This window comes from Acidaminobacter sp. JC074, assembly GCF_022496765.1.
In the GTDB taxonomy this organism is placed as follows: Bacteria; Bacillota; Clostridia; order Peptostreptococcales; family Acidaminobacteraceae; genus JABXKX01.
Genome location: NZ_VANV01000015.1, coordinates 115,343 through 173,013, shown reverse-complemented (window position 1 = coordinate 173,013; position 57,671 = coordinate 115,343). Strand labels below are relative to the sequence as shown.

Here is a 57,671-nt window from a genome sequence, read left to right as displayed (position 1 = left end):
ACTTATCAGGTATGGGGCTTGGCACCTATATGCTCTATCGAGAATTGCCACCAGACTGTGACCCTTTGGGTGAAGAAAACTTATTATGCTTTTTAAGTGGTGTACTGACTGGTACAGCATCATTTATGACTGGTCGGTGGATGGTCATGAGTAAATCACCATTAACTGGCGGTATTGGACATGGCAATTGTGGAGGGACTTTTTCTCCTGCCATAAAGCAGTGCGGTTATGATGGTATTTTTATAAGAGGAAAATCAAAAAAGCCAGTTTATCTTTATATCAACAACAATAAAGTTGAGATAAAAGATGCTGGTCATCTCTGGGGCGTAGACACAGTAGAAGCTGAGATTTTACTTAAAGATGAATGTAAAAAGAAAAAGCTACCTGAAGTTGCCCTAATTGGTAAAGCTGGTGAAAATCAATCTTATATATCTGGCATCGTAAATGATGGTGGTAGGATTGCAGCCAGATCTGGTATGGGAGCTGTTATGGGTTCTAAGATGCTTAAGGCCATTGTTTTAGAAGGCAACAAGCATGTTAATTATGACAATCCAGATGGCATGAAGGCCTACAGCAAAAAGCTTGCTGAAAAAGTCAAGTCATCTAATCTTCCGAGTTTTATTAATGACCGGGTTGTAAGAACCATGGGACGTGTTAGAAAAATGAACTTTAAACATACATCTGCTTCTGATTCATCTTCGTCAACTATCGGTTTGATGAAAGCCAAAGGAACAGTTGCGGTTACAGAAATTTCAGCTATGACAGGAGATATGCCTATTCATAACTGGAAGGAAAATCCTGATGTATTCCCAGTAAGAAAATCAAAAAAAGTATCTATGGATAAGGTACTTGGAAAAGAATTTAAGAAGTACAAATGTGTACAGTGTCCTATTGGCTGTGGCGGTGTATTAAGTCTTGAAGACAATACATTTTCAGGTGGTAAATACCAACATACCCATAAGCCAGAATATGAAACCATGGCGGCATTTACTGGTATGGTCGGCAATTATAATTTAGATGCGCTCTTATACTTCAACGAGTTTATGAATCGAACTGGTATGAACACCATTTCAGCAGGTTCAACAGTAGCTTTTGCCATTGAATGTTACACCAAGGGTATTTTAACCAAGGAGGATACATGTGGTTTAGATTTGACATGGGGCAATGCTGATGCCTGTTTAGAACTTCTAGAACAAATGGTAGAAAGGTCTACACCACTTGGAGACATGCTGGCAGATGGTGTTAGACTGGGGGCTCAAAGGATAGGCAAAGGAAGTGAAGCTTATGCCATCCATGCCGGAGGGCAGGAGCCTGCTATGCACGATCCACGTATCAAGCCGGGTTTGATTATTGATTATTGCGCATCACCAACACCTGGTAAACATACCAATGGTAATGAAAACTACGAACTTCTATTTTTATGGGAAAGGGTGTCATGGGCGCCGTCTTTTCAACGTCATTTATCAGTAGAAGATTATCAACCAAGAAATGATGAGTTTGCACTCCAGGCCTTAGCAGGTTCGACATTCAATGCTTTGCTAGACTGCAGTGGCGGCTGTTTAATGGCAGCAAACCTAGGTGTAGATACGTGGGACTTGTTTGAAATGTTAGAACTGGCAACAGGTTATGGACTTTCGCCTGATGAGTACATGGAAATTGGTCTAAGGGTTAATACAACGCGTCAGCTGTTTAACATAAAGCATGGCATAAAGCCTATAAACAACTTGATGCATAAAAGGTTAGAACAGGCAAAAACAATTGGTCCTATGGAGGGCAAAACATTTTCGAGTGAGCCAATTGTCAGCTTATATTGGGAAAAGGCTGGCTATGATCCGAAGAATGGCTATCCTAAAAAAGAAACCATTGAAGCGCTCGAAATTAATCGTATATTTAAAATGGAGGTCCAGTAAATGAAGGAAAAGAAGTTGCCTAAGTTTGATTATGTTACTTGTTGTGCATGTAAAGTTTGTGTTGGCGTATGCCCTGTCGATGCGCTTGATTTGACCATTTCAAAGAAAAATACTTTCCATATAGAATATCCGACACTTAAAAGCCATGAGGCTTGTATAGGATGTGGCATCTGTGCCAGTAAGTGTCCTATAGATGTTATAGAAATGAATGTGGTTAATTGACAATGAAAGTGAAAATATATGCTAGGTTGAAAGAAGATTTAGACTGTATTGACGCTAATGACATGATGGAACTTAAGGAAGGCGCTACTTTAGGAGATGCTTGCAAGAAAGCAAAAATCCCATTTGCCTTAAGACATCTTCATATTATTTCGGTAAATGGAAATATCGAAGCCATGTCATACCCTCTAAAAGAGGGGGACAAGATCGCCTTTATAGGTATAGCAACTGGTGGTTGATATAAATCACATTTCTTGGAGAAAACATGAATCAAATAATTACGATAGATTCAATTAAAGAGTTTCATGACTTATTAGGTTATTCAGAAGTCAATAACAATTTAGTTACTCTTATAGATCTGAATAAAGTAGAGCCAAAGGATTCTTTAAATAATATATCAGTTATATTGAATCTTTATACCGTAACATTCAAAGAAAACTCTTTATGTGAGTTTAAATATGGTAAAGAAAAGGTGGATTTTAGTAAAGGGACACTTGTGTGTACAGGACCTGGTCAAGTTTTTCAATTGGACGCTCTGTATAAGTCTAAATTGCAATGTTACGGCTGGATCTTGTGCTTTCATTTAGATTTGATTAGAAATACACATTTGGAAGATATAATTGATACTTATGCTTATTTTTCCTATGACATTCATGAGGCCTTGTTCTTATCTGATGAAGAAAAGAATGTTATTAAAAAGACGGTAGAACATATAAGAGAGGAATATATTGAAAGAGAAATCTATTGTAAACAAATGGTTTTTGCCCATCTAGAGTTACTATTGTACTCGGTTGCAAGATTTTATGATTATCAGTTTCGCATCAATCATACTTCAGATGAAGACGTGTTTGTTAAATTCGACAGATTGTTACATCAAATGCTATCAGATGACTTATATGTTCTAGGTGTTCCAACAGTAAAATCAGTTGCAGCTAAACTGGGTTATTCAGCCAATTACTTAAGTGATTTATTAAAGAAGAAAACAGGTCATACAACGTCAGAACATATTCAGAATCATGTTCTAGCAAGATCTAAAGACTTGTTACTAGATAGTAGATTATCAATTAATGAAGTAAGTAAGAAGCTAGGCTTTGAGCAGCAATCCAATTTTTCGAAGTTCTTCAAAAGAAAGCTAGGTATAACACCTAGTGCTTTTAGAGAAAGTAATTCTAAGACCTTTGACTATAAGATAGATGACAAAGATAAACTTGTTGTATAATCTAAAATCCTATATTTTGTATCTGTTTAATCTAATTAAGTGTTGATTGATATCAGCACTTTTTATTTTAATCAATGGTGAACTGGGTATCCTATAAATATAGTAAAGAAGATGTATGATGGATTATTTAAAAAATGAACTTGAAAGACAAATAAGAATCTACAATCTTTTTTTAGAAGATTGGGTAGATGTTAGATTGGGAAATAATCAAGAAGAAGTAATAAAGTGGTTTTATGAGCTGACTATGTTTATTGTCTATCATTTTTATACACAAGAGGTCTATTTATCAAATGCTGATGAATATGAACATATAGAGCAACATCATTTACTTTTAAGTAAGATGTTCTCAATCCTACTAAGTCAAGATAAGATTATAACTGTAATAAATGATTTCTTAGATAGTTATGAAATACACTTGAAAGACTTTGATCGAGCATGTGATTTTCATGTACCTGATGAATCCAAAACTTATTTTCAACCGAGTGATTCACACGGTGGTTTTATAGTCATATCTTTTAAAAAAGGTTACTACTCCGTTGCTTTTGGTGCACTTACAAATGAAGTGGCAAGTAATTATATATTAGGCCCAAGTGTCTTTGAAAGCGGATGGGTCAAGTTTGTTGATTTAAGAAGGTAGGGGTATCTTACTCATGACGCTGTAGAGGTATCTACTGATGTAAATGAGTTAGAAATAAGTCATGGACTGGATAAGTCTTACTTTATCATCAATGAAGATGGTATCAGTCAGTTCTCTGTAGACCAGTTTTTATTAGAAGAGCAGAAAATCAGATACATCTACAAAGTAGAGGACTTGGTGAAAAATGATGATTTACATGACCTTTTAGATTCTGAAATTCTTAATTACTTCGTTATATCTTCAAGAAGCTATATAGATGCCTATTTTGAAACTTATTTAGATAATCGACTTGATTAGTCGGTTGTTTTTTTGATAGGGTATAAAAGTAAAAGGAGAATAAGTTATGTCTTGTATGCATTATATTGGTGTGGCTTTTGAGCTAGAAGAAGGAACCTACTTTGAAAATCATGAATACAATAAATCTGTATTATGGACAAGTCAAACAACTGCTCTTGCAAGACCTGGTGTAGATTTTGAAGTGCCTGATGATAGAAGTGTTCTTGTGTTTGAGACTGATGAGAATCCGTCTATAACAATTGGAAGAAGGTTATATAAAGATAAGAGCTTTTCTGAGATATTTACACATGATTATGTTTACATATTATCTTCTGATTATACAGACCTTGTGTGGGATGAGAATATGAAGTATTCTGATACGAGCTACTTGGGTGCCTTGTATGATTACTTAGATGGTATCTTAGAAGCAGGTGAATCAGCTGAGCTCTTTACTTGTTTTGGAGAAGATGACCAAGTCAAAGAGAGAGTATATATTGATCTGGATGATCTAGTTGCGTTCAGAGATTTAAGGATTAGATATAAGCAAGTTGTGACCTTTACAAAACACTCATAATAGGGTGTTTTATTTTATATAAAAATTTCCTTAACTTTTGTTTAGGCATTTCTTGGAAAATCCATCATATGGTATATTTGTTTGTAAGAGGCTAGTATTAAAGGTAGGGGGATATGTATAAAGATAGAATGTGGTTATTTGAAGCGTTTAATGATTCAACGGATTTGATCAGAGCATCCTGGAAAAGATTTGCAAGAAACACCATCGTTATTGGTATTATAACTTTTATACTTAACTTATTTTCAGATGCCATCTTAGATGTTTTCATGGTTGATGGACAGATGGTATTAGAATCATTTGGTTCTTTTATCAAAGTGTTTATTGTAACTGTGCCTGTTGTGCTAATATTAAGGATGTTTAGAAATGTCTATATCGTTGCTGTAGACAAAGTGGACAAAGATACTTTTTATACAGATGATCTATTAGGCGTGCTAGAGAATTGGCAATCCTTGTTGATGGTGTTTTTAATTGTAAGAATACCCTTTATAATCGGATCAATTACCATACAGAGTATGTTTGACATGGAACAATTGCCTGTTTTAATCATCTCTGCTTTGTGTCTAAATGCACTAGGATTGTTCTTTGCTTTTACAGAGATAGCAGTAATCTTAGATGGTGTAACGAGTATTGAAGCCATTAAACGTAGTTTCAAAATGGTATCAAAGAACTTCTTTAGAATAATTGGATTCTTCATTTTTGCATTATTGGCATTTGGATTGATCATCGGCTTGTCGATTGTACTTTTGATGATATTCAGAGGTTTAAGCTTTTTAGTGTCCATAGGATTTCTTGTTCTAGTTTTCTTATTTGCGCCATTGCCGCAAGTATTTGGTGTAACCCTTTACCGTCAGATTTATAAGGAGGAAAGTATTGAAGTTAGAACTGTTTAAAGTATTAGGGGAATCTTTTTCATACCTAAAAGATAATTGGAAAAGATACATTGGTACCACACTCATTCAGATAGGTATCATGGTCCTCATTTTCATCATACCAATGTCTGTATGGGATAAGTCAGAAGCCGTTCCTACAAGCATTTTTTATGGTGCAGGTTTAAGTTTCTTATGGTTGTTTGTTATGATGATACCTTGGATTGTTTTATCTGTTGTGTTTAGAAATGTTTATATGGCTATTACAGATGATGCTTATGAAGGGAGAGAGATACCTTTTAAGGAACAGTGGAAGTATGCATTTAAAAAGTGTGGTTCAGTTTTATTAGCAGTGATTATTTATAGCGTACCTATTTTTATAGTTGCTTTTGTCATTCAATGGTTTGTTGTAAAAAACTCACCAGTTTTAGAGTTTGTATTGAATATCTCAATAAATATCGTAAGTATATTATTCATCTTAACTGAAGCAGCCATCCTCGTAGACGATTGTTCTGCGATTGATGGGATAAAAAAGAGCATAGAAATAATGAAACATAATATTTTTAGATATATTGGTTTTGCAATTGGGTTAGGATTTCTGATTGCGGTACCAATGATGTTGATACCGTTTATCATAGAAGTAGAGTTTATGATTTATGTAATGCTGATCCTATTTATTCCATTAATGATTTATCTTGCTCCGATTCATGATGTGTTTCAAACTCTCCTTTATAAATCTGCTACAGAACCTGAGGATATGTTAGAAGAAATGTTGATAAATGATGTAGAATAGGAGACTTATACACATGTACGAAACAAAATTTGAAATCATGCAAGGATTTGAAGATGGGATTGAAATGTTTAAGAAGCTATTGAAACCAGCTCTTTTACTTGCTCTCTTAGGATTTTTATTAGCAGGATTAAGACTTATTATAGATCCCACTTATATAAAACTACTAAATGGTCAGTTTGCTGAAGTTGATCAAAAGATGCGGTTGATCAGTCAACTATTTACGATAGTAATGGCACCTATAACTAGCACTGTGGGGATTATGATTCTATATTATCATAAAGAAGCGATTACTGAAGAAATTTCATTAGGTGAAAAGATTGTATCTTCTTTCAAAGTTGCTATAAAGGTTTTCTTAGCTATAATAGCACTCTTTATACCTATCGTACTTTTGGCCGGCATATTAATAGGTATTTCAGCAGCCATGGGATCCTATATATTATCAATGATACTCCTTATTTTGCTTATTATAGGGGCTATTGTTCTTTCACCTATGTTTATGTTTGTTCAGCAAGCCATGGTATTTGATGATATGGGGGTTTTCAAAGCAGCCAAACATTCCTTTAAGCTGGTAAAACACAATTACTTTAGACTTCTTTTGTTAGCTTTGATAGTAGGTGGTATTTTGATGGCTTTAACAGGTGCTCTAAGGTTTCATATAGTAGGCATTATTTTGTCCATGATGATTTCCTCTATTGCATCTAAGTTATATATGTGTATCAACTCATCGGTTTACCTGCAGGCTAGACCTGAAGAAGTTGAAATATATGAATAAAAATAACTCCCAAAAGCTTTGTCTTTTGGGAGTTTCTTGTTATTTAAGACTTTCTTGTAGACTCAGCTTTTCTCTTGAAAATGAGAAGCGCTTGTAGATAAAGGTAAAGACCAGACTTAACAAGATAAATCCTATACCTAGAGCTGTTCTTAATCCAAGTTGTTCATTTAAGACAAGCATACCTAGAATGCTGGCACTGGCTGGGCTGAGTGCAAGTAGAAGGCTTGCTTGTTCTGATTTGATTTTACTTTGAGCAAGTGGTTGAAGTGTAAATCCAAAGCCTGTACAAACAATGGCTAGTATAACAATAATCACAATACTTGTACCGCTTGTTGGTAGTTGAATACTTTCGAATGTCAGTGCTGTGGTAAAAGAAAAAACTGCCATTGAAGCGACCTGTACAATACCCAGTATGATAGGGTCATCTTTTTTACTGATCCTGTCAGTTGTAATGATGGCTACAGCATAAAGTATACCGGTAAGTATGCCTAGTAGCTGACCTATAGAAAAGCTTACGCCTGAACCGGATATTAAAACAACACCTGTAAATGCGATAAAAGATGATAAGATAGCTTCTCTTTTCGGCAACTTTCTTATGAGTATGGCTTCAAAGAGTGGTACTAGGATAATGGCCAAATGCTCAAGTATGGCAACGACTGACGACTTGGTATATGAAAGTGCTGTGACTTCTGCTGACATCACCAGATGAAAGATAAAGCCCAGTATCATGCCTCTTATGAGGGTGCGTTTGTTAAATTTCTTTCTATGTTTAATGGCAAATGGCAGTAGAAAAATCGTTGCCAAAATAAATCTGAAACTTAAGAGTGTAAAGGTGCCCATGTCTTCTAGACCAATCTTAGTCATAACAAATGATGTTGATCTAGCCATGATAACTAGGATAAATAAGATGCTGGATCCTTTTAAATATTTCATAATGCCTCCTTCTTGACTTGAGTATACAAGACTATTATAATTGAGTAAAACGAGAATAAATCACAATTAGGTTGACAAAATATCAAGGAGACTTTAATGGATTCAGATAAGTGTAAAGTTTTATTAGAAGTTATTCACTTAAAAAGTATTACAAAAGCAGCAGAAAAACTTGGCTATACGACTTCAGGTGTCAGTCGCCTGATTCAGTCTTTAGAAGAGGAAGCCGGGTTTCCTTTAATTATAAGAAATAGAAAAGGCATAGAGATAACTGGTGAATGTAGAGAGCTATTGCCACTGATTAAGGAAATGAGTAGAAATGGTCAGAAATATGAAGAAGCTCTTGCAAGAATACATGGTATAGAAATTGGAGAAATAAGGATTGGAACATCCATTCGAAACTATTATTTATGGTTTGCAGGGATCATTGCTGACTTTCAAAAGTCCTATCCTAATATTAAAATATCCATTGTAACGGATAATTCGACCAAACTTCTAAAATCCATGCTTTCAAATGAAATCGATCTATGTTTAATTTCTAAAAGACCTGGTTCATATGAATGGATACAAATAGCTGAAAAGCCTATAGTGGCTTGGTTGCCAGCCAGTCATTCGCTGGCATCACAAGCATCTTTTCCGCTTTCTATGTTTGAGACAGATGACTATATTTCTACCTATCCAGATCAGGAAACAGATAACTCTAGACTCCTAGAAGCCCATGGCATTAAACCCAATGTTAAGTTTACTTCGACGGATTCTTATGCAACTTATTGCATGGTAGATGCTGGTCTTGGTATTTCCTTAGACCACGGCATTATCGCTGAATCATGGAAGGGGAATGTGGTTATAAAGCCTCTAGATCCGCCGCTTTCTATTTCACTAGGGCTTGCTCATATGGCAAAAAGAGACTTGTCTCCTGCAGTAAGTTTATTTATAAAGTTTGCAAGACCTTATATAGATGACATTTCTTGACGTGATTTCATGCTACAGATAGAATAAGAGAGAGGTGTAATATGAAATTATATGTAGAGAAATCCCATAAAAGATGTAAAACATTTGGTATAGAAAGATCACAAGTCCTGTCTAAAAGGATTTTAAAGGACGATGAACTGATGAAACGCTTGCATAAGGAGCAGGCTTTAATCCAGGTTGCAGCACCTTTTTTAAATGATCTTTATGACTTTGTTAAAGGTTCAGAATTTTTCGCCATTCTTACAGATAGAGAAGGCTGTATCTTAAATATGGTAGGGGATGAAGAGATTCTAGAGGAAGCTTTTGCCTACAAGATGGTACCGGGTGCATTTATGGATGAACCGAGTATTGGTACCAACGCCATGGGAACAGCTCTTTACGAAGACCAACCGGTCCAGGTATCAGGTGAAGAACACTTTATCGAAGCCTATCACCAGTGGACCTGTTCCAGTGCCCCGATTCATAATGTAAATGGTGACATCATAGGTTCTATAGACTTAACAGGTTATTCATCTTCTGTTCACCCACATACCCTTGGTATGGTTGTAGCAGCCGCTCATGCCATAGAAAAAATTCTAGAAGGTGAAGATTACAATCGACAATTGTCTGATTCTAAAAAGTATGCAGAGACCATTGTAAACTCAATACCTTCAGCCATTCTAACTGTGGACTTAAAGGGGAAAATACATGCCTTTAATCCATCGGTAAATGAGATGCTTGGTTTTAGTGATAAAGAACTTCTAGAGCTGGATTTTCATAAGATTTTGCCATCTTTTGAGGAAATCAAATCTAAGATTGTCACTAAGAAATCCTTGTTAGATGAAGAGATCCCACTGAATTCAAAACTTAATAAGGTCCAGTTTAATGTTTCCATATATCCCATTTTAAATGCACGTGAATCTGTTTATCAGATGGTTGTTGTCATAAAGGATATCAAGAAGGTAAGAAAGCTTGCCAATAAAATAATGGGTAGAAGGGCCATCTATACCTTTGACAAGATCATAGGTTCAAATGAAAGCTTTCTAAATGCTGTAGACTTTGCTAAAAAAGTAGCCAATAGTAAATCGACGGTTTTAATCATGGGTGAGTCTGGGACTGGAAAAGAAATATTTGCACAGGCCATTCAAAACTACTCCAATAGGTCTGATGAACCTTTTGTGGCCATCAACTGTGGTGCCATACCTAAGAACTTAATAGAGTCAGAACTCTTTGGTTATGAAGAAGGTGCTTTTACAGGCGCTAAAAGATCGGGCCAGCCTGGTAAGTTTGAAATTGCAGACGGTGGCACTGTTTTTCTAGATGAAATTGGTGAAATGCCTTTAGATATGCAAACAAGGCTCTTGCGTGTTATTGAGGAGTCGACAGTATCGAGAATCGGTTCTTCAACAGAAATACCTGTAGATGTTAGAATCATTGCAGCAACCAACAAGGATTTGATTGCAGAGGTTTCAAAAGGTAACTTTAGAAAAGATCTGTTTTATAGACTCAATGTACTACCCATTCGACTACCATCTTTAAGGGAAAGGCGTGAAGATATCCCAGCCTTGGTGGATTATTTTATGGATAGAGTCTCAAGGAAACTTAATAAGAGTGCTGTTGTTTTACCAGAGGCTTATTTGTCTTATTTGAAAAATTACAACTGGCCTGGTAACATTCGTGAGTTAGAAAATCTAATTGAGTTAATCATCAACACTGAGACCATACCGGCTTATGAGTCCTTGCCAGAAGTAAAAATAGAGAAGAAGTCAGTCTTTAAATCAGTTGATCTTCATTCCTTGGAATCTATGGAAAAAAGGCATATTCAAGATGTTCTCAATCACTTTGGAGGTAACATTACTTCTGCGGCGAAAGTTTTAAATATCGGTCGAAATACCTTGTATAGAAAAATTGAAAAGCATTGTATCGATTTGGAACAATGTTCAATTGTGGAACAATGATTTTGTAATAATGTATCGAAATGGAACGTTTCTTAATAGAAAGGTTTCATTTTTTTTGGCATCATTTATGCGATAGTATTACTTGATTGAAAAAGGAGGTAATATGAACGGTTATGTAGGTAAGGTATTAAGAGTTAATTTAACAGATCTAACTTATAAGGTAGAGGCCTTAGATTTAGAAATGGCTCAGAAGTTTATTGGTGGACGTGGTTTAGGTACAAAGATATTTAAAGATGAAGTATCTGCTGATGTAGATGCACTTAGTCCAGAAAACAAGTTATTGGTTGTGACAGGTCCTCTCACAGGTACGCCAACACCAACAGGTGGACGTTATATGGTCGTTACCAAGTCGCCGCTTTCTGATACGATTGCATCTTCTAACTCTGGTGGTTATTGGGGTGCTGAGTTAAAATTTGCAGGTTATGATGTGATTATCCTTGAAGGTAAAGCAGACAAACCAACATACATAAACATTGAAGATGATAAAATTGACTTTAGAGATGCTGGACACATTTGGGGCAAGGTTGTTTCTGAAACAACAGATATTCTAGAAAAAGAGATTCCTGAAAAAGCCAAGGTAATGACAATTGGACCTGCTGGTGAAAACTTATCTATGATTGCTGCTATTATGAATGATAAAGACAGAGCAGCTGGTAGATCGGGTGTTGGTGCAGTTATGGGTTCTAAGAACTTAAAGGCCATTACTGTTAAGGGTTCTTCTAAACCTGCCATTGCAGATGAGGAAGGTTTAAAAGAAGTCTTTAAAGAGTGTTTGGCTAAAATAAAAGAAAATGGTGTAACGGGTCAAGGTTTACCAACTTACGGTACTGCTGTACTTGTTAACATCATCAATGAAAATGGTGCATTCCCAACAAATAACTTCCAAGAGTCATACTTTGATAAGGCAGAAGATATTTCTGGTGAGACAATGGAAGAAAAATTCTTAATTAAGAGAACGGCTTGTTATAGATGTCCTATCGCTTGTGGTCGTCACGTAAGAATCGGTGATGGCGAAGGTGGTGGTCCTGAGTATGAAACAATTTGGGCATTTGGTTCAGACTGTGGTATCAATGATTTAGATCAGATCATTAAGGCCAACCATATGTGTAATGAAGTGGGTATTGATACAATCTCTGCAGGTGCCACTTTAGCGGCTGCTATGGAACTTTACCAAAGAGGTTATGTCAAGGATGAAGAATTAGAAGGCCTTGCACTTAAGTGGGGCGATGCAGAATCAATTGTTGAGTGGATGAGAAAGTTAGGCCGTGCTGAAGGCTTTGGTAAAAAACTTGCAATGGGTTCTTACAGATTAGCTGATTCTTATGGTGTAGCTGATTTATCCATGTCAGTTAAGAAATTAGAAATTCCAGCTTACGACCCAAGAGGTATTCAAGGTCAAGGTTTACAGTATGCAACTTCTAATAGAGGTGGTTGCCATGTAAGAGGTTACTTGATTTCTCCAGAAATCTTAGCGCTTCCTGAAAAGCTAGATAGATTTGAACTTGAAGGTAAGGCAACTTGGGCTAAGATATTCCAAGACTTAACAGCGTCTATAGATTCTCTAGGTATGTGTTTATTTACATCATTTGCATTAGGTGCTAAAGAATATGCAGACCTAGTCAATGCTGTTTGTGGTACAGACCATACCGCTGATTCTGTATTAGAAGCAGGTGAAAGAATTTGGAACATTGAAAGACAGTTTAACTTAGAAGCAGGTGTTTCACCTGATCAAGACAAGTTACCAAAACGTTTATTAGAAGAGCCAATTCCTGAAGGGCCATCTAAGGGCTGGGTACATAAGTTATCTGATTTATTACCTGAGTACTATGAGTTAAGAGGTTGGAGTAAAGATGGTCTTCCAACTAAGGAACGTTTGGAGAAATTAGGTTTATAATGACTGTAGAAGTTAGATTATTTGCGACCCTTAGATTGGGTCGCTTTAAGAAAAAAGAAATGACCTTTGAAGAGCCAACACCAAGGTCAATTCTAGAAGCCCTTAAGATCGATTTAGAAGATGTGGCCATACTACTTGTAAACGGTAGAGATGGTGATTTTGATCAGAAATTAAATCCAGGAGATACACTTTCTGTATTTCCACCTGTAGGTGGTGGTTAAATGCGTTACTCAAAAAATATGAACATGTTATCAGAAGAGGAGAACAAGTCTCTTAGAAACTTTAAAGTGGCTGTTATTGGCTGTGGTGGACTGGGTGGTTTTATTGCAGAAATGCTTGCAAGACTCGGTATTGGTAATTTGATTTGTATTGATGGGGATGTCTTTGATGAATCAAACCTTAATAGGCAACTCTTAAGTAGAGAAAGCAACCTAGGCAAACACAAGGCCTTGATTGCACATGAACACCTGTCAGGTGTCAACTCGACTATTGATATTTCTTACAAGATAGAAATGCTTCATGAAGAAAATGCAGAGGAGACCCTAATGGGTTATGATCTTGTATTTGATGCAGTAGATGACATTGAAGTCAAGCTTATGCTACAAGGGGTTTGTGAAAAACTTGAGATACCCTTGATACACGGTGCAATAGGTGGCTGGTATGGTCAAGTATCGACTATTTTGCCGGGTGATCGGACACTGGATAAGATTTATAGAGGTGCGACTGGTATAGAAAGCCTACTTGGCAATCCATCATTTACACCTGCAACCATCGCTTCCATACAAGTCGCTGAAGGTTTAAAGGTCTTACTGGGTAAAGGGGATATTTTATCAAAGAAAGTTTTGCATATAGACCTATTAGAACATGAATATGAAGTGATTGAATTTTAAGAGGCCTCTGGCCTTTTTTTTTGTAAAAATAGTACATGTCCTAGTAAAAATAATTGATGTATTTAAATGAGAACTTTGGTTATGATTTTGGTATTAATTAAAGGGGGACTAATGAAGAACAAAACTTTTAGTAGAGATGTATTATTCGACAGTTATGTAAAAAAGGCATATAAACCAGAACATACCCAGGCAGCATTTTTATTAGGGGGTATAGGCACAGGGAATATTTCAATTGGATCAAGAGGTGAATTTAGAGACTGGGAAATCTATAATAGTCCAGGAAAAGGGAATACTTCTAATTATACTTTTTTTACAATAAGGACTAAGGAAGAAAGCAAAGAACCTAAATTAAGAGTTCTTGAATCTGCACTTAGACCGCCGTATCTTAACATGTCAATTGGATATTCAGCTGAAAAGTATGCTGGCTTACCTCGATTTAAAGATAGCAAAATGACCAGTGAGTATCCTTTTGTAAATGTTGAATTTGAAGATTCTGAGATGCCTGTTCAAGTGTCTATGGAAGCATTTACACCTTTTATACCATTAAACCCAGATGATTCAGGTATACCAGGGGCTATCATTAGATATAAAGTAAAAAACGTAAGTAATAAGACACAAGAGGTTTCGATAGCAGGTTCTTTGACCAACTCCATGGGTTTTGTAAGAAACTCGATATGGGGCTTCATGGATACTGTTGGAGAGACGTTTAATGAAAAGTGCTCTAAAGGCAATCTAACCGGTGTTTTTATGGGGTCAAAAAATATTGATAAAAAGAGTGTCAAGTATGGTAATCTTTCAATTATGACATCTGAAAAAAATGTATCATGTAGACCAGAATGGAACCATGATGCTTGGTGGGATGGTATACATGATTATTGGGAAGATTTATCTCATGATGGGCATTTGAATGAGGATTCGGCTAAGATTGGTTTAGCAACTCAGTTAGGCCATAAGACACATAAAGTAGGCGCAATCTGTGTCAATAAAACATTAAATGCTGGAGAAGAAGAAAATTTTGAGTTTCTTATTACTTGGTATCTACCGAATCGTCCTGATGAGTGGTCAGTTGACGTTTATGATATGGATGTCAATAGCATGGATACTACACAAAATCACTATGCAACTTTATTTGAGGATTCATGGCATGTAGGTGAATATATAATAAGCAATATGAAACGACTAGAAGAAGAATCGAGAATGTTTACAAATGCCTTGTATTCATCAACATTGCCTTCTTATGTGTTAGATGCTATTGCAAGTAATATTACAGTTATAAGAAGTACAACTTGCTTTAGGATAAAAGGCGGCGCATTTATGGCATGGGAGGGGAGTCATGACCAATTTGGATCATGTCATGGAACATGTACACATGTTTGGAATTATGCTCAAACTTTAGCCTTTTTATTTCCTTCATTAGAAAGATCAGCGAGAAAAACTGAGTTTTTATTAGAAACTGATGATAGTGGAAAGATGAACTTTAGAACTGATAAACTGTTTAACAAGCCTTTTCATTGGGATTTTCAAGTACATCCTGCAGCTGATGGACAGATGGGTTCAATTATTAGAGCTTTTAGAGAATGGAAATTATCTGGTGATGATGATTTTATAAGAACATTATGGCCAAAAATCAAGTTGGCTATGGACTATGCTTTTACACATTGGGACAAAGACGGTGATTATGTTTTAGATAGTCAACAGCATAATACATATGATATTGAATTTTACGGTCCAAATTCTCTTGTTAACTCCATGTTTTATGGCGCATTGAAAGCATGTACTGAAATCGCAAAGTATCTATCTGATGATGAAGGTTACAATAAATATTCTATAGCATTTGAGACAGGACATGAAGAGATGCATAAACTCTTATGGGATGAGGAATACTATATTCAACGAATTGATGATGTTAATAGATATAAGTATCAATATGGTAGTGGATGTTTATCAGATCAGTTATTTGGTCAGACTATGGCGCACATAGCAGGTTTAGGTTATGTACTACCTAAAGATCATGTTAAAAAGGCTGTAAAGTCTATATTTGATTATAACTTCATGACAAGTATGGAGAATCATGTGAACGTACAACGGACATATGCTCTAAATGATGAAGCAGGTCTTCTTTTATGTACTTGGCCAAAAGGTGGACGACCTAAACTACCTTTTGTATATAGCGATGAAGTTTGGACAGGCATTGAGTATCAGGTAGCCACACATTTGATATATGAAGGATATCTTGAAGAAGGTCTCACTATGGCAAAGGCCTGTAGAGATCGATACGATGGCATAAAGAGAAATCCTTGGAGTGAGGTAGAATGTGGTCATCATTATGCGAGATCCTTGGCAAGTTGGGGCTTGTTACTTTCCTTGAGTGGTTATAGATATGATCTGACCAAAGATTCGATTGAGTTCAACCCAAGTATCAATCAAAATAACTTTAAGACATTTTGGAGTAATGGGAAAGCATGGGGGACTTATCGCCAAGTCTTGGATGAGAAGGGAGAGCTAAACAAGAAAGTCGAAGTGCTTTATCAAGTATAGTATAATGAAGTAAATATAAAACAAATGGAGGTAAAAATATGACATTCATCAAAAGGACCTCTTCAAATATACTGGTATAGTAAAGAATATTGAGGAGGGAATATGAAGTTAAAGAAAACGTTATCATTGCTAATGCTTGTTAGTATATTGTTGAGTTCGCTATTTGCATGCTCTGACAATACAGAAAATACATCATCAGACATTAGTACAGGTACAGGAGAAGAAGAAGTCGTACAAGAAAAGATCATTCTTGATGTTGCCGCATTTGAAGGCGGTTATGGTCGAGCTTATTGGGATGCTGTTGTAGAGGCTTTTGAAAAGGATTATCCAAATGTAGAAGTAAAATTGACAATAAGTCCTAAGATTGTTGATATTATTAGACCACGTTTGGTAGCGGGTGATGCCCCTGATTATATTTATGCAGGTGAGCTTGATAAACTCTTATTAGCTGACAATGCATTATTACCTTTAAATGATGTATTTGATTCAGAATCTCTTGATGGTGATGGTGTTAAGTTAAAAGACAAAATGATACCTGGCTTCTTAGATTACTGTAGTCCACTTGATGATGGTAATATCTATTATGCACCGGTTTATATGCAAGTACTTGGTATGTACTATAATAAAGGTTTATTTGATGAAAACGGCTGGGATGTACCGGTGACATGGGATGAGTTCTTTGCATATGCTGAAAAGGGTAAAGCGTTAGATCGTTCCTTATTCACTTATGCTGGTATATACCCAATATATAACCAATTTATTTATGGTGCTATGCTCGCTTCTGGTGCTGGTGTAGAAGAAACCAATAAGATCTTAAATTATGAAAAAGATGCTTGGGATTCTCCAAAAGTAAAGGAAGTACTGAATGTATTTGGAAAAATTGCTACAGAAGGTCACTTGATGGAAGGGACAGTTGCTCTTAATCATACGCAATCACAAACAGCATTTATGCAAGGACAAGCTTTATTTATTCCTAATGGTAACTGGATGCCTAATGAAATGAAAGATGTTACACCAGAAGAAGGTTTTGAGTTTGGATTTATGCCTGCACCAAAATTAAATTCTGAAGATACATCTTATGTAATTACATCATATGAAACACATTACATTCCTAAAAATGCCAAGAATCCTGAAATGGCTAAGGAGTTCATGAGATATCAATATAAAAAGGAAATGATCATGTTAGCGGCCAAACATGGCGGTGCAATTATGCCGATTAAGAATGGTGTTGACATCGTTAAAGAATACATATCAGACTCAATTTATAATGTGTTTTCTGTATTTGACACTTATGGTGCAAGACCACTCAGTTTCCAATGGAAAGTTGTACAAGATGCAGAAGTTAGTGTAGAAAAAGAATTTTCAGACGCAATAAACAGTTTGATGAATGGTGATATTACTGTAGATGAATGGATTGAACGTACAAAAGAGGCGAATAAAAAAGTGCGTGAATCAATGACGAACTAATGATTTGTAGAATGGAACTCTTGTAGTTCCATTTTTTTTGAAAAGGTGGTATGAATGAAATCAAAAAAGAAAAGTTTTTTTATTGCAGTATGTGTATTGCCTGCATTTATACTGTATGTAATATTTGGCTTATATCCATGTTTACAATCGATTAAGATGGCATTTTATAAATGGAGTGGTCTTTCCCCGAATGTTGAGTTTGTAGGTTTAAAGAATTTTATAACTTTATTCAATGATGATAAGGTATGGCAGGCTTTTGGAAACAATATTATTTTGCTTGCAATTGTGCCCTTGATTACCATGTCCTTATCATTATTATTTGCATATGGTATCACGAAAATGAAGTTTAAAGAAAAGGATTTTTATCGAGTTGTATTCTTCTTCCCAAATGTATTATCTTTAGTTGTTATTTCAATTTTATTTATGTTTATCTACCATCCTACATTGGGTATTATGAACTCTTTTCTTAATTTTGTTGGATTGGGTAGTATTGCCAAGGTATGGCTTGGAGATTCAAAAACAGTTTTATGGGCTATATCAATCGCCATGGTTTGGCAAGCAGCAGGTTATTATATGGTGCTTTATACAACCGCTATGGAAGGTGTACCAAACCATCTGTATGAAGCTGCAGTACTAGATGGTGCAAGTCATTGGGTGCAGTTTAGAAAAATTACTCTGCCCTTAATCTGGGAAGTTATGCGTGTAACAATCATATTTAATATTATAGGTGTTTTTAATGGTAGTTTTGCCTTTGTTAACATAATGACAAAAGGTGGACCGGACAACTCATCTAATATTCTATCTGTATATATGTATTGGCAAGCATTTGAGCAAGGTAATTTTGGTTATGCCATGGCTATAGGGATCTTGATTTTGGCAATTTCATTGTCACTTGCTTTTTTAGCCAACAAGTTGACTCAAAGAGAAACTATACAATATTGAGGAAGGTTTAAATGAAAAAAAAATTTAGTTTTAGTAAGTTTACTGTTAGGCTTGTCTTAATTGTAAACACAGTATTTGTCGTATTACCGTTGTTGTGGTCGGTTCTGACGTCGTTAAAAACATCAACTGAGTTTTACGACAACCCTTGGAAAATGCCATCTGGTTTCCATATACAAAATTATATCAATGCTATTGGAAAAGCGAATATGGGAGATTATTTCATAAACTCTATTTTTGTAACGATATTAGGATTAATTTTGTCACTAACTTTTAGTATTGCATCAGCTTATGTTTTAAGTCGTTATGAGTTCAGATTTAGAAATTTTATTAAGAAAGTATACCTGATAGGACTTTTTTTACCACCGATATTTGGATTAGTACCTCTGTTTATGTTGTTAAAGGATATTGGATTATATGATTCATTAATTGGACTGAGTATGGTTTATGCTTTTACTGCAATTCCATATACAACTTTTATTCTTTCGAGTTACTTTACCAGTATACCAAAGGAGTATGAAGAGGCTGCGATAATAGATGGATGTTCATATTTTGGTTTGTTATTAAAAATTATGGTGCCAATTGCAAGGCCAGCGATTCTTACTGTAAGCATTTTCAATATCATGGCATTCTGGAATGAGTATATGTATTCATTGACCTATATCTCATCAGAAGCTAAAAGAACACTTCCAATAGGTTTGATTAACTTAATGGAGGTTCAACGTTATTCAACTGATTGGGGAGCTTTGTTTGCTGGTTTGGTAATCGTTATGTTGCCAACAATTATTGTTTATGCAATACTTCAAAAGCATATTACATCCGGTTTGACAGTCGGTGGTTTAAAGGGCTAAAATTAACTTATAAACTATTTGAAAGGTTGTAGAAGTGAGCTTTAGAAAAAAACTTTTAATGGCACTTATTGGGATTTCAATTGTTCCCATCATATTGATTAGTATTGCTTTTAGATTCGAAAGTAAAAGGGATATACAAAACAAGTATCTGATTTTATTTGATCGAACTTTAAAAGAAACTGCGAATCATATGTCAGTCCAATTTTCAACAATTGAAAAAGCACTGGATGAAGTAATGGTTCATGATGATGTGCAAGAGAACCTACACGTCTTCGATGAAAATGATACATATAGTCGTTATACAACTTCTACAGCTATAAAAATGACAATTTACAAAGATCCTGTCATGAATAATTATATAAATATATTTGAGATACTGACGAATGATGACGTATATTTTTACAATTATGGTTTTGATGAGATTGATGAGGATACGAGGAAAAGTATTAAATCAAAGACGTATGATTTGGCAGGAAAAAGTTACTATGATCCAACTTCTAGGGAGGGAGAAATTTTAATTAGTCGTGTGATTAACTGGAGATTCTCCCTACAACCTATGGGCTATATGATTATGTCCGTTCCTGAGAGTTATTTTAGTAATGTGTTGGACGGTTTAGACAGTATTAATGATGGTATCTTGGTATATGTGATTAATAAAGATGGGGTTATTTTATCTAGCAATAAAACAGAAAAAATAGGTAGTATTTTTGATAATGAAAAGGCAATTGCTGGCGTTATTGAGGACAAGCAAGTTGCTTTTTCAGTGAATGAGGATAATAGAACTTATTATGTAACCTCTGATTTGATTGAGGAGACAGAATATTATTTAGTTTGTTTGATTCCAAATAGTTATCTATCTGAAGAAACCTCTAGACTAGGTCTTTTGATTCTTATTTTTGTGGTTATCGCTATCCTTGCTGCGATTTTAGTAGCCTTTATATTGACGCGAGCAATTTTTAAGCCAATCAATCAGTTGGTTGATGTTATGAAGAATACGAAAGGTGGGAACGATTTAACTCCGAATATAGAATACCAGAAGAGGGATGAAATTGGTTATCTTATATCTAACTTTAATGAAATGCTTCATAGAATTCAAAGCTTAATTACAAAACTTGAGGTTGAAGAACGAGAAAAAAGAGAAGCTGAGTTAAGTATGCTACAAGCACAAATAAATCCTCATTTTCTATTTAATGTTTTGAACTCACTGAAATGGACTGCAAAGATGAGTCAATCCTATAGTGTTGCAGATGGTCTTGATGCCTTATCAAATCTACTTAGAGATACAATCACTAATAAGAATGAGTATGTATCACTTAGAGAAGAAATCAAGAATATCGAGAACTATATTGTCATTCAACAAATGCGATATGGAGATAATTTCTATTTAATTAATAATCTTAGTGAAGAAATGAATGAAACCGAAATACCTAAGTTACTGTTACAACCAATTGTTGAAAATTCAATCATACACGGTTTTGAGAATATAGATTATGATGGGAAAATAACAATTGATGGTTTTTTAGAAGATGGTATTTTAACTCTAAGGATTGCTGATAATGGCAAAGGTTTGATCGATAAACAAGTAAATAGAATGCCGTCAAAAAAGTTAACAAGCATTGGCCTTTCAAATGTTGAGGAAAGAATTAAACTACACTTTGGTCAGGAATATGGTTTAGAATTATTATTTGAAGATGGTTTTACTGTAGTAACACTGTGTCTACCTTATAAGAAGAGAGAAGATCATGTATAAAGTTTTAATCGTTGATGATGAAAAAATAGTGCGTTTGGCACTTAAAAATATGATTGAATTTGAAAGCTTAGATTTGGAACTGGTCGGAGAGGCGTGCGAGGGAAGTGAAGCTATATCAATAGTAGAGTCACAGCATATAGATCTTGTTATAACTGATTTAATGATGCCTGTCATGAGTGGTTTAGACTTGATTGACTCATTAAATAAAATGAAATATAATGGTAAAATTTTAGTTCTAAGTAATCATGACGATTTTGATTTGGTTAGGCAAGCGCTTAAATCAGGTGCTTCAGATTATTTGTTAAAAGGCACAATGGAGCAGAAAGAGTTTAAATCTGTCATAAAAAAAATTTGTGAAACACTGGATCAGGAGAAAAAAGATTTAGAAATATCCAAACAAGAGGTCCAAGAGATTTTAAGGGGGAAGAAGTTATTTAGAGAAAAAATACTAAAATCAATTCTTCTTGATAAGGATTTTAACGATATTAAACTGAAAGAGTACATTGAAACATATGATTTTAAATTAAGTTTAGGTACAAATCAAGTTTTTTTAATACAAGTGGATTCTCTATTAGATGCTATTGATAAGAAGATTATTTCTGACATTCAGCAAATGACATTTACAATTAAAAGCATTATTCTAGAAACAACACGAAATAGATTTGAAGGAGAGATTATTGATTTAACAAGCAACGAGTATGTTCTAATTGCACCGAGTAATACCGTTAAATTTCCAGAAAATCTTGCTGTGAAAATTGTCAAGAAACTAAATATGTACATCAATCAAACAGTAAGTGTTATACTACACAAAAGTTTTGGAAACAGTCTTTATAATGATATTAGAATGATGAAAAACTACTCTGTATACAAGTTTTATTTAGGTGAGAATAGTGTTTTAGACTTAAGTGAACTGACTGTATCTAAAGATACAATGATTGCGTATGAACAGTTGTTAATGGATGTTAAAGGATATGTTTATAAAAGTGATTATGGGCAAGTTTATGAGTTGATTTGTAACTTGATTGAAGAAGCTGAATCAAAAGGCACCTCTCCAGAAGTTGCAAAAAATGCTGTCGTGATTCTATTAAAACATATCATTAAAACAAGAAATATAAAAGTGACAGAAAAGATTAAGCAGAGGCTAGATGAGCTAAAATCTTGTAGATTTAAAGATGATTTTTTACTTCAGACAGATAGAGTTTTAGATGAAATCAAAAATGAAAAAGTTCTTAAAAATAATAAAGACAGGATAATGGAAAAAATTGAACATTATGTTATGAGTCATTTACAAGAAAAAATAACTCTAAATGACTTAAGTGCTTATGTTCATTTAAATCCAAGCTATCTGAGTCGTTTTTTTAAACAGACAAAGGGTGTCAGTCTAATAGAGTATATTAATAGTCTGAAAATTAATCAGGCAAAATATTTGTTATTGAATAAAGATTTGTCTATTGAAGAAATTGGTCGGGAAATAGGCATTGAAGACCCTTATTATTTTAACAAAGTATTTAAAAAAGCAGAAGGAATGAGTCCTTCTAGCTATAGAAAATCACGGAAATAGATCAGTTATGATCTATTTTTTTGCCTATAATAAGATGGTGAGACACCTTCGATACCCTTAAATGTTCTACTGAATGCATGTAAGCTGTTAAAACCGAGTTTATCTCCTATTTCTGTTAAACTGTAATTTGTAAACATGATGTACTCTTTTGCTTTTGAAAGTCTTACTTGTGAGTGGTAATGAATCGGTGTTGTTTGGTATATACGCTTGAATATTTTTATGAGATGAAACTTATTTGTAAAAAATTTATCTTGAAGATCATCAAGTGTTATAGTTTGATGAAAGTTGTTGTCTAAATAATATTTTATTTCTTTAGCCAAAGCAGTATTTGAGGCGTTTATATGATCTTTAAAATAATTTTCGCGAAGTAAATATGTCCATAGTTGGATAAACATGCCTTTGATATTACTTTCATAATATGGTGGTTTATCATGAAATTCATCGATTATGTTAAACAAGAGTCGCTCAAAAGTAGTTGTATCCTTTAGTCTAATTAGATTTGGCAGATTCATTTGATTGTCCTGAGTCAAATCTTCTCGAATAAAGTTTTTTTCTTCTTCTGACAAATCATTAAAGGGTCGAAAACACACCTTTACATCAGGGCTATTGTTTTGATAAGTTAAGTCAAAGTGCAAGTGTGGCTGTCTGAGTGGCTGGTTACCGATTTTTTTCATGGTATGTGTTTGACCTGGTTTGTAAAGAAAGATGTCACCTGCTTTTCCATGATAAACTTTATTGTCAATGACCACTTCAATAGTGCCTGACTTAATATATTGTATTTCGTAATCAAATATGATGCGTTCTGTCAAAGTCCAAGCTTCCATAATTGTATTGTCAAGAGCAACACGTACGTATGGTGAAAGGTTATTCAAATCAAACATCGTTTATCCTCCTTAGTCAATAATTGTTAAATTATACTCTTTAACTGGTAAAGATTTATTTGCTTAACTGTTGTAATATAAAGATATTAGAAATGTCGACTCATATCAAGCGCTGCACAATAATTGTTAAGGAGAAGAAATGTTTAATGGAATAGAAATGGGGTTAGGTAATTTATCAAAATTGTCAGATGCCAAAAGTAGGTCAATTAGTGCTGAAAACTTCAGCGGAGAAAAAGGTAAAGCTGGCATGGCAGAAGAGGGTACAGGAAAAGATCCGGGTCGATTTCTAGGAAAAGGATGGAAAATATCGCCTAGCATAATGGTGCCTGCAAAATCTACTGTAGTACTTGCCGACATAGAAGGTCCTGGTGTCATTCAAAGCTTATGGATGACAGGTTATATCGGGAGAGATTATATATTAAGAATATATTGGGATCATCAAGAACAGCCTTCAGTTGAATGTCCTTTAGGAGATTTCTTTGCAAGTGGCTGGACAGATACAGAAGCTTTATGGCCGGTTAAATTTGCGCCAGTTAACTCGGTACCTGTTGCTGTTAATCCAAAACACGGTCTTAACTGTTTCTGGAGTATGCCTTTTAGAAATCATTGCAAAATTACCTTGGAAAATAGAAATCATAAGGACAAGGTTTTGTATTATCAAATCAATTATAGCTTAACAGATGTATCGGATGATTGTGGTTATTTTCATGCACAATTTAGAAGGAGTAACCCTGTTAAATTTAAAGAAGATCATGTCATTTTAGACGGTGTTGAGGGAAAAGGGCATTATGTGGGAACTGCTTATCATATTGGATTAAATGGCGCCAATGATTGGTGGGGAGAAGGAGAAATAAAGTTTTATCTTGACGGTGACCAAGATTATCCAACCATATGTGGTACTGGGACCGAAGATTATTTTGGTGGTGCCTGGAATTGGGATGTAGATGGTGAATATAAAAAATATTCAACACCTTTTTCTGGTATGCATCAGATAATACAGCCTAATGGGCTTTATATTTCACAACAAAGATTTGCTATGTACCGATGGCATATTATGGATCCTATAAGGTTCGATAAGGATTTGAAAGTAACAATTCAGGACCTTGGCTGTCAATCTCATCATTGGAATGATGGAGGCGCTTATCTTGCAAGGCAAGATGATATTGCAACGGTTGCCTATTGGTATCAGACTTTACCAACAAAGCCATTTCCTGATTTTCCTGATCGAGAAGGTTTGAAAGTGATATAAATGTGTGTAAGAATCTTTATTATTTAAAGGTTCTTTTCTTTTGAAAAAATTAAATATGATTAGGATGGATTATGGCAATATGTAAAGATTAACATCCTGTGAAGTTGCTTGCTTTCTTTTTACTGAGATAGATTATATGATAAAGTTAATTGAGGAGTTGTTATGTTGAAAATTGATCCATGGTTGATTCAAAGAATGAATCCCATTCCCTACTTTCCTAGGTGGGGAAAGTTAAATGAAAACAAGCAGAAGCATATCTTATGTGAAGATGGCATTTTAATAGAAAAACCACTTGATTACATCAATCACTTGGAAATGAGTGGTCAGCAGATTTCAACCATCATTACTTATGGTGTCATCAAAGAAAAGTTAAAAATATCTAGACATTTGGCCTTTCCTAATATCAGGTCCAAGGTTATTCATACAAGAAATAACATGCGGATGAATATAGAAAAATCTCTTAGTGTCCTTGATAAGGGCAAAGAGATCAACTGGCATGTCGATAAAATTGTATTTAATGGCATTCTTACTTTTTATCTTTCTTATAAGAAGCTCAATCTCAAATGGTCTATGATGCCGTCTATGACCCAGAGGTGTTTGATTGAATCATTTTCTTTTTCTGGAGACTTAAAAGGCTATCAGATAAAGCCCTTTAATCATCATTATAGAATTAAATGTTTAGGCAGGTGTAAACTTGTGAGCCGAAGCTATGGCATGCATACCATAGAGGACTTAAAAGATAAAGTCTATTATCAATATCATGGTGAAGACCAGGTTGATTTAATAGCCCTTATGGGTGAAAGAAGAGCTTTTATGGATAGTTTAAGTCAAAGTTTAACTTTGAAATCGCCTGATAAGGAGTTAGATTACTTTTTTACTCTGACTAAAATAAGGACCTGTGAGTCTATCTTTAAGACCAAATCAGGATGGATGCATTCGCCAGGCGGTGGCTCTTATTATGGTGGCATGTGGACCAATGACCAGTGTGAATACACCAATCCTTTATTTGCTTATATGAATTATGAATTAGGTTATAAACAAAGTGTTAATGGCTTTGAAATGTTTTCTAGATACTTAGATAAAGGTCCTTTGCCATCAAGTATTATTTGTGAAGGGGATGCTGTAAAAGGTGTGGCTGGAGACCGTGGTGATACAGCCATGTACGCCTATGGATTAGGTCGCTTTTTATTATCATCTGGTGACAAAGACTTATGTCTTGACATGATCTCTTATTTAGAAAAAGCACTTTCGTTTTGCTTAAATAAACGTCATGCATCCGGTGTTATCTTAAGTGATTCAGATGAGCTTGAAAATAGATTGCCTTCTGGAAATACCAACTTGTTTACCTCTTCACTGGTTTATGATGGTCTAATCAGCATGCATTATTTGAAGACGTCTCTAGGTATGACTTCAGATTATTTAGACTTGGCAGAAGAGCTCGCTTCAAGCATAGAAGATTATTTCGGTATAAAAGTCGGTGATTATGAGTCCTATAGGTACTGTGAAGAAAATGATGAACTTAGATCTTGGGCTGTAGTCCCCCTTGTTATGGGTATAAAAAAGCGGTCTAGAGACATCTTAAAACTTGTTTTTTCTAAGTTTCTACACCATGATAAAGGTTTAAAATCCGCCTTAGGTCATGATATAGTTTGGGACAGATCCTTACTATATGCCTTAAGAGCAGCCTTTATGCACGATATGGATGATGCATATGACAAACTGATGGATTATGTTAGATCTAGAATGTTAGGCTCTCACGTGCCTTATCCCATAGAAGCTTATCCTGAAGGCAATCAGAAACACTTATCTGGGGAATCAGCTCTATTTATTAGAGTCATCTCTGAAGGTATTTTGGGTTATAGGCCTATGGGCCTGAATCAAGCATACTTTGAACCACATTTGCCAAAGTCATGGTCTTATATGACTTTAAAGAATTTTAGATTATTTGGTAATATAGTAGATATTAATGTTAGAAGAAAAGACACATATGTCTTATCACTTTATAAAGATGGAGAACTTATATATGAAGATCAGTCAGAATCCTTCCAGGTCAGTTTCTAAAGTCAGAAAGTATATATTTACAGCCTTTTTAGTTGCCCTAGGTGCAAGACTCTATGTCAACTTCTTTGTACCTGGTTTTATCATTACCTTTACTGCAATCATACTGGGGATAGCCCTGTATTTTTCTGATGATATCCATCCAGTTATTTTAGGCTGCATGGTAGCTGTTTTTTCACCAGGTATAAGATTTTTCATTGATTCCTTTTCTGACTATACCATGTCAGAACTTTTGATTAGAATTTATCCAGACGTATTTTTCTACGTTACTTATGGTTTGGTTTTTTATATACTGTCTCGGTTATTTAAAGATCAGTTTACCTCAAAGTATTACATCATCTTGTTTTTATCGGACTTCTTATCCAATCTTGTTGAGCTTTTGGTAAGAACCCAGCTCTTTGAAATCAAGTGGTCCATGATACAGGGGATTATATTGGTTGCCTTAGGTAGGACGGGCTTAACCCTACTGACTATATTTGTTGTGGTCAGGTATACTTCTTTGATTATGCACCAGGAACATGAAAAAAGGTATCAACACCTTATGATGCAGACTTCGCGTTTTAAAAGTGAAATCTACTTCCTATATAAGAACATGAATCAGATTGAAGCCCTTATGAAGCTGTCGCATCAGATTAAAGGTAGGGTTTCTGAAGATGAGGCCTTAAGATCTCTGGCCTTAGAGCTTTCTAAAGATGTTCATGAAATAAAAAAGGATTATTTAAGAACCGTCAAAGGACTTGAAGAGATCTATGGCGAAAACATGAGCCTGGATGAACTGGACTTAAAAGATCTTTTTAAGATATTAGAAGACAATACAAAAGAGTATATAAAAGACACACCTGGCATCAGCTGTCACTTTAAATGCAAATCATCTGTTATGGTAAAGGAACATTTTTACCTGATGTCGGTTATTAGAAATCTGATTAATAACGGTATAGAAGCCTGTGGTGATGCTGGTAAGGTATATATCTATGCCAGAGATGTAAATGATGATTTAGAAATTTTTGTCCGAGACAATGGCAAGGGTATATCACCGGAGGACATCGATTATATCTTTAACACGGGTTATTCAACTAAGTTTGATGAAAAGACAGGTGATATCTACAGGGGCATTGGTTTAACATTGGTTAAGGAAATGGTAGAAGAAGTTTTTAAGGGTAAATTGGAAGTTGAATCCTCTTTAGGAGAGGGGACAAGTTTTATTATAACAATAGGCCATAGTAATTTAGAGGGGGTTTCATGAATTATTTAGTTTTAGATGATGATATCAATGTTGTTAAAATAATCAAGACCATTGTTGAAGAAGATTTTAACAACCGTGTAATTGCTTATGGAACAGATCCTAAAAAGGCCATTGACGATATTTTGGTCCTCAAGCCTGATGTGGTCATCATAGACTATTTGATGCCAGAACTCGATGGTGTGGATGTTGTTAAGAAGATACGTGAAGTCCATAAAGATGTAGATTTTATAATGATCTCTCAAGTATCTGATAAAGAAATGATTGGACAGGCCTATAAGGAAGGGATTTCTTTCTTTATTTCTAAACCCATTAACCGCTTTGAAGTCCTGACAGTTTTAAAGCACATTACAGAAAAAATAGAGACCACCAGAAAGCTTGATCAAATCGTTAATTTAATTGGTCATGTACAGCCAGCTTCTCAAGTCAGACATGAAGAAGTTGCCAAAAGTGTTTTAAAAGATCTTGGTATTTACTCTGAAAAAGGCTCTAAAGACATCATGATGGTTATCGAGTTGAAGCAATCTGAAGCTGTGACCATTGATGAGGCCATTAAGAAAGTATGTAAATCTATTGGTGAAAATCCTAAGATAATCAGACAAAGAATGAGAAGAGCTGTTAATAAAGGGCTTAGAAATCTGGCTTATTTAGGCATAGAAGATTATATGAATGAGCTATTTATCAAGTATTCAAGCGCCTTGTACGACTTTGAATCTGTTAAAAAAGAAATGGATTATGTCAGAGGTAAGTCTGCTTATAAGGGCAGCGTCTCTTTAGATAAGTTTTTAGAGAACTTGTCTGAATTCTAGAAAAAGTCGTGAATATACCATATAATTCAAAGAATTCTGAAAATTTGCGAAGGATTTTGAAGAAGTTTGAATCTCTCTCTTTAAACTGTTTGTGAAGGGGGAGTTATTTTTATGAATGGAATTATTGAACACTATGGTATTTTATCTTTATTACCACCGCTGGTTGCGATTGTTCTTGCATTTAAAACAAAGCAAGTTTTACCTTCTTTGTTTGCAGCAATCTTAGTTGGGGCAACAATTATTGCTGGTGGTAACGTATTTGAAGGCTTTTCAAATACAGTAACTAAGTACATAGCAGGATCCGTAGCATCTGAGTGGAATGCTGGTATCATCGTATTTGATATCGGTTTAGGTGGTATGATTGGTTTGGTTGCAGCATCTGGTGGTGCTAAGGCAATTGCTGAGTGGCTTGCCAAGAAGGCAAGGACAGCTAAGTCTGGTATGGCAGCTACATGGGCTATGGGCTTATTGATTTTCTTTGATGATTATTCAAACACATTATTGGTTGGTACAACTATGAGACCTTTAACTGATAAGTTAAGAATCTCTCGTGAGAAACTGGCTTTCTTAACAGATTCAACGGCAGCACCTGTTGCTTCTATGGCACTTATCTCTACATGGATTGCCTATGAATTAGGTTTACTAAGAGATGCCTTTGATGCTATTGGTGTAGAAGCCAATATTTACGGTGTATTTATCGAATCTATACCTTTTAGATTCTACTCATTAATCATGTTAGGCTTCGTACTTATGATTGCTTTAACAGGTAGAGACTTTGGTCCTATGCTTAAGGCTGAAAGACGTGCTAGATATGAAGGTAAATTAGTTGCTGATGGTGCAACACCACTTGCTTCTAAAGAGTTAACAGAAATGGAAATCAAAGAAGGCACACCACTTAGAGTTATGAATGCTGTGCTTCCTATTGTAACAGTTATATTTATGGTTATGTTCGGTTTATACTTAACAGGTAAAAATTCGATTTTAGGTGGAGACAACCAAGCACTTATCGATGCTGTTAACAATTCACCATTTGCCTTTACGACAATCAGAGACATCATCGGTAACGGTTCTACAACTACAGCTATGATGTGGGCAGCTTACTCTGGTTCGTTGGTAGCATTTGTACTTGTACTTTCTCAAAAGATTTTAACTTTCGAAGAGGCTATGAAAGCTTGGATCGATGGTGCTAAATCATTAGTTATGGCAATTTTCGTATTAGTTATGGCTTGGGGTATTGGTTCTATGTGTAAAGATCTAGGAACTGCTAAATACTTAGTAGGTATCTTAGAAGGTAGAGTTTCTGCTTCTATTATTCCACTTGCAGTATTTATCTTAGGTTGTATCATTGCATTCTCAACTGGTACATCTTGGGGAACAACAGCTTTATTAATGCCTATCGCAGTACCGTTAGCATTTACACTTTCAGGTGGCGAAACTGGTACTATCTTATATGCAACAATCGGTGCAGTATTTACAGGCGCAGTATTTGGAGACCACTGTTCACCTATTTCGGATACAACCATTATGTCTTCTATGTCGGCCGCCAGTGATCATATTGATCATGTTAAGACCCAGATACCATATGCACTTACAGTGGCAATTATCGCTGTAATCGTTGGTTACTTACCAGCTGCTCTTATTGGTATCAATCCATTTATTTCACTTATACTTGGTTATGGTTTAGCATTTGCTGCCATTAAGGTATTTGGTAAAGTTGTGGAAAACACTTCAATAGAAGAAAAAGTAGAAAAAGTATCTGTATAAAATCTAGTTAAAAGCAAAGGGAGACTTCCTAGGAAGTTTCCCTTTTTATCTTAGAAATGCTTTTAAATTAAATTTCTTAGTGCTATCATAGAAGTAAGATTGTGAGGTGTCAAAGTGAAAGATTTTAACATCGATGAGGTACTTGAAAAGCTCTATGAGATTGATGAAGCAGGCATTGTTTTAGAGGAAAAGCTTGATCAAGTAGAGGATGAATATTATAAAAAATTATTAGAAAATTTAAAAAAATCTGAAAGAGAATATATGAAAGCTGCCCGTGTTCAGGCTAAAAGAAAAACAAAGGAGATTTTAGCCAAGACCATAGAAGAAGAGCAGGCCATAATGGAAACGTGTTATTCAGAAACCGATCGATTAGATGACATCATGAAAAATCATAAAGAAGAACTGATCAAGAAGGTTTTTGAGCATGTTTTTTTAGATGAGGTATAGTTATGTCTAATGTCAGACGCTTTGCTGCAGTGAACACTAAGATCAAGAGTATGGTGGGTAAACTTTTAACACATGAAGATTACTTAAACATGCTTACAATGACCAGTGAAAAAGAAATCTTCGATTACTTAAATGAAGAGACCTACTACAGCAATATTTTTAAGGATATGAATGAAGAGGATTATTCTATAGCCAATGTGGAAAGCCATATAAAAAACTATATTATAACCCTTTATAAGAAAATAAATTGCTTTATAACTGGTGACTATCAGAAGCTCTTTAGACTTTTAATGAAGCGATTTGAAGCAGAAGACATCAAGGCCTTTTTAAGAGGTTTGATTTTAAAACAAGACATTTCGGAGCTCTATCTTGAGTATCCCAATGCATCCTTTTATTCTAAGCTAGATTACAGAGAAATGTCTGCTTGCACAGATGTAGCAGAACTTGTAGAGATGTTAAAGGATACACTTTACTATAAGGTTCTTAAACTTTATTTAAGTGAAGATGAAGACCGTATGCTCTTTTATATGGAAATGAACATAGACAGGGTCTATTTTTCTAAACTATCTGTCGAGATTTCTAAGTTCAAAGGGGATGAAAAGCCTATATTTGAAATCCTTCAGATGAACATAGACTTTCTTAATTTCCAGTGGATCTATAGAGGTAGAAAGTTTTATAAGCTTTCAAGTGAAGAAATACTCAATTATACATTACCAAATGGTCATTTCTTAAACTATGATTTGTTAAAGAAGTTGTCATATGCAGAGGATGAGGAAACTTTGTTTGATTTGATGACAAAAACACATTATAAGAAGCTTTTCAGTCATGATAAGGATACAGAACTTTATCTAGAAAGAGACATGGACCGCTATTTATACAAGCATTTTCTTAAGAGTGAAAGAGAATCAAGTCTAAATATGATTACGGTGGTTACTTTTACCCATAGACTTGAGTTTGAAATGCGTGATTTATTTACAATGATAGAAGCAAAACACTATGGTGTCGCTCCAGAAGAGTTAAAGGAGTACTTGATTAGGGTTATATAGGGAGGTGAAATCTTGGCAGTAGAAAAAATGAAATTATTGAATCTTGTCATAGAGAAGTCAGAAGCCCATGATGTTTTGAGGGATATTGCCCTTCAAGAGAAAATACATCTTGTGAATGCTATGACTGAGATCAATGAGAGTAATTTTAAATTGAAAGTAGATGAAGACTTAATTGAAGAGGTTAAAGGTCTGTGTTTGATTGACAGTTTTTCTGAGAAAAGAGATTTCAAATCTGTTCAGGAAAAGCTCTACAAGCTGATGGACTATATGAACCTTGAGAGGCTATTAGATAAGAATCTATTACATGAAAATTACCGATTCGAAGATATGGAAGATGATATCAACCATATTTATGATGAGTTAACCCATATAAGAGAACGTATTGATGTTTTACAAGAAGAAAAAAATCGTCTTGAGGAAATGAACATACTGGATGGGATTTATGAAAATGTAGATTTTAGTCGACTCTTTAATCTTCACTTTTTCAATGTGAAATTTGGTATATTATCTAAAGAAAATATGGAAAGGCTGACTAAGAATTATGATAATATCTATGCGGCTATTTTACATATTGGTAGGAAGGGAACCAATGAGATATATATTGTTGTATCTCTTAAAGAATTAGAGTTAGAGACAGATAGAATTTTAAGGTCGGTTTACTTTGAAGAAATCAAACTTCTAGATGGCTATTTAGATACGCCAGAAAAGATGATTGCTAAGATAAAAGACCGTATGAACTTCATTGATACAGAATTAGATGGCCTTCATATGGAAGCTACTAATTATAGGGATAAACACGGCCAGTCTTTGATGATTTGTTATGCTCAATTGATGTTGGAGCTTAAAATTGAACAGATGAAAAAGCAGCTGGCAGTGACCAACAATTATGTTTATATCACAGGTTGGGTATCTCAGACCGATAGTGACTTTTTAGAAGAATATTTTGAGAAATATGGTTCGAGTATTGTTTATGGAACTAGGGAAGTAGACGATGTCACTAGAAAACTAAGGCCGCCGACAAAACTTAGAAACAAATGGCTTTTTAAACCATTTGAAGAGTTGGTGCATATGTATGGTACCCCATCTTATGATGAACTAGACCCAACATCTTTTGTAGGCCTTGCTTATATGTTCTTGTTTGGTGCCATGTTTGGTGACTTGGGACAGGGACTTATACTGGCCATTGCGGGTTTCTTCTTAAAGAAAAAAGTGGCATCTTATGGCGGTATTTTGATGAGAATCGGTGTATTCTCCATGATATTTGGTTTCTTCTATGATTCATTATTTGGTTATGAGCATGTGATTTCAAAGCTTATACCACTTAACATCTTTATTCGACCAATTGAAAACATCAACACCATGTTAATAGCGGGTGTTATTACAGGTCTGGTATTTTTAATGATATCTTATGCATACAGTGTGGTGAATAAACTAAAGAAAAATGATTTAAAAGAAGGTTTGTTTGGTCGTAATGGTATAGCAGGTATTGTCCTGTTCTTGGCAATTCTCTTATTTGCAGGTGCTTCATTCTTAGAATGGACCTTTATACCGACAGGCCCATTAAAAGTCATTATCTTTTTAATGGTTGTTTTAATGGTCGTAAGAGAACCCCTTGCCAATACCATCAAGAAAATTAAGCCTTTACACCATGAGCCACCATCAGAGTATTATGTGGAAAGTGGTTTTGAGCTTTTAGAAACATTCCTAGGTATGCTGAGTAATTCCTTGTCCTTTGTAAGGGTAGGGGCCTTTGCCTTAAACCATGTTGGTTTGTTTATGGCTTTCCATACCATAGCTGCTATTACAGGCACCTTGGCAGGTGAGGTATCTATGTTTATTCTAGGTAACCTCTTGGTTATTGGTTTAGAAGGTCTGATTGTTTTGATACAAGGACTGAGACTGGTTTATTATGAGATGTTTAGTAAATATTACACAGGTGACGGCTTGGCCTTTGAACCTGTAGAGATAGAGAATTTAGGAGGCGTAAACTAATGGAACTCATTTTAGCTTTAAATATTATAATTGTGACAGTTACTGTTGGATTTGGTATCCACTATTTGATAAGAAATAATGAAAAATCAAGAAAACTTCTAAAAAAGATGCTTAGAGTCAACGTCTTTACATTTGTGCCTTTGATGTTGATGGCTTTTGCGATACTGGTACCAGATGCAGTATTTGCCATGACTGATACGACGACTGAAGCAGCGGCATCTTCATCTTCTGGACTTGGTTATCTAGCGGCAGCTCTTTCAACAGGGCTTGCAACAATCGGTACAGGTTATGCCGTTGGAGCTGTTGGTTCATCTGCATTAGGTGCAGTATCTGAAGATCCAAAGATTTTAGGTAAGACTTTGATCTTTGTTGGACTTGCTGAAGGTATTGCTATTTATGGTTTAATCATTTCTATCATGATTATTGGTAGATTATAATGGAATCTTATTTAATCAGTGACAATGAAGATACCCTACTAGGCCTTAAAATGGCAGGTATAGAAGGGCAGTTGATGACAGATGATGACTTGATTATAAAAAAGATAGATGAACTCATCGATGATCCTAAAATAGGTATCATTATTTTGACCCATACCATAAAGGTGCGTATAGAAGATCAAGTCATGGCAAGAAAACTTCGTGCAAAGGATACGCTTATTGTTGAAGTGCCAGGACCGAAAGAAAGTATTCAAAGTGATTTTATTACACGTTATATACGTGAATCAATCGGATTAAAACTATAAGAAGGTTTGTTATGATAACAGTCAATGATAAATTGAAATTGTTTACTAAGAGAATCATCGATCGTCAACAGGATGCTTATGATGAAAAGGTGGAAGGACTAGAAAACAAGATGGTAATTGAACTTGCAGAACGTAAGAAAATGTTAGAAAGAGACCGAGCAAGATATGAGGATTCTCTTTTAAGAGGCATTAAAAATGAACGTTCTCAGAGACTTTCAAATGCCAGAAGTGAAAGAAAAAGACGTCTTTTACTTAAAAGAAAAACAATGATCGATGAACTTTTAAGTGGTGTAAAGGCCTATACCAAAGAGTTTGTTGAAACAGAAGACTACGAAAAGTATTTAAAAAATATCTTTGTAAAAAATCGTGATATGATGGCCTCTTTAGGTGCATTCACAGTTTATGTAAACGAGAAAGATACAAAGTATAAAGACATGTTGTTAGACCAGTGTAAAGCATTAGACTTATTATGTGAATCAGTTGAAAAAAGTGACAAGCGCATCCTAGGTGGTGTGATTATTCTAAAGGCTGATAAAACAACACGCCTTGATTTTTCTTTGGATTCTGTAATAGAAGACAACAGAAAATACATGGGTCAGTTGATCTATGACATGTTAGAAGAAGCAGGTGAATTCAGTGGAAAACAAAGCTAAAGTTATCATGGTCAATGGCCCAGTAGTCAAGGGTTGTCATATGTCTGATTTCAAGATGCGTGAAATGGTCATGGTGGGAGAAAACAAGTTAATAGGTGAAGTCATCTCCTTAGAAGGTGATGTTGGTACCATTCAGGTTTATGAAGAAACTGAAGGGCTTTCGTTGAATGAAGAAATTCAGTCGACTCATAAGCCCTTGTCGTTGAAATTAGGACCAGGCCTCTTAAAGAATATGTTTGATGGTATTGAAAGACCCTTAAAGAAGTTATTTGAGATTTCAGGAGACTTTATTGCAGAAGGCATCGGTCTTATTTCTATAGATGATACGGTTGAATGGGATGTAAATCTTATGGTTTCTGAAGGTGATTATGTAGATGAGGGTTATCCGGTTGCCTGGATACAGGAAACTGAAATGATCAAACATAAAGTCATGATGCCTCCAGGAAAGAGTGGCTATGTAAAGTCTGTTGTTCCTGATGGTCTTTATAAGCTTGAAGACGTTATTTGTGTGGTTGAAGATGAGTTCGGAGAATGTCTTGATATCAAACTCTATCAAGAATGGCCAGTTCGTGACCAAAGACCAGTTATGGAAAGAAAACCTTTGTCACTACCGCTTTTAACAGGACAAAGAGTACTCGATATCTTCTTTCCTATAGCCAAAGGTGGCACGGCTGCCATTCCAGGCGGTTTTGGTACAGGTAAAACAATGACACAGCATCAATTGGCCAAATGGTCAGATGCAGATATTATTGTTTACATAGGTTGCGGTGAACGTGGTAACGAAATGACCGATGTTTTACATGAGTTTCCTAAACTCATTGATCCAATGAGTGGCAAGTCCATTATGGAAAGAACGGTTCTGATTGCCAACACCTCTAATATGCCTGTGGCTGCCAGAGAAGCCAGTATTTATACAGGGATTACCATAGCAGAATACTACCGTGATATGGGCTATCATGTAGCCATCATGGCAGACTCGACATCTAGATGGGCTGAGGCCTTAAGAGAGCTTTCTGGTCGTTTAGAAGAAATGCCTGCAGAAGAAGGTTATCCAGCTTATTTACCATCTAGACTGGCTGGTTTTTATGAAAGAGCTGGTCTTGTAGAAACACTTTGTGGTCAAGAGGCATCGGTGACGATTATTGGAGCAGTTTCACCAGCAGGGGGTGATTTTTCTGAACCTGTTACTGAAAACACCAAGCGTTTTGTCAATGCATTTTTAGCCCTAGACAAGAGACTGGCTTATGCCAGACACTATCCTGCTATCAACTGGCTGGATTCCTATTCTGGTTATCTAAAGATGTTAGAAGGCTGGTATGCTGATTATGTGTCAGATAATATATTAGAACTCAGAGCAGAGATGCTTCGTGTCCTTCATGAAGAAGATAAATTGAAAGACATTGTTCAACTGGTAGGAGAAGATGTCTTACCAGATGATCAAAGATTGATTTTAGAAATCGCTAAGGTTATTAAAGTGGGCTTTTTACAGCAAAATGCCTTCCATAAGGAAGATACATATGTGCCACTTCAAAAGCAACACTTGATGTTAGAAATTATCAACTACCTTTATGAAAAAGGCCAAGAAGCCATAAAAATTGGCATACCGATATCTGTTGTTAAAGATCAAGATCTTTATAGTCGCGTGACAAGAATCAAGTACACCATTAAAAATGATGATCTTCAAGATTTTGGTTTCTTGATGCAAGATATTGATAAGTACTACAATGACTTGATGGCTAAATACAAGAATTAGGTGAAAATATGAGACAAGAGTATTTACAGATAGATAAAATTGAAGGACCACTCATTATCTTGGAAGGTGTTGATAATGCTTCTTATGGTGAGATCATTCACATCAACTCTGATGATGGCAAAAAACGTATGGGTAAGGTCATCAAGATAGAGGATGAACGTGTTATCGCCCAGGTTTTTGAAGGTACGCAGGGTTTATCAAGATACAATTCTGCTATTAAATTTACAGGTAAACCCTTTGAAATCAATATTTCTAAAGAAGTACTTGGTAGAACTTTTAATGGTGTAGGTAAACCTATAGACCAAGGTGGAGAAATATACAGTAAGGATACTTTCAACATCAATGGTCGTCCGATTAATCCCGTTGCAAGGTCTTATCCACGAGACTATATTCAAACTGGCGTATCTACCATTGATACATTAACAACACTTATAAAAGGGCAAAAGTTACCTATATTTTCTGGTAATGGTCTACCCCATAATGAGCTGGCGGCTCAAATCGTCAGACAAGCTAAGCTGAGAGATTCAGAAAAGAAGTTTGCAGTTGTTTTTGCAGCCATTGGTATCAAAAATGATGATGCTGCTTTCTTTAAATCATCTTTTGAGGATGCAGGTGTTTTAGAAAACGTGGTGATGTTTTTAAATCTAGCAGACGATCCTATCGTTGAACGTATTTCTACACCAAGATGTGCCTTAACAGTTGCTGAGTATCTTGCCTTTGAACAAGGCTATGATATTTTAGTTGTTATGACAGACATTACATCCTACTGTGAAGCTTTAAGAGAGATTTCTTCTGCAAGAGAAGAAGTGCCTTCAAGAAAGGGCTATCCAGGTTATTTGTATTCAGACTTGGCAACCCTTTATGAACGTGCAGGGGTCATTTCTGGTAAAGAAGGTTCTATTACTTACTTACCGATTTTAACCATGCCCAATGATGATATTTCTCATCCAATTCCTGACTTGACGGGCTATATCACAGAAGGTCAGATTGTACTAGGAAGAGACCTTCATAGAAACAACGTTTACCCGCCGGTCAGTGTTTTACCATCTTTATCTAGATTAATGAAAGATGGTATTGGTGAGGGTTATACCAGGGATGATCATCCAGATGTCGCCAATCAGTTGTTTGCTTCTTATTCAAAGGTACAAGATGTAAGAGCCTTAGCTCAAATCATTGGAGAAAATGATTTATCTGAAGTAGACCAAAAGATACTTGAGTTTGGTAGAGCATTTGAAAAACAGTTTGTGACTCAGCATCATACTGAAGAAAGACAAATCAGTCACAGTATTGATTTGGCTTGGGACATATTAAGAATCTTGCCAAAATCAGAGTTGGATAGAATTGATGATGAGATTCTAGATAAACATTACTAGGAGTTTGTATGAATAAAGTTGCACCTACAAAAGCCAACTTAATGAAATCAAAGTCTATGCTGTCTTTTTCTAAGAAAGGTTATGATCTCTTAGATCGAAAGAGAAATGTCTTAATTAGAGAAGTGATGAGTTTAGTTTCTAGAGCAGAAAATATTCAGACGCAGATTGCTGAGATTTTTGACGAGGCTTATAAGTCTTTACAATACACAAATATCATACTTGGAACAAATGTTGTTAAGGAACTTTCTAATTCTGTTTCTAAAGGAGAAGACTATGATGTCTTATTGCAGTCGGTTATGGGTGTAGAGATTCCTAAAATAAAATATGAAAAGCAAGCGATTCAACCATCGTATGGTCTTTTTAGAACCAATGCAACCTTTGATAATGCACTGACTAAGTTTCATGAAGTCAAGTATTTGATTTATGAGCTTGCTGAGATAGAGACGGCTGTTTATAAGCTTGCTATGGAGATCAAGAAAACTCAAAAACGTGCCAATGGCCTTGATAAGATTCAGATACCTAAATACACTGAAATTGTAAAAGACATTGAAAATGCTTTGGAAGAAAAAGAACGTGAAGATTTCTTTAGACTCAAAAAAGTAAAATCTAAGACAAGAGGTTAGCCAGTACATTGTACTGGCCTTTTTATGTAAAAATTGAAAGGGTAAACTTAAATCTTTTGTGTTTGATGGATTAGAGATATATTTAAAGGAAGTTTTTAGTTTACCTTATTAGTGAATACACTGCTTCGGTGTATTTTGATTTTGTAATCAAATTCTTAACAAAATTTAAGTGACAATATTGTAAATAGATTTGTGAACTCTTGCGGTAGAGATAGTTACTTGTTATAATGTAGTTGTTTTGTGCAAGGAAGCTTTATTTTGCAATGTTTCAATAAATCTGATACAATGCTAAATGAAAATAGTTATCAATGAGAATTTTTATATAAAAGGAGTCGAATATGAACGTTTCTAAAGTGACTGATGGGATATACCAACTTTCCATCAACATAGAAAACATGTTATTTGAAGGTTTATGGGAAGTACCAGATGGCGTATCTATGAACTCTTATATTGTTAAGGGTGAAAAGACAGCAATCATCGATGGTGTATGCGGCTGGGACGGCGTTCCTGAGCATTTCTATGACCTGATGAAACAAATGGATGTGGATCCAAAATCTATTGAGTATGTAATCTTAAATCATATGGAGCCAGACCACACAGGTTGGATTGAAGATTTAAGAAAATTCCACAAAGACTTTAAAGTACTATGTACGAAAAAAGCAGCACCTATGTTAGAGGCATTTTTCAACCATACTGAAAATATCACAGTAGTAGGTGATGGTGATACTTTAGACTTAGGTGGAAGAGTACTTCAGTTTGCAGAGGTACCAAATGTTCACTGGCCAGATACAATGGTTACATTTGATGAAACATCAGGCACATTATTCTCATGTGATGCTTTCGGTTCTTACGGTAAAGTAGATCATGGTAACTACGATGACTTATTAGAAGAAAAAGATTTACTATTCTACGAAGAAGAAGCTAAAAGATATTATGCAAATATCGTTGCTGCATTTTCTATGTTTGTAGATAAGGCTATTGCAAAGTGTGCAACACTGCCAATTAAAATTATTGCACCAGGTCATGGTGTGGTTTGGAGAAAAGATCCAAACAGAATTATTGAAGATTACAAGCGTTATGCAAGTTACCAAAAAGGCCCTGCTAAAAAAGAAGTTACAGTTATCTGGGGTTCTATGTATGGTATGACTGAAATGGGTGTTAAACATGCCATTGCTTGTTTAGAAAAAGAAGAAGACATTAAAGTGAATGTTCATAGAGTACCTCAAGAAGGTTGGGGCCATATCCTAGGTTCAGCTTGGTCTTCAACAGGTCTTGTACTGGCAATGCCAACTTATGAGTATAAGATGTTCCCACCAATGGCAGCAGTGCTTGAGGAAATGGGGAAGAAGAAGGTTCAAAACAGAAAAGTATTCAGACTTGGATCATTTGGTTGGTCTGGTGGTGCCCAAAGAGAACTAGACGATATCAATACACGTCTTAAGGCTAATTGGGAATTCATCGAGCCTGCTGAGTTTAAAGGTGCGCCAACTGAAGAAGATTATAAGAACATTGAAGCTGGTATAAAAGCTTTATGCCAAGCTGTAAGAGAAGCAGTTAAGTAATAAGAGTCCGTAGCGAAAGCTGCGGATTTTTTCAATTACCACTTGAGTCCATTCAAGCAGTGCTTTATAGGATTATTCTACTCATAGGTCTACAATTGAGTTACAATAAAATAGAAAGTGAGGATCGAGCATGTTTGATACGAGAGTGGTAGGACAAAAAATTGTCTCTTTAAGAAAAAAACGAAATTTAACACAAATGGACTTAGCAGATAATATAGGAGTTAGCTTTCAAGCCGTGTCTAATTGGGAAAGAGGCAATTCTATGCCTGATATTTCTAAACTGCCTGAGTTGGCAAGTTTATTTCAAGTATCTATAGATGAGCTACTGGGTCATTCTAAAGAGACTGATATTGTTGCAAATATAGTTGACAAACCAGAGAAACTTGTTTTGACTGCACAAGAACTTGAATCTGTAGCACCGATTATGAAACCTGATAAAGTTGATGAATATTTTGACAAACTTGATTTTTCCGGTGATATGTCAACATTGATGGGCTTAGCACCATTTGTAAGTGCAAAACAATTGGAAAACTTAATAGATCGAACTGAGGGCGAGGTTGAAATGATGAACCTACTGCCTTTTTTATCTAAAGAATACATTGATAAGAAGGCTAGATTTTATGCAGAACAGGGGCTTTTTTCAGAAGTAACAAGCTTGGCACCTTTCTTATCTAGGGGACTATTAGATGAACTCGTTGACAAGTACAATGGCATGGATGATTTATCAGGCTTATATCCATTCTTAACTTCTGAAAGTATTTATAGATTTGTAAAAAAAACAATTGAAGAAAATGGAACTTTCCATCTCTCTAGTGTGGCGCCATTTTTAAAATCAGACCAGCTAGAAGCGTTGATTATAGATTATCCGAATATGGGCATTGATATTCAGTCTTTATATCCATTTTTATCAAGTCAAAGCATCCAATCACTCTTAGATAGATGGATGAAAAAACAGAAAGAATAGATTGTAATTATGTGTTGAGATATGCCTGAATCCATTATATAATCGATATGAAGGATATATAATGAGGAGGAAACATGGAAAAACTAATTATTACGGCGGCACTTACAGGAGCCGAGGTGACAAAGGACATTCAGCCTAGTTTACCTGTAACGCCAGATGAGATTGCTGATGCAGCTTACGAGTGTTACTTAGCTGGTGCATCTATTGTGCATGTTCATGCAAGAGATGAAGAGGGCAATCCTACACAATCTTACGATGTGTACAAGGAAATCAAGGAAAAGATTGAAGCAAAGTGTAATGTTATTGTTCAACCATCTACAGGTGGTGCTACATGGCATACACCAGAAGAAAGACTTCAACCAGTCGAGTTAAAGCCTGAAATGGCAACTTTAAGCTGTGGTACTTGTAACTTTGGTACAGATGTGTTTATGAATACTCAAGAAGCTATGGAGAAGTTTGCAACAAGAATGAAAGAACTTGGTGTAAAGCCAGAGCTAGAAGTATTCGAAAGAGGTATGATTGAAAATGGTAAGCGATTAATTAAAAAAGGACTAGTTGATTCGCCTGCACACTTTGATTTCGTACTAGGTGTACCAGGAGCAATGTCAGGTCATCCAGAAGATTTAATGTATATGAGATCTTGTTTACCTGAAGATGCAACGTGGACAGTAGCTGGTATTGGTAGATTTGAGACACCACTTGCTACTATGGCTATCTTATTAGGTGGTCACGTAAGAGTAGGATTCGAAGACAATGTTTACTATTCAAAGGGCGTATTAGCGAAGTCTAATGCTGAATTAGTAGAGAGAATCGTAAGAATCTCAAAAGAACTGGGTAGAGAAGTTGCTACACCAGATGAAGCTAGAAAAATTTTAAACCTATAATTAAAACCCGCTATTATGCGGGTTTTATTTGAATACATAACCTTCACCTCTTATGGTGATCAGGTATTCGGGTTCAGTTTTATGGATTTCAATTTTATCTCTAAGTCTCATAATGTACATATTAACGGTGTTTTCTGTGTAGATATGAGACTTCCATACTTTTGTTAAAAGTTCTTGCCTTGTTAAGATCCTATTTCTGTTTTCGCTTAAATAAAGTAGTAGAGCATACTCTGTGGAAGATAACTCTATGGCTTGATCTTTTAGGGTGACTTCATGAGTTTTTTTGTTGATGGTTAAGTCTCTGATCTCAACCGTATCTAGTTTTTCATTGTCATAGATTTGATACCTTCTGATATGTGATTTAACTCTTGCGACCAATTCTAATGGATCAAATGGTTTGGTTATATAATCGTCTGCACCGATACCCAGACCCAGTATTTTATCTGCTTGTGTGGTCTTGGCCGTTAAAAATATGATAGGTACATGGGTCGTTTTTCTTATTTCTTTACATACCTCGAAGCCTGTCATATCAGTCATGTTAATGTCCAGTATAATGAGTTCTATGCTGGGATCCTTTGATAGTTCAAGGGCATCTTTACCATTGTAGCAAGACATAGTTTCAATGTTGTTAATCTTCATGAAGTCTTCTATCATAGACACTATTTTTTTATCATCATCGACAATTAAAATTTTCATTGGCCACCTCAATTCATTGTACCCCTTAATGAATGTGGATTTCAACTGTAAAATAACGCCAGTTTATAACAGTTTGATAACAGGCGATAAATCTTCCTTATAATTATGAAAAGAATATTCAGAATATTTATACTTTAATTAGACAAAGGAGGGGTTATGGAAAAATTAAAAGAAAAAAAGCGAGTCGTTATCACTAGCACTGATTGGGTGAAGTTTATTTTGTTAAGTGCATTCGGTATTTTTATGTTTTTTGTTCCAATTACAATTGGTGAAAAGAGTACGATTCCGCTAGACCATGTGGTTTCCTTTATTAAAGGCATATCACCATCACTGGGTAAATATTATGCATTAATCGTCATCATTTTAGGGGCTATCTATCCGTTCTACAATAAGTCGTGGAACAAGGATAAGGTAACCGTATTTTTCTCAGTGGCTAAGGTTGTGGGTATGTTTGTAGCCTTTATGGCAATCTTTAATGTGGGTCCTGCATGGATGTTTGAAAAGGACATGGTACCATTTTTATACGACAAACTGGTTATATCAGTTGGTATGATTGTACCAGTAGGTGCTGTTTTCTTAGCATTCTTGGTTGGTTATGGTCTACTTGAGTTCATCGGTGTGATTATGCAGCCTGTTATGAAACCGATTTGGAAGACGCCAGGTCGTTCAGCCATTGATGCTGTTGCATCATTTGTAGGTTCTTATTCTATTGGTCTTCTTATAACTAATAGAGTTTATAAAGAAGGTAAATATTCTGCAAAAGAAGCAGCTATTATAGCAACTGGTTTTTCTACAGTATCTGCAACATTTATGATCATTGTTGCCAAGACACTCGGCTTAATGGATATGTGGAATTTCTATTTCTGGTCTACACTTGTGATCACTTTTGTAGTTACTGCATTAACAGTTAGGATTTTCCCACTTAGTAAGAAGTCTGATAAAAACTACTTTGGTGAAGTTGTTGAGGAAGAAAAGCGTACAGGTAACATCTTTAAGAATGCTTTAGACGATGGTTTAGAAGCATCTCACAATTCTTTGCCACTACTTGAAAACATCAAAACAAACTTTATTGATGGTTTTAAGATGGCCATGGGTATTTTACCATCGATCTTATCAATTGGTCTATTAGGTCTAATCCTAGCTAAGTATACACCAGTATTTGATATTGTGGGTTATATCTTCTATCCATTTACAGCTTTATTACAGATTCCTGATGCTATGTTGGTGGCTAAGGCTTCTGGTTTAGAAGTAGCAGAAATGTTCTTACCTGCACTACTTGTAAAAGAGACAGCGTTATTATCTCGATATGTAATTGGTGTTGTTTCAGTATCATCGGTACTTTTCTTCTCAGCTTCAATACCATGTATTGTTTCTACAGAGATTCCACTTACAATGAAGGATATCATCATTGTATGGATTGAACGTACAATTTTTGGTCTGATATTAGCTGCAGCTATGGGTCATCTATTCTTATAGAACATGAATCTCTGCTTGATTGCAGAGTTTTTTTTGTCGTACAATAAAAGTGGAGGAAACAATATGACCATTAAAGAGCGTATGATTATTATAATAAGTGTTGTGTTTTCTATAGTAATCTTAATATCAACTTCTATGTTTTATAGACAATCCAGTGAAATTATGAATCGTGATGCAGAAATTCGTATGCAAGAGCAATTAGAACGAGCTAAAGAAAATGTCTCTTTACTCCTTTCAAATATCATACTGGAGACTGAAAAACTCAGTTATGATGCATATGTAATTGATTATTTTAATGGAGAAAAAACACAAGATGAAATGGACACTTATTTGGATCATTTGATGTTAGAGAAAAACAAAGAGCGTCCTTTTTACATGGACCTGTTCCTTATGTCCAAAGAAGGTTATATTGTTTCTGCTGCTGTAGATTCAGCCATCGGTATCGTTGATGGTAATAAGAGATGGTATTTTAAAAATGCCGTTGAAACAGGCCAAACAAGTACCAGTGATGTTATTTCAAGTCAGGCGACATTTACCCAAATTGTTATAAATATGACACCAGTAATTGAGGATGAGAGGGTATTGGGGTATTTTGGATTAGCTATTCATGTTTCTTATTTTTCTGATTTCCTAAAGAACTTCGAAGTAAATAACAATGAGTATATCATTGTAGATTCATACGACAATGTTTTGTCTCATCCAGACAAATCTAAGATTGAAACTACCTTAGATTATTTTGGAAGAGATAAAAATCAGCTTTATGATTTTACAAGAGTAAAAACAAGTGACCAAGATGCTTTTGTAATGATGAAAGATTTGGGTTTAAAAGATTGGAAAATCATATCCATTCTAAAAAGGGATGAAATTTACTCTAAAAGTAGAGCGCTCGCTTATACATATGTTAAAGTGGGTGGTGTCCTTATTATTCTTGCAATTTTAGTTGGTTTTTATATAACAAGCTATGTGACAAAACCATTAATAAAAATCACTAATAGTATCAACAGAATCATTGAAGAAGAAGATACGCATAGAGGCAAAATGATTTCTCAAGTGCCAGATGAGCTGATGGAAGTTGATGAAGAAGCCATAGAGATAGGCAATTTTAAAAAGGCGGTGCTGGGTTTTAAAGAGACATTAGAGAATTCTATGAAGAGTTTTGAAATTGAACATAGTAAATTGAGAGACTATGTAAAAAATGTAGATTGTGAACTTTCAAATATGAATAGAAGAAACTTGGAGTTTATCTCCACACTTTCACATGATATACGCACACCTCTAACGTTAGTAAAAGGTTATGCAAGTGGATTAAGTTCTGATATTTTAATCAATGAGACCATGCTTGAAAAGTTTAAGGAAAATATTATTGAAAGCACCAATAGCATAGAATATTTGGTCTACGATGTTTTAGATTTTGTGTATGAAGTATCTGATAAACATATATACCAGATGAAGTCTTTATCAGTTTCAGAGTTTGTTGATAAAATACTTCTAGATATGAAACAGCTCTACAAAGATGAAACAAGGCTGCAGTTTACTGTAGATGAGTTTTCTGATGAGCTGGTTAAAGTAGATTCAATGCAGGTTTTTAGAGTCATCATTAATCTGGTTAATAACTCTCTCAAGTATTCTAATGAAAATGATTTAGTTAGAATCGCATTCAAACATCATCTGAATGGACTCGCTATTAGTGTATATGATGAAGGGATTGGCGTGAAAAAAGAAGATCAAGCCAATATCTTTGAGATGTTTTATAGGGGTGAGAACAAAGGTGATACAAAGGGCTATGGTCTGGGTCTTTATATTTCAAGTGAAATCATTAAAAACCATGATGCTTATATTTACTGTGAATCAGAAGTGGACCAGTTTACAAAAATGTTCTTTGAACTGCCTTATATAGACTAGGTGATTAAGAAGCTCCTTTTCTAGGTATTTATTGAGTGAAGATAGGAGGTAACATGTTAGAGTGGTTATTAGAAGGTGATCCTGTTATACAGTATAAGGTTTATAAGGAACTTTTACAGGATGAATCAAAGCTTGAAGATATACAGAATCAAATGCTGAAAGAAGGTTGGGTAAAAGAATACTTGTCTAAGAGAAATGAACATGGTCATTGGGGCAATAAGTTTTATCATCCTAAGTGGACATGTAGTCACTATACGTTGATGGACTTATGTTTGTTTGCTGCGCCATGTACACCTGAGATCATGGCAACTATTAACAAGATTGCAGATGAGAACAAGTCACCTGATGGTGGTATAAATCCACATACTGAGCTTCAAAAGAGTGATGTTTGCATCAATGGCATGTTTTTAGATTATGCTTGTTACTTTGGTATAAAAGAAGAAAAACTTCATTCAGTTGTAGACTTTGTTATCTCTCAGGCCATGGCTGATGGCGGCTTTAACTGCCGTTTAAATCGGTCGGGTGCTAAACATTCTTCAGTTCATACAACCATAGCCATGTTAGAAGGCATTGAGAGATATAAAACTAAAGGCTATCGCTATAGACTTGATGAACTTCTTAAGCTGCAGACTTCTTCAGAATCGTTTTTACTGGATCATCATCTATTTAAATCTGATAAAACAGGTGAGATCATTCATCCGTCCTTTACAGTTTTTACTTATCCTTGGCGGTGGAAATACAATGTCTTAAGAGCCATGTATTACTTTGCAAGTGCAGACAGGCCTTATGATAAGCGGATGGATGACGCCCTTGACCTTATTGAATCTAAGGCGAAAAAAGGCAAATGGCCAGTAAGGAGCAAACATCCTGGACAGGTCCATCTTGTTTTAGAAGCTCCAAGAACCATGTCTCGCATGTCAACCATTATGGCCCTTGTGGTACTTTCTAGGTATAAAAAAAGCCAACAGTGGTTGGCTAATGTTCTAAAATTGTAATGTTTGAATATTTATTTTTATATAGACCACTAGACTTGTTAAAGCCTGGCAACAACTCTAGTGTAGGATTGAGTTCGTTGTCGACAAGAGTCTTGTCACCAAATGGGTCGATGGTAATCCAAGAACCGTTTAAATGGCATTCTATCCATTGATGACTGTTATAGAGTGTCTGACCTTCTAAGATCCTTGTAGGGATGTTTTGAGCTCTTAAGAGGGCTGTGAAGTAATAGAGAATTTCTTCTTCAGTACCTTTAAATTGTTCATAAACATCTCTTGCTGAAAAATTCACTTCATTGATTGTGAGTACTTCAATATCCGTTTGAATAAAGTCATAAATAGCCTTGGCCTTAGAATAATCTGTATGGTACTTTCTCGTTAAAAGATTAGACATAGACCTGATATAACGGTCGTTACTCTGAACCAATCTCGTTGGTATCACGTATTTAGTTGACTTTTTATTTAAGTTGACAACTGAGTATCTTAAGAGCAGCTCTTCCTCATTTAATATTTGGCCAGAACCATCAAAGGCTACCTTTTGTTCTTCTGGCGTGATGGCAATCTTTATGTTGTGTTTGCCTAAACCAAAAGGAATGTAGATAGGTGTTTTAAATGAGTTGTTTTCAACGGGGACATAAAAAGACAATTTCTCATCCCCCTTTGAAACGGATATAGTCAGTGATTCAATGACTTCTTCTGTGTTAAAATAGCCCTCTAACTCCACCTGATTGTCAACAGTCATATTTGAATAAGCAACACTTGATAAGGTCAATTGATAGTCTCTGGCAGCTTTAAATTCCATATAGTGTTCTGAATTAGAATCAAAGCTTGATTCATCAATGTAAAAGGTGTTCATAACATTTTCAAATACCTGAAGAATAAAGGATTCTGATATGTATTCAGGGTACTTAAAATGCATGATGTATACTTTGTCCTCTGATGGTATGAAGTGGACAAGTTCTTTTATATCAATATCGTTGACATTCGATTCCAGATATAATACATTACTAGTAAGGTAATTATATATTTTTTGATCTGTATCTATTACAGCAAACCTATCTTGATACGTCATAGTTAAATGTTCTATGAAGGTATCCATTATGACATTAATATCAATATTTTCGTTCAGCTGCCTTGTAGAAAAATTGGCGCTGATACGACCATAATTAGAATCATATCCATATGTAGTATCATCGAGTTTATTCCAATCTAAAGGAATTGAAAAACGTGCACCATCATCTTCAAATGCTACCGAACGATAAGGTATAGAATTGTAATTCTTATATTGTATAATATCGTTGGCCTTTAAGTATATTTCTTGATCCGAAATCTCTTGAGTCGTCAAGTCAAAGGCTGTTTTTAATAGTTTTAAAGGTGCATATATAACGTCATTTCTAACTTCGAATTCATGGTTATATTTTTTCCCATTAATTGCATAATAATTGTTTTGAACATCAATCTTTACAAAGGTATTTAAATAGTAAGTAGAGATAGTCTTGTCTTTTATAACCTGAGCACCCAATGTGCTGAAGGCTTCTTCAAGGGGTATAAAAAACTGACCATTTACATTCAAAACAGGACTTTCTAAATCAATGGGGATTTGATTGATATATAAGTTCATTTGACTTTCTTCACTATAGGCTGTCATACCTATAAGAAGTCCAATGATGATAATTAAACATAGTTTTTTCATATCGGCTCCAATTCGTATGCATACATTTTATCATCATTTACAACAAAAGAAAACTAAGGAGAATAAATTGGATATTAACAAATTGAAAGATAAGACACTTCTAGATGTCAAAGCCATTGCAAAGGCCATGGGCATGAAAAATGTCTCTAAATACAACAAGGCTCAGCTGATTGACTTGATCATTGATGGCAACATGACCAAAGAAGAAACTAAGCCTGTAGAAAGAGAAGAAAAACCTCAACCCGTCGTGAAAGCGCCTGCGGAAAAGGAAATCAAGTTTGATTTAGAAGAAGATGACAACCGTGAGATCTTAGAACAAGATGAAGCGGAAGGTGTACTAGAAATCTCTGACTCAGGATTTGGATTTTTAAGATTTTCAAACTTTTTAACAAGTGAGCTTGATGTTTATGTATCACCATCTCAAATCAGAAGATTTAGAATGCGAACAGGTGATAAGGTACAGGGGAAAGTTAGAAGGCCAAAACGTGGTGAGAAGTTTAGAGCCCTTGTTAGGGTAACAAAAATCAATCAAATGCCACCTGATATGGCATCTAACAGAGCGAGATTTGATAAACTAACGCCAATGTATCCAGATGAAAGATTTATTCTTGAGGGTGATTCAAAGGACGTTGCTATGCGTATCATTGACTTGGTATCTCCTATTGGTAAAGGCCAGCGTGGTTTGATTGTTGCGCCGCCCAAAGCCGGTAAAACAATTCTTTTACAGAAGATTGCCAAGCAAATTACAAAAGAGTATCCAGAAGTTGAACTGATTGTACTTTTAATTGATGAAAGACCTGAAGAAGTGACAGAGATGCAAAGGTCTATTGATGCAGATGTTATTTACTCGACATTTGACCAATTACCTTCACACCATATTAAGGTGGCTGAAATGGTTATCAGTCGTGCAAAGGCTTTGGTAGAACAAAAGAAAGATGTTGTTATCTTACTTGATTCTATCACTAGACTTGCTAGAGCTTACAACCTTGTCATTCCTACAAGTGGTCGTACTTTAACAGGTGGTCTTGACCCAGCAGCCCTTCATAAGCCAAAGAGATTTTTAGGAGCGGCTAGAAATGTAGAAGAGGGTGGTTCCTTAACGATTTTAGCGACTGCTTTAATTGAAACGGGTTCAAGAATGGATGATGTTATCTTTGAGGAGTTCAAGGGTACAGGTAACATGGAACTGACCTTGTCTAGAAAACTTTCTGAAAGAAGAATTTTCCCAGCCATCGATGTCAATAAGTCAGGCACAAGAAGAGAAGAACTTCTATTGAGTAAAGAAGAACTGGATATTATGAGAGACTTTAGAAGATCCTATTCAACTGGAAGAGATTCCAATATGACTGAAGCCATCATGTCTAAAATAGTTTCTACAAAGAATAACAAGGCTTTTGTTGATGCAAATAAGAAAAAGTAGTTGACTTTAACTTGTGATGATGTATAATATCTATGTTAACAAAAGGTTTGCGCTATAATATAAATTGTGGTATACTATTATAGCTTATGGAAAAAATGATGGATAAGAAATTCATTAGTATAAAGAATTTTAAAAAGAAAGAGGTGAATTAAATGAGAGCAGGCATTCATCCAGATTACAAGACTGTAGAAGTACATTGTTCATGTGGTAACACATTTGAAACAAGATCTACTAAAGATGAAATCAGACTTGAAGTATGTGCTAAGTGTCATCCGTTCTACACTGGATCACAAAAATCGTTAGATCGTGGTGGTAGAGCTGAGAAATTCAAGCAAAAGTACGGTTTATAAGAAAAAAATGTTTACCGAGACATATGTCTCGGTTTTCTATTGCAAAAAAGCAGTTTAAGAGGCTTCTTCAGGCACTTTGTCTGAAGAATTTATTGTTTTTTTTTGCTTAATTGTGTATGATAGTTGTGAAGTGTTCATATTCAAACTCGTTTTGGTACAATTCAATAACCGGGATAATCAAAATGGAGTGTATGTCAGGCAAGGCATATAAAATGGAGGTAAGAACATGAAACAAATGCCAAAATTAAATTTGGAAAAATCAATGGCTTTATATGAAGAAGCTAAGAAGTTATCACCAGGTGGTTTATTAGGTATCAGAAGACCTTATAACTTTATCGATGGTGAATACCCTGTATTTATTGAAAGAGGATACGATGGCCATATCGTAGACGTAGATGGCAATGACTACATCGATATGCTTTGTGCATATGGTCCAATTATCTTAGGTTATCATGAACCAGAGATCAACGATGCTGTTAAAGCTCAAATGGACAAAGGTTTTTGCTTTACAATGGTACAGGAAGTACAGAATGAATTAGAGAAGAAATTAATCGATTTAATTCCATGTGCTGAAAAAGTTGTACTTGCTAAAACAGGTTCAGATGTAACAACAATGGCAGTAAGAATTGCCCGTGGTTACACTGACAGAAACTTAGTTTTAAGATGTGGTTACCATGGATGGCATGACTGGTGTGTTGAAGGTCATGGCGGTGTACCTCAAAAGACTTTAGATATGACTAAAGAGTTTGAGTATGGTGATTTAGAAAGTCTTGAAACTCTGTTAAAAGAGCATGATGGCGATGTAGCATGTATCATTGTTACACCAGTAGGTCATCCTCTTGCTAAGCCAGTTGTTGCACCACCGGAAGGTTACCTTGAAGGTGTTAGAGCGTTAGCTGACAAGTATGATGTTGTATTAGTATTTGATGAAATCAGAACTGGTTTCAGAGTATCTATGGGTGGTGCTCAAGAGCGTTATGGCGTAACACCAGACTTAGCTGTATTTGGTAAGGCTATGGCAAATGGTTACCCAATCTCTGCTTGCGTTGGTAAAGCTGAAATTATGGATGTGTTAGAGTCTAAGGTTTTTGTATCTTCAACATTCTTCCCTAACTCATTAGAAATGGTTGCTGCACTTAAGTGTATCGAAATCCTTGAAAGAGAAAATGTTATTGATGACATTTACAAGAAGGGTGAAAGATTCTTAGTTGAGTGTGAACGTCTTATTAAGAAGTATGATGTTCCAGCAACAGTATCAGGCATTCCACCAATGCCATACATCACATTTGATAAATGTGTGGATTACAAAGAAAGAAGAACAAGATTCTTTACAGAAACAATCAGACGTGGCTTGTTCATTCAACCATATCATCATGGTTATATCGCATATAGACATACAGATGCAGATATCGATGCTTCTTTAAAGGCAATTGAAGAGGCACTAGAAATCGTTGCAGCTGAATATCCAGAAAAATAAGATTTAGGATCAACTTTTGTTGGTCCTTTTTTTTAGTTAACAGTATATGGATATTGTTCATTATTATCAGACTTTTATGACAATTCGTTGGCTATTATGTATAATGAAAGAAAACGTATGATGAGGTATAAAATGGTATCAAATATTATATTAAGTGAAATAGAATCCTTTAACAAAGTATTTTTAGAAGTTATTGATGTACTTGTCGATGAAGATTTGGTTAAGTTGATGTCTTCAGTTTTGATCAGTCCTGATACGGGTGAGTTTTTTATGCAGATGGACATCGAGTATATGAAGGCCTTAAAGGACATGGCTATCAGTGAAGATTTTAGAAAGTACAGACACCTGACCTTGAGCGATAGGGTCTTGTTATGTCCTTTAAAGAAAGAGCATAAGACCAGTGAAACAGACTTTGAATTTGTTTTGGTTGTTTATAACAACAATGAAGACATCATGGGTCTTATTTATATGTCTGTAGCCCCTGAAAAACAATCTGAAGTGATTTCTTCTTTAAACAACTCCGTCAATATGCTGCTGTTAAAAAATACCATTGAGATGATGTGTCAGAAGTATGCGGTTTATAACAGACTCTTTTATTCAGTTAACTCTTATATGGAGATCCTTTCTGTTAAAGATAAGAATATGCCTTTTCATACGACAAATGTTGCCAACTTATGTTTAAAGATGGCTAAAAAACTTCACTTGAGTGTATTGGATGGTGTCAAAGTTTATGTTGCAGCACTTCTGCATGATATCGGTAAACTTTATGTACCAGATGATGTCATTAATAACAAGAAGAAGTATACATATAGAGAATACGAGATGATTAAGTCACACGCTGGATCAAGTGCAGATATGGCCAAGGCTGAGATTTCAAACTTACCTCTTTTAAGAGATGTACCAGAAATCATTAAATGCCATCATGAAAAATATGACGGCTCAGGTTATCCTGATGGTTTAAAGGGTGAAGAAATTCCTTTCTTATCACGCATTCTATTAATGGCGGATGCTGTAGATGCCATGTTAACGCCAAGACCCTATAAGAAGCAGATGACAAGAAATCATGTAATCAAGGAACTTGAAACTTGTAAAGGCACTCACTTTGATCCTAAGCTGGTACCTTATATGATCGATGTATTAAAAGAAACTAGAAACCGTTATGACATTGAATCAGTTGTTGGTTCAAATTACATACACAATGTGGCATTGATGTTTTTCCATGACAATATGGATGAAATTGTTACCCTGACAGGTTCTATGATCATGCAAAAGAACAAGGGTAAGTTCTTCTTGAATCAAACTTTTGATTATGACATTAAGAAAGTGGACGGGGCTAAGATTTGCTTCTACTATTTAAATGATATCTATGAATACAACATCCATATAGATAGAGTCATTGGTGAACAACTGATGATAGGCAGCTTTAAGTTTGAACCTTTAGAAGAGCAGTTTGCCTTGCCTTGGCGCATGAAGACTTCTATGTATTACAATAGGGGACATCGCTGGGATGCTGAAGTTATTAAAATTGGTTCTAGCTCTTTGGTGATGGAGGTAGCAAAGAAATACAAGGATGAAGTTCTTGAAAAACGTCGTGAGATGCTGACGGTACCAATCCATCTTAGAGTTGATGAGTTTAATGAGTTTGTGGAGATTGAAACCAAGCTTATGCAGTTTTTTGATTTTAGTGAAAAGACTGTGATGGTTGCCAAGTATCTAGGCATCAAAGACAATAAAAAAGAAGCCCTTATTCGAGGCTTGTTTAAAAAGCAAATAAAAGATAGAAAATTACTGTAGCCTTCTTGGCTACTTTTTCTTAATTATGTCTAAAGGAAAAAGCCACCTGTTTTAAAGCGGTCAGATTTATGCTATGATAGGTACGTGTATAAAAAATATGAGTGAGGGGTTAAGATGGCGAAATTATATTTTAGATATGGTGCAATGAACTGTGGTAAGTCTACTGCAATTATGCAAGTTGGATACAACTATTACGAGCGTGGTATGAATGCCGTGATCATGAAACCTATGGTTGATACAAAAGGTGACAACAAGGTGGTTTCTAGACTCGGTATTGATAAGCCAGTAGATTTCTTAGTTGGTAATGATGACGATGTTTTCGAGATGATAGATCTTTATCAAAAGGAAAACAAAAAAATTGATTGCTTGTTGGTCGATGAAGTACAATTTTTTAGGTCATACCATATTGATCAAATGTTAAAGGTCGCTGTTACATTAAATATACCAGTTATCTGTTACGGTTTAAGAACCGATTTCTTGATGAATGGATTTGAAGGTTCTCAACGTCTTCTATTGATTGCTCATACAATTGAAGAGTTGAAAACCATATGTACATGTGGTAGGAAAGCTACATTGAATGGAAGAAAAGTGAATGGCAAGTATGTTTTCGAAGGAGAGCAGGTAGCCATTGATGGTGAAAATCATGTAGAATACCAGTCATTATGTACATCATGCTATTTTGAATATCGAGGTGAGTAAGTATGGCTAAAGAAAAATCAAAATACACTTCTATAGGTGGTCAAGCCTTAATAGAGGGTATTATGATGCGTGGCAAAGATAAGATTGCCATAACTGTCAGAAAATCTGATGGTGAGTTAATAACAAAAGTAGATCCAATAAAAAAGAGCTTTTTAACAAGTTTTTCTAAGATTCCAATTTTAAGAGGTATCTTTGGTTTTATAGCATCTATGATTATAGGTATCAAGGCTCTTAACTATTCAGCAGAGTTCTTTGATGATGGTTCAACGGAAAAAGGTAAATTCGATTTATGGATTGAAGATAAGTTTGGAGACAAGGCAGACAGTATTTATGTTTTAATCTCCATGGTATTTGCACTTGTAATAACGGTCTTATTCTTTTTAGTATTACCTGCTGGTGTAAGTTCGATTTTGAGTTCATATATTCATAATGATTTATTATTGAGTTTGGTAGAAGGTATTTTCAAGTTTACCTTGTTCTTGGCTTACATCGTTTTAATCTCTAGAATGAAAGAAATCAGAAGAGTATTTGAGTATCATGGTGCTGAGCATAAGACCATCAGATGCTTTGAAGCTGGTGAAGAGTTAACACCAGAAAATGCTAAGAAGTATACAAGACTGCATCCAAGATGCGGAACGTCTTTTCTACTGATTGTTGTATTACTCAGTGTGGTTATCTTCTCTTTTCTAGGGAACTTTGGAAACCCACTGTATAGATCGTTTTTAAAACTAATATTTATGCCTTTAGTGGCAGGTATTGCATATGAGTTGATTCAATATGCAGGTAAACATGATAACTTTATTGTAAAGATCATCTCTTGGCCTGGTATGATGTTTCAAAAGATTACAACTGCAGAACCTGATGACGGGCAATTAGAAGTAGCTATTACAGCTTTAAAGGCTGTTTTAGATGAACAGGAAACACTGGAAAATGAAATCAATTAATGATATATTAAAATACGGTGAAGAAAAACTCAAAGAAGCAACTGAAGACTATCTGATAGATGCCAAGCTTCTTTTAGAGTTTGTTTTAGACAAAGATAGTCTTTATATCTTTATGAATAAGGATAAAGATTTATCAGATGCTGAAATAGAAAAGTATGAAGCCGTATTAAAAAGGCGATTTGCTGGAGAACCCCTTCAATATATAGTGGGCCAGCAAGCCTTTATGGGATTAGACTTTTATGTAGCACCTGGTGTTTTGATACCTCGAAGTGATACAGAAAATCTTGTGACAAAGGTCATAGAGAAAATTAAATCGAGCGGGTATCAAACAGTTTTAGATATAGGAACAGGTTCAGGTGCAATTCATATTTCCTTGTGTCATTATCTTGAGAGTATCCACTGTACAACAGTGGACATATCAGAAGATGCCATTAAGATTGCTAAAAAAAATGCTGAGGCATTGAATGTAAAGGACCGAGTTAAGTATGTAAAAAGTGATGTATTTGAAAATATTGATGAAACCTTTGATGTGATTGTTTCAAATCCACCATATATTCCAACTGAAGTAATAGACGGCTTACAAAAAGAATTGTTTCATGAACCGAAAATTGCGTTAGATGGTGGTCAGGACGGGTATGATTTTTATAGAAGGATCATTAAGGAAAGTCCTAAATATTTGAACAATCATGGCTTACTTGCCTTTGAAGTAGGTCATGATCAAAGTAGAGTGATAGAAGCATTGCTGATAGAAGCGGGCTTTATAGATGTAGAGATACATCAAGATTTAAGTGGTATTGAACGTGTTGTACTGGCACGTTATGAAAGGTAATAGGTGTAAGAAATGTTTGAAAAACTAGATTTTATTGAAGAAAAGTACGAGAGTCTAAGTCATAAAATCGCTGATCCGGAAGTCATTTCAGATCAGAAACAGTGGATGAAATTATCAAAAGAGTATTCTGATATCACGCCGATTGTAGAAAAGTATAGAGAATACAAAGAGATAATTGAAGGTATCAATGAATCTAAAGAAATCATTGCTGAAGGTGATGACCCAGAGTTTGTTGAAATGGCAAAGATGGAGTTGTCAGAGCTTCAGGAAAGAGTACCTGGCTTAGAAGATGAGTTAAGAATTTTACTGCTTCCTAAGGATCCTAATGATGACAAAGATATTATTGTTGAACTTCGTGCAGGTG

52 protein-coding genes (2 of these 52 running past the window's edge) are annotated in these 57,671 nt (G+C 35.2%); 48 read left to right on the top strand and 4 right to left on the bottom strand.

The annotated features are described in order from the left end of the window. The 9 genes from EZV73_RS17720 to EZV73_RS17680 form a co-directional block, all read left to right on the top strand. On the top strand, window positions 1-1,910 hold the 3' portion of the coding sequence (locus EZV73_RS17720; RefSeq protein WP_240841745.1) for an aldehyde ferredoxin oxidoreductase family protein. 91 nt of this gene lie to the left of the window's left edge; the window shows 1,910 of its 2,001 coding nt (coding positions 92-2,001); the start codon falls outside the window, past its left edge; the stop codon is at window positions 1,908-1,910. Next, complete coding sequence (locus tag EZV73_RS17715) at window positions 1,911-2,132, top strand: 4Fe-4S binding protein (protein WP_240841744.1); 222 nt, start codon at window positions 1,911-1,913, stop codon at window positions 2,130-2,132. A 2-nt stretch (window positions 2,133-2,134) separates the two neighbouring features. Further along, entirely contained in the window at window positions 2,135-2,368 is a 234-nt protein-coding gene (locus EZV73_RS17710) for a MoaD/ThiS family protein (RefSeq protein ID WP_240841743.1), read from the top strand. A 26-nt stretch (window positions 2,369-2,394) separates the two neighbouring features. Next, on the top strand, window positions 2,395-3,348 hold the full coding sequence (locus EZV73_RS17705) for an AraC family transcriptional regulator (protein WP_240841742.1): 954 nt from the start codon (window positions 2,395-2,397) through the stop codon (window positions 3,346-3,348). A 118-nt stretch (window positions 3,349-3,466) separates the two neighbouring features. After that, a complete protein-coding gene (locus EZV73_RS17700; RefSeq protein WP_240841741.1) occupies window positions 3,467-3,985 on the top strand; it encodes a hypothetical protein in 519 nt (172 codons plus the stop codon). Between the two features lie 343 nt (window positions 3,986-4,328). Next, on the top strand, window positions 4,329-4,835 hold the full coding sequence (locus EZV73_RS17695) for a hypothetical protein (RefSeq protein WP_240841740.1): 507 nt from the start codon (window positions 4,329-4,331) through the stop codon (window positions 4,833-4,835). Window positions 4,836-4,948: 113 nt separating this feature from the next. Continuing rightward, window positions 4,949-5,725, top strand: a complete 777-nt coding sequence (locus EZV73_RS17690) for a hypothetical protein (RefSeq protein ID WP_240841739.1) — start codon at window positions 4,949-4,951, stop codon at window positions 5,723-5,725. Then, complete coding sequence (locus EZV73_RS17685; RefSeq protein ID WP_240841738.1) at window positions 5,706-6,494, top strand: hypothetical protein; 789 nt, start codon at window positions 5,706-5,708, stop codon at window positions 6,492-6,494. Before EZV73_RS17690 ends, EZV73_RS17685 begins: the two co-directional genes overlap by 20 nt. Before the next feature lie 13 nt (window positions 6,495-6,507). Next, window positions 6,508-7,266 carry a hypothetical protein gene (locus EZV73_RS17680; RefSeq protein WP_240841737.1) on the top strand — a complete coding sequence of 253 codons (759 nt, stop codon included), beginning with the start codon at window positions 6,508-6,510 and terminating at the stop codon, window positions 7,264-7,266. 39 nt (window positions 7,267-7,305) lie between these two features. Here EZV73_RS17680 and EZV73_RS17675 read toward each other — a convergent pair whose 3' ends face one another. Next, entirely contained in the window at window positions 7,306-8,199 is an 894-nt protein-coding gene (locus EZV73_RS17675; protein ID WP_240841736.1) for a DMT family transporter, read from the bottom strand. A 96-nt stretch (window positions 8,200-8,295) separates the two neighbouring features. Here EZV73_RS17675 and EZV73_RS17670 point away from each other — a divergent pair, with 96 nt between their 5' ends. From EZV73_RS17670 to EZV73_RS17620, 11 genes are all read left to right on the top strand, one after another. Then, a complete protein-coding gene (locus EZV73_RS17670; RefSeq protein ID WP_240841735.1) occupies window positions 8,296-9,168 on the top strand; it encodes a LysR family transcriptional regulator in 873 nt (290 codons plus the stop codon). A gap of 41 nt (window positions 9,169-9,209) precedes the next feature. Continuing rightward, window positions 9,210-11,105, top strand: a complete 1,896-nt coding sequence (locus EZV73_RS17665; protein ID WP_240841734.1) for a sigma-54-dependent Fis family transcriptional regulator — start codon at window positions 9,210-9,212, stop codon at window positions 11,103-11,105. Between the two features lie 103 nt (window positions 11,106-11,208). Then, window positions 11,209-12,999, top strand: a complete 1,791-nt coding sequence (locus EZV73_RS17660; RefSeq protein WP_240841733.1) for an aldehyde ferredoxin oxidoreductase family protein — start codon at window positions 11,209-11,211, stop codon at window positions 12,997-12,999. Continuing rightward, the gene (locus EZV73_RS17655) at window positions 12,999-13,220 is read left to right on the top strand and encodes a MoaD/ThiS family protein (protein ID WP_240841732.1); all 222 of its coding nucleotides are present in this window, start codon (window positions 12,999-13,001) and stop codon (window positions 13,218-13,220) included. Before EZV73_RS17660 ends, EZV73_RS17655 begins: the two co-directional genes overlap by 1 nt. Continuing rightward, on the top strand, window positions 13,221-13,889 hold the full coding sequence (locus EZV73_RS17650) for a HesA/MoeB/ThiF family protein (RefSeq protein WP_240841731.1): 669 nt from the start codon (window positions 13,221-13,223) through the stop codon (window positions 13,887-13,889). It abuts the gene before it with no gap. Window positions 13,890-14,000: 111 nt separating this feature from the next. Next, on the top strand, window positions 14,001-16,427 hold the full coding sequence (locus tag EZV73_RS17645; protein ID WP_240841730.1) for a GH116 family glycosyl-hydrolase: 2,427 nt from the start codon (window positions 14,001-14,003) through the stop codon (window positions 16,425-16,427). 102 nt (window positions 16,428-16,529) lie between these two features. Beyond that, window positions 16,530-17,894, top strand: coding sequence for a carbohydrate ABC transporter substrate-binding protein (locus EZV73_RS17640; RefSeq protein ID WP_240841729.1), 1,365 nt, complete (start codon window positions 16,530-16,532; stop codon window positions 17,892-17,894). A 54-nt stretch (window positions 17,895-17,948) separates the two neighbouring features. Then, on the top strand, window positions 17,949-18,836 hold the full coding sequence (locus EZV73_RS17635; RefSeq protein ID WP_240841728.1) for a carbohydrate ABC transporter permease: 888 nt from the start codon (window positions 17,949-17,951) through the stop codon (window positions 18,834-18,836). Between the two features lie 11 nt (window positions 18,837-18,847). After that, window positions 18,848-19,684, top strand: a complete 837-nt coding sequence (locus EZV73_RS17630) for a carbohydrate ABC transporter permease (RefSeq protein WP_240841727.1) — start codon at window positions 18,848-18,850, stop codon at window positions 19,682-19,684. A 34-nt stretch (window positions 19,685-19,718) separates the two neighbouring features. Continuing rightward, window positions 19,719-21,434, top strand: a complete 1,716-nt coding sequence (locus EZV73_RS17625) for a histidine kinase (protein WP_240841726.1) — start codon at window positions 19,719-19,721, stop codon at window positions 21,432-21,434. Next, window positions 21,427-22,995, top strand: a complete 1,569-nt coding sequence (locus tag EZV73_RS17620) for a response regulator (protein WP_240841725.1) — start codon at window positions 21,427-21,429, stop codon at window positions 22,993-22,995. The genes EZV73_RS17625 and EZV73_RS17620 overlap by 8 nt, the downstream gene beginning before the upstream one ends. Before the next feature lie 5 nt (window positions 22,996-23,000). Here EZV73_RS17620 and EZV73_RS17615 read toward each other — a convergent pair whose 3' ends face one another. Then, complete coding sequence (locus EZV73_RS17615) at window positions 23,001-23,876, bottom strand: helix-turn-helix domain-containing protein (protein WP_240841724.1); 876 nt, start codon at window positions 23,874-23,876, stop codon at window positions 23,001-23,003. A gap of 139 nt (window positions 23,877-24,015) precedes the next feature. Between EZV73_RS17615 and EZV73_RS17610 the strand changes: the two genes are divergently transcribed. The 17 genes from EZV73_RS17610 to EZV73_RS17530 all read left to right on the top strand — a co-directional run bounded on the left by EZV73_RS17610 (window position 24,016) and on the right by EZV73_RS17530 (window position 43,035). After that, window positions 24,016-25,125, top strand: coding sequence for a glycoside hydrolase family 172 protein (locus EZV73_RS17610; RefSeq protein WP_240841723.1), 1,110 nt, complete (start codon window positions 24,016-24,018; stop codon window positions 25,123-25,125). A 162-nt stretch (window positions 25,126-25,287) separates the two neighbouring features. Then, window positions 25,288-27,186, top strand: a complete 1,899-nt coding sequence (locus EZV73_RS17605) for a hypothetical protein (protein ID WP_240841722.1) — start codon at window positions 25,288-25,290, stop codon at window positions 27,184-27,186. Then, window positions 27,149-28,426 carry a sensor histidine kinase gene (locus EZV73_RS17600; RefSeq protein ID WP_240841721.1) on the top strand — a complete coding sequence of 426 codons (1,278 nt, stop codon included), beginning with the start codon at window positions 27,149-27,151 and terminating at the stop codon, window positions 28,424-28,426. The genes EZV73_RS17605 and EZV73_RS17600 overlap by 38 nt, the downstream gene beginning before the upstream one ends. After that, window positions 28,423-29,232 carry a DNA-binding domain-containing protein gene (locus EZV73_RS17595; RefSeq protein ID WP_240841720.1) on the top strand — a complete coding sequence of 270 codons (810 nt, stop codon included), beginning with the start codon at window positions 28,423-28,425 and terminating at the stop codon, window positions 29,230-29,232. Before EZV73_RS17600 ends, EZV73_RS17595 begins: the two co-directional genes overlap by 4 nt. Window positions 29,233-29,343: 111 nt before the next feature. After that, complete coding sequence (locus tag EZV73_RS17590; protein WP_240841719.1) at window positions 29,344-30,996, top strand: Na+/H+ antiporter NhaC family protein; 1,653 nt, start codon at window positions 29,344-29,346, stop codon at window positions 30,994-30,996. Between the two features lie 114 nt (window positions 30,997-31,110). After that, a complete protein-coding gene (locus tag EZV73_RS17585) occupies window positions 31,111-31,443 on the top strand; it encodes a hypothetical protein (RefSeq protein WP_240841718.1) in 333 nt (110 codons plus the stop codon). Between the two features lie 2 nt (window positions 31,444-31,445). Further along, on the top strand, window positions 31,446-32,489 hold the full coding sequence (locus EZV73_RS17580) for a V-type ATPase subunit (RefSeq protein WP_240841717.1): 1,044 nt from the start codon (window positions 31,446-31,448) through the stop codon (window positions 32,487-32,489). Window positions 32,490-32,501: 12 nt separating this feature from the next. Next, a complete protein-coding gene (locus EZV73_RS17575; RefSeq protein WP_240841716.1) occupies window positions 32,502-34,481 on the top strand; it encodes a V-type ATP synthase subunit I in 1,980 nt (659 codons plus the stop codon). Further along, window positions 34,481-34,918 (top strand): ATP synthase subunit C, encoded by a 438-nt coding sequence (locus EZV73_RS17570; RefSeq protein WP_240841715.1) that lies wholly within the window; start codon window positions 34,481-34,483, stop codon window positions 34,916-34,918. Before EZV73_RS17575 ends, EZV73_RS17570 begins: the two co-directional genes overlap by 1 nt. Next, window positions 34,918-35,223, top strand: a complete 306-nt coding sequence (locus EZV73_RS17565; protein WP_240841714.1) for a V-type ATP synthase subunit F — start codon at window positions 34,918-34,920, stop codon at window positions 35,221-35,223. The genes EZV73_RS17570 and EZV73_RS17565 overlap by 1 nt, the downstream gene beginning before the upstream one ends. An 11-nt stretch (window positions 35,224-35,234) precedes the next feature. Then, the gene (locus EZV73_RS17560; RefSeq protein WP_240841713.1) at window positions 35,235-35,876 is read left to right on the top strand and encodes a V-type ATP synthase subunit E; all 642 of its coding nucleotides are present in this window, start codon (window positions 35,235-35,237) and stop codon (window positions 35,874-35,876) included. Window positions 35,877-35,883: 7 nt separating this feature from the next. Next, window positions 35,884-37,629 (top strand): V-type ATP synthase subunit A, encoded by a 1,746-nt coding sequence (locus EZV73_RS17555; protein ID WP_240841760.1) that lies wholly within the window; start codon window positions 35,884-35,886, stop codon window positions 37,627-37,629. Between the two features lie 8 nt (window positions 37,630-37,637). Beyond that, the gene (locus tag EZV73_RS17550) at window positions 37,638-39,002 is read left to right on the top strand and encodes a V-type ATP synthase subunit B (protein WP_240841712.1); all 1,365 of its coding nucleotides are present in this window, start codon (window positions 37,638-37,640) and stop codon (window positions 39,000-39,002) included. Window positions 39,003-39,010: 8 nt separating this feature from the next. Continuing rightward, on the top strand, window positions 39,011-39,625 hold the full coding sequence (locus EZV73_RS17545) for a V-type ATP synthase subunit D (protein ID WP_240841711.1): 615 nt from the start codon (window positions 39,011-39,013) through the stop codon (window positions 39,623-39,625). Between the two features lie 338 nt (window positions 39,626-39,963). Then, window positions 39,964-41,187, top strand: a complete 1,224-nt coding sequence (locus EZV73_RS17540; RefSeq protein WP_240841710.1) for an FprA family A-type flavoprotein — start codon at window positions 39,964-39,966, stop codon at window positions 41,185-41,187. A 130-nt stretch (window positions 41,188-41,317) separates the two neighbouring features. Further along, the gene (locus tag EZV73_RS17535; RefSeq protein WP_240841709.1) at window positions 41,318-42,151 is read left to right on the top strand and encodes a helix-turn-helix domain-containing protein; all 834 of its coding nucleotides are present in this window, start codon (window positions 41,318-41,320) and stop codon (window positions 42,149-42,151) included. A 74-nt stretch (window positions 42,152-42,225) separates the two neighbouring features. Then, the gene (locus EZV73_RS17530; RefSeq protein WP_240841708.1) at window positions 42,226-43,035 is read left to right on the top strand and encodes a 3-keto-5-aminohexanoate cleavage protein; all 810 of its coding nucleotides are present in this window, start codon (window positions 42,226-42,228) and stop codon (window positions 43,033-43,035) included. Window positions 43,036-43,059: 24 nt separating this feature from the next. Here the strand turns inward: EZV73_RS17530 and EZV73_RS17525 are convergent, their stop codons facing one another. Further along, window positions 43,060-43,731 carry a response regulator transcription factor gene (locus tag EZV73_RS17525; protein WP_240841707.1) on the bottom strand — a complete coding sequence of 224 codons (672 nt, stop codon included), beginning with the start codon at window positions 43,729-43,731 and terminating at the stop codon, window positions 43,060-43,062. Between the two features lie 156 nt (window positions 43,732-43,887). On the opposite strand from EZV73_RS17525, the gene EZV73_RS17520 reads away from it, so the two are divergent. The 3 genes from EZV73_RS17520 (at window position 43,888) to EZV73_RS17510 (ending at window position 48,104) form a co-directional block, all read left to right on the top strand. Continuing rightward, complete coding sequence (locus tag EZV73_RS17520) at window positions 43,888-45,207, top strand: YjiH family protein (RefSeq protein ID WP_240841706.1); 1,320 nt, start codon at window positions 43,888-43,890, stop codon at window positions 45,205-45,207. 63 nt (window positions 45,208-45,270) lie between these two features. Beyond that, window positions 45,271-47,109 (top strand): sensor histidine kinase, encoded by a 1,839-nt coding sequence (locus EZV73_RS17515; RefSeq protein WP_240841705.1) that lies wholly within the window; start codon window positions 45,271-45,273, stop codon window positions 47,107-47,109. 53 nt (window positions 47,110-47,162) lie between these two features. Next, on the top strand, window positions 47,163-48,104 hold the full coding sequence (locus tag EZV73_RS17510) for a hypothetical protein (protein WP_240841704.1): 942 nt from the start codon (window positions 47,163-47,165) through the stop codon (window positions 48,102-48,104). On the opposite strand, the gene EZV73_RS17505 is transcribed toward EZV73_RS17510, so the two are convergent. Then, on the bottom strand, window positions 48,085-49,794 hold the full coding sequence (locus EZV73_RS17505; RefSeq protein ID WP_240841703.1) for a transglutaminase domain-containing protein: 1,710 nt from the start codon (window positions 49,792-49,794) through the stop codon (window positions 48,085-48,087). The genes EZV73_RS17510 and EZV73_RS17505 overlap by 20 nt on opposite strands. Before the next feature lie 16 nt (window positions 49,795-49,810). Here EZV73_RS17505 and rho point away from each other — a divergent pair, with 16 nt between their 5' ends. The 8 genes from rho to prfA all read left to right on the top strand — a co-directional run. After that, window positions 49,811-51,214 (top strand): transcription termination factor Rho, encoded by a 1,404-nt coding sequence (rho, locus tag EZV73_RS17500; protein ID WP_334303301.1) that lies wholly within the window; start codon window positions 49,811-49,813, stop codon window positions 51,212-51,214. A gap of 152 nt (window positions 51,215-51,366) precedes the next feature. Next, entirely contained in the window at window positions 51,367-51,564 is a 198-nt protein-coding gene (gene rpmE, locus EZV73_RS17495; RefSeq protein ID WP_240841701.1) for a 50S ribosomal protein L31, read from the top strand. A 226-nt stretch (window positions 51,565-51,790) separates the two neighbouring features. Beyond that, on the top strand, window positions 51,791-53,041 hold the full coding sequence (locus EZV73_RS17490; RefSeq protein WP_240841700.1) for an aspartate aminotransferase family protein: 1,251 nt from the start codon (window positions 51,791-51,793) through the stop codon (window positions 53,039-53,041). 132 nt (window positions 53,042-53,173) lie between these two features. Then, window positions 53,174-54,835: an HD-GYP domain-containing protein gene (locus EZV73_RS17485; RefSeq protein ID WP_240841699.1), complete on the top strand. Its 1,662-nt coding sequence runs from the start codon at window positions 53,174-53,176 to the stop codon at window positions 54,833-54,835. Window positions 54,836-54,949: 114 nt separating this feature from the next. Further along, a complete protein-coding gene (locus tag EZV73_RS17480; protein ID WP_240841698.1) occupies window positions 54,950-55,534 on the top strand; it encodes a thymidine kinase in 585 nt (194 codons plus the stop codon). Window positions 55,535-55,536: 2 nt separating this feature from the next. Further along, a complete protein-coding gene (locus EZV73_RS17475; protein ID WP_240841697.1) occupies window positions 55,537-56,478 on the top strand; it encodes a DUF1385 domain-containing protein in 942 nt (313 codons plus the stop codon). After that, window positions 56,465-57,307 carry a peptide chain release factor N(5)-glutamine methyltransferase gene (prmC, locus tag EZV73_RS17470; RefSeq protein ID WP_240841696.1) on the top strand — a complete coding sequence of 281 codons (843 nt, stop codon included), beginning with the start codon at window positions 56,465-56,467 and terminating at the stop codon, window positions 57,305-57,307. Before EZV73_RS17475 ends, prmC begins: the two co-directional genes overlap by 14 nt. Before the next feature lie 12 nt (window positions 57,308-57,319). Further along, on the top strand, window positions 57,320-57,671 hold the 5' end (the start) of the coding sequence (gene prfA / locus EZV73_RS17465) for a peptide chain release factor 1 (RefSeq protein ID WP_240841695.1). The gene runs 722 nt beyond the window's last position; only the first 352 of its 1,074 coding nucleotides appear in the window; its start codon is at window positions 57,320-57,322; its stop codon lies beyond the right edge, outside the window.

Coding starts and splice junctions, on each gene's coding strand:
- EZV73_RS17715 (WP_240841744.1), top strand. CDS start 1,911: ATGAAGGAAAAGAAGTTGCCTAAGTTTGATTATGTTACTTGTTGTGCA.
- EZV73_RS17710 (WP_240841743.1), top strand. CDS start 2,135: ATGAAAGTGAAAATATATGCTAGGTTGAAAGAAGATTTAGACTGTATT.
- EZV73_RS17705 (WP_240841742.1), top strand. CDS start 2,395: ATGAATCAAATAATTACGATAGATTCAATTAAAGAGTTTCATGACTTA.
- EZV73_RS17700 (WP_240841741.1), top strand. CDS start 3,467: ATGGATTATTTAAAAAATGAACTTGAAAGACAAATAAGAATCTACAAT.
- EZV73_RS17695 (WP_240841740.1), top strand. CDS start 4,329: ATGTCTTGTATGCATTATATTGGTGTGGCTTTTGAGCTAGAAGAAGGA.
- EZV73_RS17690 (WP_240841739.1), top strand. CDS start 4,949: ATGTATAAAGATAGAATGTGGTTATTTGAAGCGTTTAATGATTCAACG.
- EZV73_RS17680 (WP_240841737.1), top strand. CDS start 6,508: ATGTACGAAACAAAATTTGAAATCATGCAAGGATTTGAAGATGGGATT.
- EZV73_RS17675 (WP_240841736.1), bottom strand. CDS start 8,199: ATGAAATATTTAAAAGGATCCAGCATCTTATTTATCCTAGTTATCATG.
- EZV73_RS17670 (WP_240841735.1), top strand. CDS start 8,296: ATGGATTCAGATAAGTGTAAAGTTTTATTAGAAGTTATTCACTTAAAA.
- EZV73_RS17665 (WP_240841734.1), top strand. CDS start 9,210: ATGAAATTATATGTAGAGAAATCCCATAAAAGATGTAAAACATTTGGT.
- EZV73_RS17660 (WP_240841733.1), top strand. CDS start 11,209: ATGAACGGTTATGTAGGTAAGGTATTAAGAGTTAATTTAACAGATCTA.
- EZV73_RS17655 (WP_240841732.1), top strand. CDS start 12,999: ATGACTGTAGAAGTTAGATTATTTGCGACCCTTAGATTGGGTCGCTTT.
- EZV73_RS17650 (WP_240841731.1), top strand. CDS start 13,221: ATGCGTTACTCAAAAAATATGAACATGTTATCAGAAGAGGAGAACAAG.
- EZV73_RS17645 (WP_240841730.1), top strand. CDS start 14,001: ATGAAGAACAAAACTTTTAGTAGAGATGTATTATTCGACAGTTATGTA.
- EZV73_RS17640 (WP_240841729.1), top strand. CDS start 16,530: ATGAAGTTAAAGAAAACGTTATCATTGCTAATGCTTGTTAGTATATTG.
- EZV73_RS17635 (WP_240841728.1), top strand. CDS start 17,949: ATGAAATCAAAAAAGAAAAGTTTTTTTATTGCAGTATGTGTATTGCCT.
- EZV73_RS17630 (WP_240841727.1), top strand. CDS start 18,848: ATGAAAAAAAAATTTAGTTTTAGTAAGTTTACTGTTAGGCTTGTCTTA.
- EZV73_RS17620 (WP_240841725.1), top strand. CDS start 21,427: ATGTATAAAGTTTTAATCGTTGATGATGAAAAAATAGTGCGTTTGGCA.
- EZV73_RS17615 (WP_240841724.1), bottom strand. CDS start 23,876: ATGTTTGATTTGAATAACCTTTCACCATACGTACGTGTTGCTCTTGAC.
- EZV73_RS17610 (WP_240841723.1), top strand. CDS start 24,016: ATGTTTAATGGAATAGAAATGGGGTTAGGTAATTTATCAAAATTGTCA.
- EZV73_RS17605 (WP_240841722.1), top strand. CDS start 25,288: ATGTTGAAAATTGATCCATGGTTGATTCAAAGAATGAATCCCATTCCC.
- EZV73_RS17600 (WP_240841721.1), top strand. CDS start 27,149: ATGAAGATCAGTCAGAATCCTTCCAGGTCAGTTTCTAAAGTCAGAAAG.
- EZV73_RS17595 (WP_240841720.1), top strand. CDS start 28,423: ATGAATTATTTAGTTTTAGATGATGATATCAATGTTGTTAAAATAATC.
- EZV73_RS17590 (WP_240841719.1), top strand. CDS start 29,344: ATGAATGGAATTATTGAACACTATGGTATTTTATCTTTATTACCACCG.
- EZV73_RS17580 (WP_240841717.1), top strand. CDS start 31,446: ATGTCTAATGTCAGACGCTTTGCTGCAGTGAACACTAAGATCAAGAGT.
- EZV73_RS17570 (WP_240841715.1), top strand. CDS start 34,481: ATGGAACTCATTTTAGCTTTAAATATTATAATTGTGACAGTTACTGTT.
- EZV73_RS17565 (WP_240841714.1), top strand. CDS start 34,918: ATGGAATCTTATTTAATCAGTGACAATGAAGATACCCTACTAGGCCTT.
- EZV73_RS17560 (WP_240841713.1), top strand. CDS start 35,235: ATGATAACAGTCAATGATAAATTGAAATTGTTTACTAAGAGAATCATC.
- EZV73_RS17555 (WP_240841760.1), top strand. CDS start 35,884: ATGGTCAATGGCCCAGTAGTCAAGGGTTGTCATATGTCTGATTTCAAG.
- EZV73_RS17550 (WP_240841712.1), top strand. CDS start 37,638: ATGAGACAAGAGTATTTACAGATAGATAAAATTGAAGGACCACTCATT.
- EZV73_RS17545 (WP_240841711.1), top strand. CDS start 39,011: ATGAATAAAGTTGCACCTACAAAAGCCAACTTAATGAAATCAAAGTCT.
- EZV73_RS17540 (WP_240841710.1), top strand. CDS start 39,964: ATGAACGTTTCTAAAGTGACTGATGGGATATACCAACTTTCCATCAAC.
- EZV73_RS17535 (WP_240841709.1), top strand. CDS start 41,318: ATGTTTGATACGAGAGTGGTAGGACAAAAAATTGTCTCTTTAAGAAAA.
- EZV73_RS17530 (WP_240841708.1), top strand. CDS start 42,226: ATGGAAAAACTAATTATTACGGCGGCACTTACAGGAGCCGAGGTGACA.
- EZV73_RS17525 (WP_240841707.1), bottom strand. CDS start 43,731: ATGAAAATTTTAATTGTCGATGATGATAAAAAAATAGTGTCTATGATA.
- EZV73_RS17520 (WP_240841706.1), top strand. CDS start 43,888: ATGGAAAAATTAAAAGAAAAAAAGCGAGTCGTTATCACTAGCACTGAT.
- EZV73_RS17515 (WP_240841705.1), top strand. CDS start 45,271: ATGACCATTAAAGAGCGTATGATTATTATAATAAGTGTTGTGTTTTCT.
- EZV73_RS17510 (WP_240841704.1), top strand. CDS start 47,163: ATGTTAGAGTGGTTATTAGAAGGTGATCCTGTTATACAGTATAAGGTT.
- EZV73_RS17505 (WP_240841703.1), bottom strand. CDS start 49,794: ATGAAAAAACTATGTTTAATTATCATCATTGGACTTCTTATAGGTATG.
- rho (WP_334303301.1), top strand. CDS start 49,811: ATGCATACATTTTATCATCATTTACAACAAAAGAAAACTAAGGAGAAT.
- rpmE (WP_240841701.1), top strand. CDS start 51,367: ATGAGAGCAGGCATTCATCCAGATTACAAGACTGTAGAAGTACATTGT.
- EZV73_RS17490 (WP_240841700.1), top strand. CDS start 51,791: ATGAAACAAATGCCAAAATTAAATTTGGAAAAATCAATGGCTTTATAT.
- EZV73_RS17485 (WP_240841699.1), top strand. CDS start 53,174: ATGGTATCAAATATTATATTAAGTGAAATAGAATCCTTTAACAAAGTA.
- EZV73_RS17480 (WP_240841698.1), top strand. CDS start 54,950: ATGGCGAAATTATATTTTAGATATGGTGCAATGAACTGTGGTAAGTCT.
- EZV73_RS17475 (WP_240841697.1), top strand. CDS start 55,537: ATGGCTAAAGAAAAATCAAAATACACTTCTATAGGTGGTCAAGCCTTA.
- prmC (WP_240841696.1), top strand. CDS start 56,465: ATGAAATCAATTAATGATATATTAAAATACGGTGAAGAAAAACTCAAA.